Genomic DNA, 55,047 nt, shown 5'->3' with positions numbered 1-55,047 from the left:
GCGTTCTGCTCGACCAGGAGGATGGAGATGCCGAGTTCGCGGTTGAGCCGACGGATGATCCCGAAGACTTCCTTCACGAGAAGTGGCGACAGGCCCATGGACGGCTCGTCCATGAGGATCAGTTTCGGCTTGGCCATCAGCGCGCGGCCGATCGCCAGCATCTGCTGCTCGCCGCCGGAAAGGTAGCCGGCGAGGCCGGTGCGTTCGCGCAGCCGCGGAAAGAATTCGTAGACCTGCTCGATCTCCTCGCGGATCCGTGCCTTCGGACGGGTAAAGGCGCCGAGCCGCAGATTGTCGGTGATGGTCATGTCCTGGACGATGCCGCGGCCCTCCATAACCAGGAAGATGCCGTTGCACACCTTCTGGTCGGGCGACATGCGCGTGATGTCGCGGCTCTCATAGGCGACCGAGCCGCGGGTGATGGCGCCGTCCTCGGTATGCAGCAGCCCGGCGATCGCCTTGAGCGTCGTCGACTTGCCGGCGCCGTTGGCACCCAGCAGCGCCGTGATCTGGCCGCGCTTGGCGGCCATCGACATGCCGCGCAGGACGAGGATGACGTCGTTGAAGACGACCTCGACATTATTCAGGGCGAGGATGTCCTCGGCCGGCGCCGATGCGGGCTGCGGGGCGGAGGCGGGAATCGGCTCTGCGACGGTCATGGCACGACCCTTTTCGATGCAGGGATGCGGCCGGCCGGGGCGCTGGGCGTCCCGGCCGGCGATGGCGTGATTACTGGCCCAGCCAGTCGTCGCGACGCTCCAGGTTGATTTCGGCGATCTCCTTGATCTCCGCCTTGCCGTCGACCATCGAGCCGGAATTGATCGCCACGGTCGTCAGGCCGCGGTGGTCCTCGGGCGTCCAGGTCGAGGGAAGGCACACGCCATCAAGGCCCTCGGGCACCCAGTCGGTCTTCTGGTACATGCCGTCGCGGATGCCCTTGCCGGTGATGCCGCCATTGGCCTTGGCCCACTGCATGGCTTCCTTCATGTAGTAGGCCGCGCAGACGCCGCGCAGATAGTGATGGGTCGGTCGGTCGCCGACCTGGCCGTCGCCGTTCTCCATGATCGTCTCGATCAGGGCCATGCCCGGCACGTCCGCGCCGTAGAACGGCGTCGAGGTCGGGAAGATCAGGTTCTGCGCCTCGGCGGCTTCCACGGTCTGGTAGTCGCCGGCCCAGGGGTTGCCCATGTAGGTCGCCTCGACGCCGACCGTGTTGCAGGACTTGATCAGCGAGACGACCGAGCCGCCGAGATTGCCCATGTAGACATACTGGGCGCCGGTATCCTTGATCGTCAGGCACTGGGCCTTGAAGTCGCCCGGCGCCAGCGGCACCACCACCGGGGGCGCGACGGTCATGCCGAGCTCTTCGGCATAGGTGGCGCAGGCTTCCTTGGGGGCATTGGGATAGGGGTGGTTGTCACCGGTGTGGACGAAGGTCGGGTTGTCGATGCCCTTGCCCTTGGCATCCTCGGAGGCCCACTGCACCAGGGCCCGGCAGGCGTCGGAATAGGACGGGCCGTAGAAGAAGTTGAACGGTGCCGGCAGCTTGGTGTTGGGGTTCTTGCCGGTCGGATCGGTCAGATGGGCCGAATAGGAGCCCGAGATGTTCGGGATCTCGTCGCGGGTGATGAAGGTGATCAGCGCCTCGGTGTCGGCGGTTCCCCAGCCCTGCAGCGCGACCATGCCGTTGCCGACCCAGCGCTTGTAGAGCGAGATCGCCTCTGGAACCTTGTAGGCGTAGTCGACGGTATCGAGTTCGACCATGGTGCCGTCGATGCCGCCATCGGCGTTGATCTGCTTGAAGGCGTCGGAGACGCCGGGGGCGTACTGCTTGCCGACGAAGGACGTCGGGCCGGTATAGTCGGCGAGATGGCCGACGAGCACGCTGTCCTGCGCGTGCGCGGAGCCGAGCATGGTGCCGGCGGCGAGCGCCGCGCCGGCGAAGATCTTCAGGGTCGTCATGTCTTTCCTCCCGTTCGCGGACTGGTTCGATCCGAAGGCGGCGGTGCCGCGAAGCCCGCCGGACCCGTCTGCCCCGTCCGGTCTTGCGCCGGGTTCGGGTTGGTTTCAAAGAGCCAGAGCACGCTGGGCGCGTCCCCTCGGACGCACGGCGCTCTAGTGCGAGAAGGGGAAGAGCTTCCAGCTGGCGCGCATCGTCCGCCAGCGATGGACCAGCCCTTCCGGCTCGATCACGAGGAACAGGATGATCGCCGCGCCCACCGACATCTGCTTGATGTAGGCGGTGCCCTGGGCAATCGCGGGGAACACGTCGGCGAGGCCGTTGGCGAAGACCTCCATCACCTGCGGCAGCAGCAGGATGAACGCTGCGCCGAGCAGCGATCCCGACACCGAGCCGAGGCCGCCGATGATGATCATCGCCAGGAACTCGATCGACAAGAGGATGGTGAAGCCTTCGCCCGACACGAAGCCGAGATAATGGCCGTAGAGGGCGCCGCCGATGCCCGCGAAGAAGCTGGAGATGCCGAAGGACATGATCCGGTAGCGGGTGAGGTTGATGCCCATGATCTCGGCCGACAGGTAATGGTCGCGCACGGCCACCAGCGCGCGGCCATCCCGGGTGCGGGCGAGATTGGCGACGGCCACGAAGCAGACCACCACCCAGAACAGCACGAGGTAGAAATACCGCTCGTCGGTGTTCAGTGGGAAGCCGAACAGCGTCGCTGTCTCGGCGAGCGAGCCGTAGGGGCCGCCGGTGAACCAGGCCGCCCGGCCGAAGAAGTCCTCGAGGATGAACTGCGAGGCGAGGGTGGCGATGGCGAGATAGAGCCCCTTCAGCCGCGCCGCCGGAATGCCGAAGATCATGCCGACGGCGGTGGTCATCAGGCCGGCCAGCGGGATGGCGATCAGCACCGGGATGCCCTTCGACGCGATCCAGGCCGAGGCGAAGGCGCCGAAGCCGAAGAAGGCGCCGTGGCCGAGCGAGATCTGCCCGGTCATGCCGGTGAGCACGTTGAGCCCGAGCGCGGCGATCCCGTAGATGCCGATCAGGATCATCTGCGACAGCACATAGCCACCGAACACCAGCGGCATCAGCGCCACGAGCACGACCAGCGTGACCACCGTCCATTGCTCGAAATGGGTGCGGAACAGCGACTGGTCGGCTGCGTAGCTGGTGCGGAAATCGCCGGCGGGGCGCGGATTGGGAACGTGGGCCATCAGATGCGCTCGATGTCGGGCGTGCCGAACAGCCCGTAGGGACGGATCATCAGGATCACGATCAGCACGTAGAAGGGCGCCACCTGGTACATGTTGCCGACCTGCAGATACTGGCCGTCGAAGAATTCGGCGAGGTTCTCCAGAAGCCCGATGGTCAGGCCGCCGACGATCGCGCCGACGATGGAATCCAGCCCGCCGACGATGACCGCGGGGAACACCTTGATGCCGATGATCGCCAGCGAGTTGGACACGGCGCTGACGAGGCCGATGACCACGCCGGCGATCCCCGAGACCACCGCCGAGATAGCCCAGGCCATGGCGAAGACGCGGCCGACATTGACGCCGAGCGACTGGGCGACCTGCTGGTTGTAGGCCGTCGCGCGCATGGCCAGGCCCCAGCGCGAATAGCGGAAGAACCAGAAGAACATCGCCATGACGATGAGCGACAGCACGAGGCTCATCAGATAGGCGGTCTCCACGTTCAGGCCGCCGATGGACACGGTGCTCTGGTCGAAGACCTGCGGAAAGCGCACGGCATTGTTGCCGAAGATCCAGTTCATCAGCGCCCGCATGAAGATCGACAGGCCGATCGTCGCCATGATCACGGAGATCACCGGCTCGCCGACGAGCGGGCGCAGCAGCAGCACCTGCACGAGGATGCCGAACAGCGTCATGAAGACGAGCGAGAAGATGAAGGCCAGCCAGAAGGGCAGGCCGAGGGAGACGACGAGGGCGAGGCACACCCAGGCGCCGAGCACGACGAACTCGCCCTGGGCGAAGTTCACCACCTGCGTCGACTTGTAGATCAGGACGAAGCACATCGCGACGATGCCGTAGAGCATGCCGACGATGACGCCGTTGATGACGAGCTGGAGAAGCAGATCGGTGTTCATTCGGCGGCCTCCTGCCTGTGGCCCGCGTCCGGCACCAGGGTCTCGATCGGCAGGGTCGTGACGATCCGCTGCTTCGAGCCGTCCTGGAAGTGGATCACCGTATCGACGTCGACATGGTCGGCGCCGGAATAGAGGCGGGCGATGATGTCCTCGTATTTCTGCGCGATGACGCTGCGCCGGACCTTCTTGGTGCGGGTCAGTTCGCCGTCGTCGGCATCCAGTTCCTTGTAGAGCAGCAGGAACCGGGCGATCCGCTGCTGGGCGGGCAGCGTGGCGTTCACCCGCTCCACCTCGGCGCGCAAGAGGTCGTAGACCTCGCGCCGGGCGGCCAGGTCGGAATAGGTGGTGAAGGAGATCCGCCGTTCCTCGGCCCATTTGGACAGGATCGGGAAGCGGATGCAGATCATCGCGGTCAGATATGGCCGCTTGTTGCCGAGGATCACCGCCTCGGCGACATAGGTCGAGAATTTCAGCTTGTTCTCGATGAACTGCGGCGAGAAGCGCACGCCTCTGGCGGTCGTCGCCAGATCCTTGATCCGGTCGATCACGACAAGGTGGCGCTTCTCGGTGAGGTAGCCCGCGTCGCCGGTCTGGAACCAGCCGTCCGGGTCGAGGCTCGCGGCGGAATCGGCCTCGTTGCGGAAATAGCCGCTCATCATGTTGGGATGCTTCACCAGCACCTCGCCGAGCCCTTCGGGGTCGGGATCGCGGATCTTCAACGCACAACCGGGCATGGGATAGCCGACCGTCTCGTTGTCGACCTCGCCATCCTTGTGGATGGTGTGCGCGCCCATCGCCTCGGTCTGGCCGTAGAGCTGCTTGAGCGGCACGCCCATGGCCTGGAAGAAGCGGAACGTGTCGGGCCCCATGGCGGCGCCGCCGGTCGCGGCCGATTTGAGATTGGTGAAGCCGAGCCGGTCGCGCAGATGCCGGAACAGGACGAGATCGGCCGCGCCCGAATGGCCGCCCTTCGCCACCGCGGCCATGCCCTTGGCCACGCCCCAGTCGTAGACCGCGCGCTTCCAGCGCTTGCTGTCCATCATCCGGGCACGGATGTCGGCGGCGACCGTCTCCCACACGCGCGGCGAGAACAGGACGAAGGTCGGCCCGATCTCGCGCAGATCGGCCATCGTCGTCTGCTCTTCCTCCGGAAAGTTCACCTTCATCCGGGCAAGGAAGTTCCAGGCGACGGAATACATCTGCTCCATCACCCAAGAGAGCGGCAGCACCGCCACATATTCGTCGTCCGGCCCGCGCGGATCGGCCCGCAGATAGCTCGCCGCGTGGCCGATGAAGGCCTCGCTGGTCCACATCGCCAGCTTGGGATGGGCGGTGGTGCCGGAGGTGGTGCACAGGATCGCCACGTCCGATCCCTGCGTCGCGCCGACCATGTCGCGCCACAGATTGGGCGAAAGGTCGAGCGCGTCCTTGCCCGCCGCTTCCAGCGCCTCGATCGGCACCAGCCGCGGGTCGTCGTATTTCCGCATGCCGCGGGGGTCGGTGTAGACGATGGCCACGACGCTCGGAATGGCATCGCCCAGCGCCAGCAGCTTGTCGACCTGCTCCTCGTCCTCGGCGACAACGATCTTCGGCTGGGCATAGTCGAAGAGGTAGCGGATCTCCTCTTCCAGCGCGTCGCGATAGATGCCGAGGCTCATGGCCCGGCAGGCATGGGCGGCGACCTCGCCCCACACCCATTCGGGCCGGTTGTCGCCGATCAGCGCGACGATGTCGCCCGGACCGAGGCCCAGCCCGGCGAAGCCGACGGCCATGCGCGAGACATGCGCCTCGACGCTCTGCCAGTCATAGGGCACCCAGATGCCGAATTCCTTCTCGCGCTGGGCGATCGCCTTGGGATGGCGGAGGGCGTTGTGGGCCAGGAGCTTCGGCAGCGTATCGAGGCCGGCGGCCTGCTTCACCTCCGGCGTGTCCTCCGGCCAGGCGAATTCCGAGCCGCTGACGTCGAGCGCGGCGGTCATGCCGGTACTCCCGTCTCGGCCGCCAGCGCGTCCAGCGTCTCGTCGTCCTCGCCGAGATAGGCCCGCTTCACATGCTCGTCGGCCAGCACCTGATCGGGCGTGCCGGCGGAGATCACCTTGCCGAAATCGAGCACGATCACCCGGTCGGACAGGTCCATGACGACTCCCATGTCATGCTCGATCATCACGATTGTCATGCCGAACTCCTGGTTCAGCGCGACGACGTAGCGGGCGATGTCTTCCTTTTCCTCGAGATTCATGCCGGCCATCGGCTCGTCGAGCAGGATCAGCTCCGGCTCGATCGCCATGGCCCGGGCCAGTTCCACCCGCTTGCGGAGCCCGTAGGAGAGGGTGCCGGCCGGCTCGCCGCGCACATGCTGGATTTCCAGGAAGTCGATGATCTCCTCGACCCGGCGCCGCTCGGCGAGTTCCTCGGTGCGGGCACCGCCGACCCAGTAGGCCATGCCGGTGAAGAGGTTGTTCTTCAGGCGATGGTGGCGGCCGACCAGGATGTTGTCGAGGACGCTCATGTGGCCGAACAGGGCGAGGTTCTGGAAGGTGCGGCCGATGCCGAGGCTGGCACGGTCGTTGATCGAGCGCTTCAGGAGCGAGCCGCCCTTGTAGAGAACGTCGCCCTCGGTCGGCCGGTAGCGGCCGGAGATGCAGTTGAGCATCGACGTCTTGCCGGCGCCGTTCGGCCCGATGATCGAGAACAGCTCGCCTGTCTCGACATGAAAGCTGACGTCGCTGAGGGCGCGCACACCGCCGAAGCGCAGCGAGACGTCGCGGACCTCCAGAAGGCGTTCGCCTGAAGTCACAATCCATCCTCCCGTCGACGCCAGGCGCCAACCTGTCCGCGCAACACCGGCTCCTCCGCCGGGCGTCCGCGTTTCGATGCCCGCTCCCGAGGGCAAGATGGCAAGCTGGCAGGCAATTGTTGCCAGAGTTTTTCAAGAGATGCATTGGCGATTGCGTCTTGCTAGGCTGGCCGGGCGCAGGGAAGGAATGGCGGCGTTGGGAGAGAGCGAAACGGGCGAGCGCGCCCCGGCGCAAGAGGCGGAGCAGGCGGGCACGCTGGCCATGCTGATGGCCGGGCTCGACCGGCTGGACCAGGGCATCACCCTGTTCGGACCGGATCTGAGGCTGGTCTTCGCCAATCGCCGGCTGGTCGAACTGGTCGGGCTGCCGGAATGCCTGGCCGAGCCGGGCACGCATTTCGAGACCATCGTGCGCCACAATGCGGCCCATGGCGAATACGGCCACGGCGACATCGAGGCCATGGTCGCCGACCGTGTCGCCGCGGCACGGCGATTCGAGCCGCACACGCTGGAGCGCACGCGCCCCAACGGCATCGTCATCCGGGTCAGCGGCTGGCCGCTGCCCGAGGGCGGCTTTGCCACCGTCTATACCGACATCACCGAGCAGCGCCGGCGCGAATTGCGGCTGGAGCAGCGGCTGCTGCGCCAGACCGAGGATCTGCGCCGCAGCGAGGAGCGCCTACGGCTGATCGCCAACGAGGTGCCGGCCGGCATCGCCTATCTCGACCGGGACGAGGTGTTTCGTTTCGTCAATCGCCGCTTTGCCCGCGCCTACGGCCTGTCGCCCGAGGCGATCCCCGGACGACGCCACGACGCGGTGCTGAGCGCTGCCACCATGGCGCGCGTGCGGCCCTTCTTCGCCCGGGCCAAGACCGGGGAGGCACTGGATTTCGACCTGGAGATCACCTTCCCGGACGGCCGTATTCTCGATACGCGGACGTTCCTGCGGCCCGACCGGGACTCGGACGGCACGCCGCGCGGCTTCTACGTCCTGACGGTGAACATTACCAAGGAGAAGGAGGCCGCGACGGCGCTCCTGCAGGCCCAGAAGATGGAGACGCTTGGCCAGCTCTCCTCGGGCATCGCCCACGACTTCAACAATCTCCTGACCATCATCCTCGGCAATCTGACGCCGCTCGCCGCCAGGATCGACGACCCCGCGCTGCAGGCCGAGATGCTGGCGCCGGCGATCCGCGCCACGCGTCGCGGCGCCGACCTGATGCGCCGGCTGCTGGCCGTGGCCCGTCGCCAGCCGCTGGAACCGGCCGTCGTCGATATCGACGAGACGATCCGAACCATCGTCGAACTGGTTCGCCCCTCGCTGCATGACGGGACCTGCATTTCCGTGGAAGTCGAAGGCGCGCCGCATGCCTTCGTCGATCCGGCGCAGCTGGAAGCCAGCCTGATCAACCTCGTGGTCAACGCCGCGGATGCCTGCCTGTCGGGCGGACGGATCCGGGTCTCGGCCGGGACCGATGCACAAAGCGGCCACGTCGTGATCGTCGTCGCCGACGACGGTCGCGGCATGGACGAGGCCACACGCAGCCGGGTCTTCGAGCCCTTCTTCTCGACCAAGACCGGCACCGAACGGTCCGGCCTCGGCCTCACCATGGTGCAGGGCTTCGTCACCGCCTCGAAGGGCACGATCACGCTTGAGACCGCCCCGGATAAGGGCACGCGTTTCACGCTGCTGCTGCCAGCCGCGGCCGCTCCGGAGGCCAGCGGCCCGGCATCGGCCGCCGAGATGGCCACGGACGATGCCGACGGCCTGCGGGACCGCTTCGTCCTTCTGGTCGACGACGACGAGGAGGTCCGCACCGTGCTGCGCCGCGATCTGCTGGGCTGCGGCGCCCGGCTGATCGAGGCGAGCAGCGGCGCCGAGGCGCTACAGCTGCTGGAAGCGGTCGACGGCATCGACTTCGTGCTCAGCGACATCACCATGCCCGGCGGCATGTCGGGCATCGATCTCGCCGCAGAGATCGAGTGCCGCCATCCGGGCAAGCGGATCGTCCTGATGACCGGCTTCGGCCAGGACGGCGTCGGCGCCGATCTGTCACCCCGCGTGCGGGTCCTGCAGAAGCCGTTCGAGCGACGCGCCATCGTCGTCGCCTTCACGGCCGGATCGTGAGGATGCCGACATTGCCCCGACAGTCGACGGTGCCGACGGATGCGTGAGCGCATCTTCATCCTGGAGGACGACCGCGACCTCGCCGCGGTCTTCGCGCGGGAGCTGACCGAGCAGGGTTTTGCAGTCGAGAGCTTCCAGCGGATCGCCGATTTCCGCCGGCAGCTCGGCGCGGCGCCGCCGGATCTGTGCATCGTCGATCTCGGCCTGCCGGACGGCGACGGGCTGGCGCTGCTGAAGGACGAGCTGGCCCGTCACGGCCTGCCGATCGTCATCGTCAGCGGCCGCGGCGCGCTCGACGACCGGTTGCAGGGACTGGAAAGCGGCGCCGACGACTATCTGACCAAGCCGGTCGAGCCGCTGGAACTCGCCGCCCGTATCCGCAGCGTCCTGCGCCGCACGTCGCGGAACCGCACGGCCGTTTCGTCGTCCCACGGTGGTGGCGGACGGGCGCAGGTGGCCGAATTCGCCGGCTGGCGCGCCGATTTCGGGTCGCTCACCCTGCGTGCGCCGGGCGGCGCCGAGCAGCCGCTGTCGCGCTCCGACGCCGAGCTGCTGCGCGCCTTCCTGGAAGCGCAGGGCAGGGTGCTCAGCCGCGACTTTCTCCTGGAGCTGTTCTCGGCCAGCGGCGAGGAAGCCTTCGACCGCAGCGTCGACGTGCGCGTGTCGCGGCTGCGCAAGAAGCTCGACGAGGACCCCAAGAAGCCCGCCCATGTGCGCACCGTCTACGGCGCCGGCTATGTCTTCGCGACGCGGGTCGACTGGGTCGGCTGATCCGGGCGGCTTCGGGCCTTGTCAGTCGGTGACGCCGAGCACGGCGATGCAGTCGCCCGCCTTGACCAGTCCGGGGAAGTGCCGCGCAGCCAGGATGCCGTCCATCTTGGCGGTGTATTCGTAGGGTGCCATTCCGGTGCGATCGACCGGCCAGGCCCGCCCGATCGGCTGGCCCTTGCGGACCGCGTCGCCGAGATCGATCAGCGGCTCCATCATCCCGTCGATTTCCGAGAAGGTGAAGCAGTCGTCCGATGGCATGTCGAGCCAGCGGGTCGGCCGTTCCTCCACCGCGCCGGACAGGATGCCGGCATGGCGCAGGACGTTGGCCGTGCCGCGCTTGGCGATGCGCGCGCTCTGCGCCGTCGCGGTCCCGCCGCCGCCCAGTTCGGTCGTCACGAACACCTTGCCCAGCGCCTCCACCGTAGTGTCGAACATGCCCACCGCGTCTATCTCGCGCATCTTCACCGACCAGGGCGCGCCGAAAGCGGTGACGGCGGCGATGCATTCCTCCTCCTGGCGCGTGTCGTCCAGCGCGTGGGCCGCGGCAAACGGCAGGAAATCCAGCGTCTTGCCGCCGGAATGGAAGTCGAGCACCACATGCGCCATCGGCAGCAGGTGCCGGGTGACGTAGTCGGCGATCTTCTGGGTCGGCGTGCCGACCGGGGAGCCGGGAAACAGGCGGTTGAGATTGCCCTTGTCGATCGGCGAGGTTCGCGTGCCGGCGCGAAAGGCCGGGTAGTTCATCGCCGGCAGGATGATGATGCGGCCGCTGATCTCCTCAAGGGCCAGGCGCTGGGCCAGATCGAACAGCGCGATCGGCCCCTCATATTCGTCGCCGTGATTGCCGCCGGTCAGGAGCGCCGTCGGCCCGTTGCCGTTCTTGGCGACGGTGATCGGGATCAGCACCGAGCCCCAGGCCGAATCGTCCCGGCTGTAGGGCAGCCGCAGGAAGCCGTGCTGGATGCCGTCGGCCTGGAAGTCGACGGTCGCGATCACCGCTGTGGGTGCCAGATTGTCGCCCTGCCGCATGGCTCAGTCCTTCACGAAGAGCTGGCGCGGGACGTCGGCCAGCAGTTCGTAGCCGGTTTCGGTGATGGCGATCGATTCGGTGATCTCGATGCCCATGTCCTCCTGCCAGATTCCGGTCATGAAATGGAACGTCATGCCGGGCTTCAGCTCCGTGCGGTCGCCCGGACGCAGGCTCATGGTGCGCTCGCCCCAGTCCGGCGGATAGGACAGGCCGATCGGATAGCCGGCGCGGTTGTCCTTGATGATGCCGTAGTTCTTCAGAACCGCGAAGAAGGCATTGGCCAGATCCTCGCAGGTATTGCCCGGCTTGGCCGCTTCCAGGCCCGCCTCCATGCCCTCCAGCGTCGCCTTTTCGGCGTCGAGAAAGGCCTGCGGCGGCTTGCCGAGGAAGATCGTCCGCGACAGCGGGCAGTGATAGCGGTTGTAGCAGCCGGCGACCTCGAAGAAGGTCCCTTCGCCGCTCTCCATCGGCATGTTGTCCCAGGTCAGATGCGGCGCCGAGGCGTCGAGACCCGACGGCAGCAGCGGCACGATGGCCGGATAGTCGCCGCCGTAGCCGTCGACGCCGCGGGTTCCGACATCCCAGATCTCGGCGACGAGATCGCATTTGCGGATGCCCGGCTCGGCCTTTTCCAGGATGCGCCTGTGCATGGCGCCGACGATCCGCCCGGCGATGCGCATGTATTCGAGCTCCTGCGTGCTCTTCACCGCGCGCTGCCAGTTGACGAGGCCGGTCGCGTCGACGAACCGGGCATCCGGCAGATAGGTCTGCATCGACAGGAAGGCGGCCGCCGAGAACCAGTAATTGTCCATCTCGACGCCGATCGACAGGTTCGCCCAGCCGCGGTCCTTGATCACCGTGGCCAGGTAATCCATCGGGTGGCGCTCGCTGGACTGCACGTAGTGATCGGCATAGCCGACGATGTTGTCGTTGCCGATATAGGCCGTGCGGCGCGCGCCATTGGCGTCCTGCAGGCGGCCGAACCAGATGGGATCGCCCTCGGGCGGCACCAGCACGCCCTGATGGACGTAGAAGGACCAGCCGTCATAGCCGGTCAGCCACGCCATGTTCGACGGGTCCGAGACGAACAGCAGCTCGATGTCCTTTTCGGCCATGGCCGCCCGGGTCTTGTCGAGACGCTCGGCATATTCGGGGCGGGTGAACTTGAATCTCGGCTCACGCATGGATGCACCTGTCGCAGGAGGGATCAGCTGGTAAAGAACGTGCCGGCGGAAGCGGCGACCGCCCGGTCGTTGGCCAGGGTCGCGATCGCGGTATCCTGGACGCCGGTGCCGGTGAGATCGCAGATCGTCAGCGCCTCGGGGGACGGGCGGCCCGGCGCGCGGCCGGCGACGATGGCGCCGAGTTCGGCGAAGGCCGCATCCTCCGCCACCGCACCGCTCTCGATCGCATGGTGCAGTTCGCCCAGCCGCCGGGTCTGGGCGAGGCTGTCGCCGACATAAAGGTCGGCCCTTGCGATGGCGGCCGGGTCCAGTTCGTTCTTGTGCTCGGCGTCGGAGCCCATGGCGGTGACGTGCTGGCCGGGGGCGAGCCAACCGGACATCAGGATCGGCCTCTCGGACGGCGTGGTCGTCACGATGATGTCGGCGCCGGCGACGGCGCGTTCACCGTCCCCGATCGCGGTCACCGGGATGCCGAGTTCGGCAGAGAGTTCGGCCGCCGCCGCATCGGCCTTGCCGGCATCGCGGGCCCAGATGCGGGCTTCGGCGATGGGTCGCACCAGGGTCAGCGCCGTCAACTGCAGCCGTGCCTGGACGCCGGCGCCGAAGATCGTCGCGATTGTCGAATCCGGCCGGCTGAGATGACGCGCCGCCACTGCGCCGGCCGCGGCGGTCCGCACGTCGGTGAGATAGCCGTTGTCGAGAAGCAGCGCCTCGACCAGACCGGTGGTGGAGGACAGGAATACCATCATGCCGTTGACGCTCGGCAGCCCGAGCTTGGGATTGTCGAAGAAGCCCGGGCTGATCTTGACGGCAAAGCCCGACAGCCCGGGAACATAGGCGGTCTTCACGTCGACTTCGCCATGATGCTCGGGAATGTCGAGCCGCAGGATCGGCGGCATCGCGACCGGCTTCGTTGCCAGCGACTCGAAGGCGCCCTCGACGGCGGCGATCGCCTCGAGATCGAGCGGCACCAGGCGGCGCAGTTCGGCTTCGGTGAGGATGCGCATCTGCGGCATCAGGCAGCCTCCTCCAGAGTGTCGGCCCCATTGAGGATGGCGCGGTGAAGCTGCATGTCGATGTTGCGGCCGGACAGCAGCGCGACGGTGGGCCCTTGCGGCCGTACCTTGCCCGCGAGGAGTGCCGCCATCCCGACGGCGGCACCGCCTTCCACGATCTCCCGCTCCTCGAAATAGGCGTGGCGGATACCGGCGGCGATCTCGGCCTCGTCGAGCAGCACCACCTCGTCGACGAGGCTGCGCACCGCTTCGAAGGTCCAGTCGTTGCCGAGGCCGATACCTCCGCCGAGGGAGTCGGCAAATGTCGGCAGTTCCTCGACCTCCACGGGATGTCCGGCGGCAAGGCTCGCCTGCATGGCCGCACCGCGGCGCATGGAGATGCCGACCACCCGGGCCCCAGGCCGTCGCCCCTTGACTGCGGCGGCGATGCCCGCGATCAGCCCGCCGCCGGAGAGCGGCACCAGCACGGTGTCGACGTCCGGCAGGTCGTCGACGATCTCGAGCCCGATCGTGCCTTGCCCGGCGACGATGGCCGGATGATCGAAGGGCGGCACATTGGCCATGCCCTCTTCGGCGACCAGCCGGTCGACCTCGACCTGCGCCTCGTCCTGGGAGCGGCCGACGATGCGGGTCTCCGCGCCGAGCGCCGCGATGGCGTCGAGCTTGTTGCGCGGGACCAGCGCCGACATGCAGACGATGCAGCGAACGCCCTCGGCGGCGGCCGCGTGGGCGAGCGCGCGCCCGTGGTTGCCGGTCGAGGCGGCGGTCACGCCTCTCGCGCGCTGGGCGGGCGTCAGTTGCAGCAGGGCGTTCGTCGCCCCGCGCAGCTTGAAGGCGCCGGTAATCTGCCGGTGCTCGTGCTTCAGATACACCGGCACGCCGGCGCGCACCGACAGGCTGGGCGAAGGATCGATCGGGGTGCGGCGTATGCGTCCGGCGATCCGCTCCGCTGCCGCCTCGATCTCGGAGAGCGTCACGATGCCCATGATCTCACGCGGCCGCGGGCAGGGGGAGGGCCATCAGGCCGCCGGCGTCCGGCCGGGCGGTGAGGGCACCGCAATGTCCCAGACAGGCCCATACCGTCGCCAGATTGCTGGTGACGACCGGCCGGCCGATTCGCGCCTCGATCTCGGGCACGGCGGCGGCCGAACGCAACGCCGTACAGGAGATGAACAGGGCTTCGGCGGACGGAGCAGTGGCGGCAACGGCGGCCTCCACGAGGCTGGCACGCGACATCCGCGCCATGTCGCCGTCATCCTCAATTTCGAGGCAGGTGAAGTTTTCCAGCGTGAAGCCGGCCTCGAGGAAATAGTCGGCCATCAGCTCGCCCACCGGCACGACATAGGGGGTCAGAACGCTGATTTTCTGCGCGTTCAAAGCGCGCAGGGCCATGGCGGCGGCAGCGGGCGGCGTGACCACTGCGGCCCCGGGTTTGGACGCATGGATGGCGGCGGCAATCTCGGCATCGCCAATCAACACCGAGCCGGACGTGCAGGAAAAGCAGATGACGTCGAAATCCTCGCCGGGCAGCAGAAGGCTGGCGGCAGCAGCGAGCCGCGGCTTCATCGCCCGCAGATTGTCCGTCGTCGTCGGGTTGGCGAATTCGATGCGCGTGCCGAAGACGTTGATCCGGTCCGATGCGACCATCCGGCAGAAATCCGCTTCGGTGGACTGGTCGGTGGCCAGAAGGATGAGTCCGACGCGTCGCTCGCAGGCACGCTCGTCCAGCAGAATGGGCAGGTCGGAGGTGGAAATGGCGGCACTCATGACTGGGTCTTTCAACAGGCAAAATAAATATTTGCCGCCGCATCCTCACGCTCGCTGCGAGCTGTGTCAGGTGAACGAATGGCGATGCCGAGGAGTATGGCCCCGCGACGGCACGATCCGCGAGAGGCGCATTTCCATTCATCGGCGTCAACCCTGAGATCGTCCGCAAGCCGCCGCTTGAGAGCTGAAATGATCACGATATGTGCATGCCCGGCAATTAGGCGATCCATCCTTTTTCCCGGGTTCGCAAAGGGGATTCTGCTGCCGTCGCCGATGCATTGCGGAGATCGCTCGCTCGACAGCCAGCAACAATATTTGCAAGCTGATCTTGCATGGATGGCAGGGTGCGAACGTTGACTGACGGTTCTCGATGTGCAGGCTTAGGCTCCTCTGAAGCAGGAGCCGAGCGCTTCTCGGTGGTTCGTCGTTTGCGGACCCTATGTATTGCGAACGAATATCGAGGATCGAGCGATCTCAGCCACGATCATCCTGATATCCATTGACGAACGTCGGGCGCCGACGGTTTTTCGTCGGCTACGCTTTCCCTGCTGATTTCGAAGACTATGGTTTGTTGACCTCCTGTCGCTGAACCGAGAAACGGAGACCTATTCATGTCCAACCTGTCGAACACCCGCCGCCGCAATCTGCTGGCTAAGACGCTAGCTGCCACGACGGCCTTGACCCTGATGGCCGGACCGGCCTTCGCCGCCGAATGGAAATACGCCATCGAGGAAGCGCTTGATGAGGTTCAGGGCGTCTACGCCCAGAAGTTTAAGGAGCATATCGAGGCCAATTCCGACCACACGGTCGCGATCTTCCCGTTTGGCACGCTCGGTGAGTCCGCCGACACGACCGAACTGGCGCAGATGGGCGCCATCCAGTTCGTCGATGCCTCGCCCGGCTTCACCGGCAGCCTGATCCCGGAGCTGCAGGTCTTCCTGATGCCGTACGTTCTGCCGGAAGACCCCGAAGTGCTGGCGGATTTCTACAAGACTTCGCCCACGATCAACGAGGATCTGGCAGAGCTCTACGAAGCGCAAAACCTGCACCTGATCGACATGTTCCCGGAGGGCGAGGTCGTGATGACGACCAAGGAGCCGGTGACGTCGCCGGCCGATCTGGATGGCGTCAAGTTCCGAGTCATGACGACGCCTCTTCTGGTCGAGACCTACAACGCCTTCGGTGCGACGGCCACACCGCTGCCCTGGGGCGAGACCTTCAGCGGCCTGCAGCTGAACATGATCCAGGGACAGGAAAACCCGATGTTCTTTGTGGAATCCACGAAGATGTACGAGGTGACCGACCATATCACTTTCACCGGCCACAACACCTTCACGACGGCCGTGGCCGCGAACGAAAGCTTCTATGAAGCCCTTTCTGACGAGGAGAAGCAGCTGGTCTCGGACGCGGCCGATGCTGCCTACGATTACATCATCGATTACCAGAAGGGTCTCGAGGAAGAATCGCTGGCCAAGATCATGGAGGCCAAGCCGAGCATGACGGTGACGCGCCTGACGGACGAGCAGCGTGCGCCGTTCCGTGAAGCCGCTGAGAAGGTGCGCGACAAGTATGTCGAAATGACCGGCGAAAGCGGCAAGGCGGTCCTGGAAGGTTTCGAGGCCGACATCAAGGCGTCGCAGGAGCGTGTCGGCCAGAGCGGCTGACCAGGCCAGACCCAACCGGCAGCCTCTGGCTGCCGGTCGCCAGATGTTGCTGCCTCGCTATCTGTGTGCGCGGCAGCCTGTGCAAGGCGCCATAGGATGGAACGCCGATGACCCGACCCGACCCGTCGACCGACCCGGACGCCCCCGCCGAAAGCATGGGCGGGCCAAGGGTTTCCGAGGCAGCTGCGACGACGACGGCGGAGGCGCCGGCCAGCGCTTTTTCCGGCGTGCTGCGGCCCTTCCAGGTGCTCGATCGGTCCATTGCCGCGCTGGAATCGGTGATCCTGACGGCCGGCATCCTGATGATGGCGGTGAATTCCGTTGCCAACGTTCTCGGGCGCTTCGTGTTCGGACGCAGCCTCTATTTCGCCCAGGAACTCAACCAGTTCCTTGTCATCCTCGTGACTTTCGCGGGGATCGGCTTCGCCGCCCGGCACGGGCGCCATATCCGCATGTCGGCGATCTATGACGAACTGCCCGATCCGCTGCGCCGTGCCTTGATGATCATCATCTGCCTGGTGACGGCAGCGTCGATGTTCATTCTCGCCTGGTTCTCCTGGGATTACGTCGTCAGCGTCTTCGACACCGGTCGGATTTCGCCGGTGCTGCGCCTGCCGATCTATCTCACGCTGGTCTGGCTGCCGCTCGGCTTCGTGATCACCGGAATCCAGTATCTCCTGACCGCTCTGGCCAATCTGACGCGGCCGGAAATCTACCTCTCAGTATCGGTGGTCGACACCTACGACGAGACCGAAACCCAGATCTGACGCCCGCCGCGCGTCGACCTGCCGAATACGCCGCCGCCGGGGCGCTCTGACAAGAGGAAATCCATGGCAACTGCGATGATCTCGACCATGGTGGTCCTCCTGCTCCTGGGGTTCCCCATGATGGTTCCGCTGATTGCGGCGACCCTTGTGGCCTTCTTCTTCTACCTGCCCATCGGTCCGGAGATCATGATCCAGCAGATGGTGGCCGGAATTCGGCCGGCCGCGCTGATAGCCGTCCCGATGTTCATCCTGGCCGCGGACATCATCACCAAGGGCCATTCGGCCGACCGGCTGATCGACATGATCATGCGCTTCGTCGGCCACATGCGCGGCGGCCTGGGCGTCGCCACAGCGATGAGCTGCACGCTGTTCGGCGCGGTGTCGGGCTCGACGCAGGCGACCGTCGTCGCCGTTGGTGGTCCGTTGCGGCCGCGCATGCTGAAGGCCGGCTACAGCGACAGCTTCACGCTGGCGCTGATCATCAATTCCTCCGACATCGCGATGCTGATCCCGCCCTCGATCGCCATGATCATCTACGGCGTCGTCTCGGGCACCTCGATCTCCGAGCTCTTCATCGCCGGCGTCGGGCCGGGCCTGCTCATCCTCGTCCTGTTCTCGATCTACGCCATCATCTACGCGCGCATGCACGATCTGGAGACCGAGCCGAAATCGACCTGGAAAGAGCGGGGCTCGTCCATGGTATCCGCGATCTGGCCGCTCGGCTTCCCGGTGATCGTCGTTGGCGGCATCTATGGCGGGATCTTCAGCCCGACCGAGGCGGCCTCGGTCTGCGTCGGCTACGCGCTGCTTTTGGAAATGGTGATCTTCCGTTCGCTGAAGGTCAGCGACATTTTCGACGTCGCCAAGTCGACCGGCCTGATCACGGCCGTGGTCTTCATCCTGGTCGCGGCCGGCGCGGCGTTCTCGTGGGTGATCTCCTTTCAGCAGATCCCGCAGGCGATCCTGGGGGCCATCGGCCTGACGGAGGCCGGCCCCACGGGCGTCCTGATCGCGATCTCCATCGCCTTCTTCGTCGGTTGCATGTTCGTCGACCCGATCGTCGTGATCCTAGTGCTGGTGCCGATCTTCGCGCCCCTCGTCTCCGGTCTCGGGCTTGACCCGGTGCTGGTCGGCGTGATCATCACGCTACAGGTTGCGATCGGGTCGGCCACGCCACCCTTCGGCTGCGATATCTTCACGGCGATAGCGATCTTCAAACGACCCTACATCGAGGTGATCCGCGGCACGCCGCCCTTCATCATCATCCTGCTTCTCGTCAGCGCCCTGCTGATCGCGTGGCCGCCGCTGGCGCTGTTCCTGCGCGACCTGGCCTTCCGCTAGGCCGGCGGGGCCGGGCGCCCGGCGAAACGTCCCGAACCGCTCCCGGAGGCGATGCATGTACAAGACGGTTCTCGTGCCGGTGGACGGCTCCCCCATGGCGACGCGCGCCCTCGACGTGGCCGCCGAGCTATGCCGGACCTTCGGCGCGCACCTGATCACGCTGTGCGTCTATCGCCACCACTCGCCGCTGGAAGCCTCGCTCTCGATGGTCCGCGTCAAGCAACTGGCCGACCGACCCGACGATTCCCTGAAGACCTATGCCAGCGAGATCGCCGCTGCAGCAAAGGCGCGGGCGCTCGAATCCGGCGTCGAGAGCGTCACCGCCTATGCCAAGCGCGGCCAGCCGTCCCGCGCCATCGTCGGCTTCGCCAAGCAGCATGATTGCGACCTCATCGTGCTCGGCGCGCGCGGCAATGGCGACATCGAGGGGTTCCTGCTGGGTTCGGTGTCCCACAAGGTTGCTTCGCTTGCCCCCCAGCATTGCCTGATCGTGCGCTAGCGGCCTCGCACTGGGCGGTGGACGTCGGCCGAACCGGCAGTCTATTGAAGTGGATCGACGCCATTTCGAGCCAGGACACGCCATGCCACCGGGCCGCATCAAGCTGGACGACCGCGATATCAAGATCCTGACCATCCTCCAGTCGGAGGGCCGGATTCCGAAGGCGACGCTGGCCGAGCGCGTGAACCTGTCTCCGACGCCCTGCTGGGAGCGGCTGAACCGGCTGGAAGAGGCCGGGATCATCGAGGGCTACGGCGCCCAGATCGCCGAGAGCGCCTATGGCCCGCTGACGGTCCTGTTCGTGATGATGGAGATCGAGAGCCACCGGACGGAGGATTTTGCCGCCTTCGAGGCCGCGATCCGCGACGTGCCGGAGATCGTCGAGTGCTTCTCCGTTTCGGGCGGCTTCGACTATCTCTGCAAGTTCGTGACGCGCGACCTGGCGAGCTACCAGGCGATCATCGACCAGCTCCTGTCCAACGGCGCCGGGGTCAAGCGCTATTTCAGCTACCCGGTCATGACGCCGATCAAGAAGGCGCCGATCCCCATCCAGATGATCGCGGATTCGGCGCGCTGAGCGCCAGGCGACGAGCCATCGCCGCAAGGCGCTTCTGGCAGGAGAGAATTCGCTTCCCGACCCGATCTATGGCCGACGTCTCGCCTGCAAAGCCGATAGCGTTCTTCTGACGGAACAGGAGAGCGCCATGTCTGCAGCGATACGCCATCTCGACACCCTTCATCCCTTGGCAGCGCTGGACGACGCGGCGCTGTTCGTCCAGGCCGCCCATGTCGACGGGCGCTGGATCACCGCCGACGCGACCGTCACGGTGACCGATCCGGCGACCGGCGAGAAGCTGGGCACCGTGCCGGCCCTCGATGCGGCCGACACTAGCCGGGCGATCGATGCCGCCGAGCGCGCGCTGCCGGCCTGGCGGGCGCTGCTGCCCCAGGACAAGGCGCGGATCCTGAAGCGCTGGAACGATCTCATTCTCGGCGCGCGCGAGGATCTGGCGCTGCTGATGACGCTGGAGCAGGGCAAGCCGCTGGCCGAATCTCGCGGCGAGATCGACTACGCCGCCTCCTTCGTCGACTATTATGCCGAGGAAGCCCGCCGCATCGCCGTCGAAAGCCTGACGAGCCACCTGCCGGGCGCGCAGATGACGCTCAGCCGCGTGCCGCTCGGCGTGGTCGGCCTCGTGACCCCCTGGAACTTCCCCGCCGCCATGCTGACGCGCAAGGCCGCGGCGGCGCTGGCCGCTGGCTGCACGATCGTCGCCCATCCCTCGTCGGAGACGCCATTCTCGGCCCTGGCGCTGGCGGCGCTGGCCGAGCGGGCAGGAATGCCGCGGGGCGTCTTCAACGTCGTGACGGGCGATGCGGCGACCATCGTCGGCCGCCTGTGCGAGGACAGCCGCGTTCGGGCGATGAGCTTCACCGGGTCGACCGAGATCGGCCGCCTGATCGCCGCGCAGGCGGCGCCAACCGTCAAGCGCCTGATCATGGAACTCGGCGGCCACGCGCCGCTGATCGTCTTCGCCGACAGCGACCTCGACCGGGCCGTCGACATCGCCATGGATGCCAAGTTTGCCACCTCCGGACAGGACTGCCTGGCCGCCAACCGCATCTATGTCGAACGGCCGATCTACGAGCAGTTCCTGGCTGACTACAGGGCGCGGATCGCGACTCTGACGGTCGGCTCGGGCCTGCGTCCGGGCACCGACATCGGACCGTTGATGCACGAGCGCGCCATCGCCAAGGTGGAGGCGCAGGTGCACGACGCCGTCGGCCGCGGGGCGCGCTGCCTCGTCGGTGGCGGACGTGATGCGGCCGGGCCGCTGTTCTACCGGCCGACCCTGCTGGCCGACGTGCCGCAGGACGCGCTGATCATGCGCGAGGAGACCTTCGGGCCAGTCGCCGCGGTCACGCCGTTCGACGCGGAGGACGAGGTTCTCGCCCGCGCCAACGACACCGAATACGGCCTCGTCGCCTATCTCGTCACCCGCGATGGCGCCCGCATCGCCCGCATGACGGCGGCGCTCGAATACGGCATGGTCGCCGTCAACCGCGTCAAGATCACCGGTGCGCCGATCCCGTTCGGCGGCGTCAAGCAGTCGGGCATGGGACGGGAAGGGGCTCGTCACGGCCTCGAAGCCTTCACCGACCTCAAATATGTCTGCCAGGATATCGGCTGATCGCTGCCTTCGACAGACCCGCATTCAGTCAGGAAAGGAGCAGACGATGCTCGACCGCAACAATGAACTCGCCGCCTTCGACCGCGATCATTTCTTCCATCCGTCGACCCATATGGGCATGCATGCCCGCGGCGAGACGCCGACCCGGGTCATCGCCGGCGGCAAGGGCGCGACCATCGTCGATGTCAACGGCAAGGAGAGCCTCGACGCCTTCGCCGGCCTCTATTGCGTCAATGTCGGCTACGGCCAGACCGAGATCGCCGACGCGATCGCGGCCCAGGCTCACAGGCTGCCCTACTACCACGCCTATGTCGGCCACGGCTCCGAGCCGTCGATCCAACTGGCCAAGATGATCATCGATCGCGCGCCCGATCACATGAGCCGGGTCTATTTCGGCCTGTCGGGATCGGACGCCAACGAGACCAACATCAAGCTGATCTGGTACTACAACAACATTCTCGGCCGTCCCGGGAAGAAGAAGATCATCTCGCGCTGGCGCGGCTATCACGGCTCCGGCGTGATGACCGGCTCGCTCACCGGCCTGAAGCTGTTCCACAACGCCTTCGACCTGCCGCGCGCGCCGATCCTGCATACCGAGGCGCCATATTATTTCCGCCGCGAGGACCGCTCGATGAGCGAGGAGCAGTTCTCGCAGCATTGCGCCGACAAGCTGGAGGAGATGATCCTCGCCGAAGGTCCCGACACGGTGGCGGCCTTCATCGGCGAGCCGATCCTGGGCACCGGCGGTATTGTCCCGCCGCCCGCCGTCTACTGGGAGAAGATCCAGGCGGTCCTGGCAAAATACGACATCCTTATGGTCGCCGACGAGGTGGTCACCGGCTTCGGGCGCCTCGGCACGATGTTCGGCTCCGAGCATTACGGCATCAAGCCGGACATCATCACCATCGCCAAGGGCCTGACCTCGGCCTATGCGCCGCTGTCGGGCAGCATCATCTCGGACAAGGTCTGGGAAGTGCTGGTTCGCGGCTCCGACGAGATGGGGGCGATCGGCCATGGCTGGACCTATTCGGCCCACCCGCTCTGCTCGGCGGCCGGCGTCGCCAATCTCGAACTGATCGACAAGCTCGACCTGGTCGAAAATGCCGGCACGGTGGGCGCGCATTTCCGCAAGGGGCTGACCGACGCGCTGGCGGGCCATGCCAATGTCGGCGACGTGCGCGGCGACGGCCTGATGGCGGCGGTCGAGTTCGTGGCGGACAAGGACGACCGCAAATTCTTCGACCCGTCACAGAAGGTCGGCCCGCAGATCGCCGCCGCCCTCCTGGAGCGCGGCGTCATCGGCCGTGCCATGCCGGAAGGCGACATCCTGGGCTTCGCCCCGCCCTTCGTCCTGACCCGCGAGGAGGCCGACATCATCGTCGCGCGCACCGCCGATGCCGTGGATGCAGTGATGGCCAGCCTCGGCTGATCGCTGCCTTTGCCACGACAAACCAGAAAGCGCCCGGCGGTGACGCCGGGCGCTTTCTGTTGTCTGCGGGACGGATGCGGGTCAGACGGCGAGATATTGCAGCCGCATGTCCTTGTCGTCGATGATCTGCTGGGCGGTGCCGTCGAAGACGATCTCGCCCATTTCCAGGATGATCGCGCGGTCGGCCAGATGCAGGGCCGCGATGGCGTTCTGCTCGACCAGGATCGTGGTGATGCCGAGCTGCTTGATCTCTTCCAGGATCCGCTCGATTTCCTGCACGATGACCGGGGCGAGGCCCTCATAGGGCTCGTCCAGCAGGAGGAGCTTCACCTCGCGGGCAAGGGCGCGGGCGACCGCCAGCATCTGCTGTTCGCCGCCCGACATGGTGATGCCGTCTTGGTTGCGCCGCTCCGCCAGCCGCGGGAAATGCTCGTAGATCCGCTCCAGCGTCCAGCCGACGGGCGGCTCGATCTGGGCGAGCTTGAGATTCTCCTCGACCGTCAGGCCGGCGATGATCCGCCGATCCTCGGGAACGAGCTGGACGCCGAGACGCGCAGCCTCGAAGTTCTGCATGGTGTGCAGTGGCTGCCCGTCGAGCCAGAGCTCGCCGTGCTTGAGATGCGGCGACCCGGCGCGCGCGATGGTGCGCAACGTCGAGGTCTTGCCGGCGCCATTACGGCCGAGAAGGGCGACGATCTCGCCCTCGCGCACCTCGAAGGAGACGCCCTGCACGATGTAGCTCTCCCCGTAATAGGCGTGCAGGTCGCGGGCCGCGAAGAAGGGCTGGCCACCGGTCCGGACCGTCTCGGCCGGCGCGCTCCTGCTGTGCGGCCGGGCGGTGTCGATCGTCTGGCTCATAGGTGGGCTCCCCCGAGATAGGCTTCCTGCACGCGCGGATCGGACTTGATCGCCTCGGGCGTTCCCTCGGCGATCACGGTGCCCTGCGCCATCACGCTGACGGTGGAGGCGAGTGAGAACACGACGTGCATGTCGTGCTCGATGATCACCTTGGTGATGCCGCGCTTGGCAATCTTCTTCAGAAGATCGACAGTGTTGTTGGTGTCGGCCCGCGACATGCCGGCGGTCGGCTCGTCCAGCAGCAGGAGCTTGGGTCGCTGGACGAGGCACATGGCCAGTTCCAGCCGCCGCTTGTCGCCGCGTGACATGGAATCCACCCGCTGGTTGCGCTGGGCGGTGAGGTTGAGGTCTTCGAGAATCTCCTCGGCTTCCTCCAAAACGACGCGCCGGTCGTTGGCGCGTCCCCACAGATTGATTTTGAAGGCCCCGTCCTTGCGCGCGAAGGCCGGGATCATGACATTTTCCATCACCGTCAGTTCGGCGAAGGTCTCCGGCGTCTGGAAGACCCGCGCGATGCCGGCCTGGTTGATCTGGTGGGGACTGTGCCCCAGCAGTGGCGCACCGTCGAACTCGACGGTGCCCTCATCCGGTACGAGGCGGCCGACGAGGGTGTTGAGCAGGGTCGACTTGCCGGCACCGTTCGGCCCGATGATCGCGTGGACCGTGCCTTCCTTGACCCGCAGATTGACGTCGTCGAGGGCCTTGAGGCCGCCGAAGCGCTTGCTGACGCCGTTGATGGTGAGAATGTCCATGTCGGCTCTCTCTAGTCCTTCGCGCGGGCATGGGCCGCGTCGGTCTCGTCCGCCGTCTTCGGCTTGCGGACCATGCCACCGATGCGGCGTAGCCCCTCCATGATGCCGCCGGGCAGGAAGATGACGATGACCATGAACAGCAGGCCAAGCGTCAGGTGCCATCCCTCGCCGACGAATGGGCTGGTGATCTCGACCGCGATGGTCTGGGCCAGCTCCGGCAGGAAGTCGAAGGTCCGGTAGAGGAAGCTATCGTTGAAGGACGAGAAGATCTGCTCGAGATATTTCATCACCGCCGCCCCGATGACCGGGCCGAGCAGGGTGCCTACGCCACCGAGGATCGTCATCAGCACGACCTCGCCGGACGCCGTCCACTGCATCCGGTCGGCGCCGGCCAGCGGGTCCGTCACCGCCAGCAGACCACCGGCCAGGCCGGCATACATGCCGGAGATGACGAAGGCGGTCAGCAGGTAGGGCCGCGAGGCAAAACCGGTGTAGCCCATGCGGTTCTGGTTCGACTTGATGGCGAAGAGCATCATGCCGAAGGTCGAATTGCGGATCCTGAGCGCCAGGAAGAACCCGAGGATCAGCAAGATCGCGCAGAAATAGAAGCCCGGATAGCCCTGCAGCTCGATGCCGAAGAAGTTCGGCGTCGGCAGGCTCGCGCCGGCCTCGCCGAGGGCGCGGTCGATCAGCCGCGGATCGGACCGCGAGATCTGCAGCCCCGTCTCGCCATTGGTGATCGGTGTCAGCACCGAATAGGCGAGATTGTACGACATCTGGGCGAACGCCAGGGTCAGGATCGAGAAGTAGATGCCGGACCGGCGCAGGCAGATATAGCCGATGGCCAGCGCGAAGATGCCGGCCACGATGATCGCGAAGGGAATCGCGAAGATCGCGTTCATCGACAGGAGCTTGAACATCCATACGGCGGCGTAGGAACCGGTGCCCAGGAAGGCCGCGTGGCCGAAGGACAGATAGCCGGAGAAGCCGAAGAGGATGTTGAAGCCGATCGCGAAGATGCCGAAGATCGCGAATTTCTGCAGGATGTCCGGGTAGCCGGCGCCGATCGGCGCCAGCCAGATCGGCATGGTCAGGACGGCCGCCGCGAAGATCGCGGTGAAGGCGTAGTCGCCCATCGTTGTCGCGAAGAACGGCCGGCTGTCCCGGGTCCGCGGGGAGGTCTCGTGCGGCGTGCCGCCGAGATCGGTCGAGGTGATGGCGCTGTTCATCGATCAGGCCTCCATGACGCCCTTGCGGCCCATCAGACCCCGCGGGCGAACCAGCAGGACGACGACGGCGACAAGGTAGATGATGATCTGGTCGATGCCCGGCAGGATATCCTTGATCTCGGTCATCGAGGAGAAGGACTGCAGGATCCCGAGGAGGAAGCCGGCGACAACCGCACCTCCCAGCGAACCCATGCCGCCGACCACGACGACCACGAAGGACAGCACTAGGAAGTCCATGCCAAGATGGTAGCTGGGCGACAGGATCGGCGTGTACATGACGCCTGCAAGGCCCGCGACGACGGCGGCCAGGCCGAATACGATGGAGAACTTGCGGCCGATATTGATGCCGAGCAGGCCGACGGTCTCGCGGTCCGCCATGCCGGCGCGCACCACCATGCCGAAGGTGGTCAGCTGCAGAAAGGCGAAGACCGCGCCGATGACGGCCAGCGAGAACAGGAAGTAGACGATGCGCCACATCGGATAGCTGATGCCGGTGACACCGAACCACTGGCCAACATCGGCACTGCCGGCAAAGGCCGGGGGCGCGGTCATCGGGATCGGGTTGGCACCGAAATAATGCTTGACGATTTCCTGCAGCACGATGGCGAGACCGAAGGTGACCAGGATCTGCTCGGCGTGGCTGCGCTTGTAGAAGAAGCGGATCAGCCCGCGTTCCATCGCCAGTCCGACCAGCAGCATGAAGGGGATCGCGAAGAGGATCGACAGCGGCACCGACCAGTCGAGGATCGTGCGGCCGGTCTCGCCGAACCAGATCTCCAGATACGGGATCTCCTTATAGGCCTCGAAGAAGGTGACGCTCTCGTCGCGGACGCGTTGCGAGATCGACAGCACCATCGAGAAGGACACGGCGCAGAACGCGCCGAGCATGAAGAGGGCGCCGTGGGCGAAATTCACCACCCCCAGCGTGCCGAAGATCAGGGTCAGGCCGAGGGCGATGAGCGCATAGGCCCCGCCCTTGTCGAGACCGTTCAGGATCTGAAGAATGATGGCGTCCATGTGCCCTGTGGTCGCTCCTGGCGTTGCCGCTTGGATTGTCGGGGAGCGCAGCCCCGACCCGCGGCATTTCTGTTGCCTTGCGTCGCCGTGGCCCTCGGGGTCGGCGCGCATCGTTCCGGTGTCTGCGATGCTGGACCGGCCGCCGGAATGTGTGCCGGCGGCCGGTTGGTCAGCGACGGATCAGCACTGCTTGGCGTCGTAGGGACCCAGTTCGCCACCGAAGATCGATGGGTCGTAGGTCACGTCGGCGCGCGGGACGACCTTGACGATATCCATCAGGTCGAACTGGTTGGTCGGCTCCTGCTTGCCGCGAACGACCAGCACGTCCTTGAAGCACTGGTGATCGTCGGCGCGGTAGAGCGTCGGACCATTGCCCATGCCGTCGAACTCGAAGCCTTCCAGCGCCTTGATCAGCTCCGGCGGATAGAAGGTGCCGGCGGTCTCTGCCGCGTTGGCATAGAGCAGCGTCTGGACGTAGCAGGTATGGGCGGCCTGCGACGGCGGGCTGCCGAATTCCTCGCCGAACGACTTGGCAAACGCCTGGGTAGCGGCGTTGTCGAGCTTCCAGTCCCAGTTGGCGGTGCCCAGGATGCCCTTCACGGCCTCGCCGGCGCCCTGCGCCATGAGTTCCGAGAACAGCGGCACGACGATCTGGAAGTCCTTGCCGTTGGCCTGCTTGGAACGCATGTCGAACTGCGTGACGGCCTGGCGCAGCGAGTTGACCATGTCGCCGCCGTAATGATTCAGGATCAGAACGTCGGCACCCGAATTCAGGACCGGCGTCAGATACTGCGAGAAATCGCCGGCGCCGAGCGGGGTGCGCACGGCTTCCACCGTCTCCCAGCCGAGCGCCTCGGTGGCGTTCTTAATCGATTCTTCCTGGGTCCAGCCCCAGGTGTAGTCGGCGGTGAGGTGATAGGCGCGGCGGTCCGTGCCGTACTCCTCGGCCAGGATCGGTCCGAGCGCCTCGCCGGACATATAGGCGTTGAAGAAGTGGCGGAAGCCGTAGCGCCGCTTGTCCTTGCCGGTGGTGTCGTTGGAATGGGTCAGGCCGGCCATGAACAACACGCCCATGTCCTGGCACAGGGACTGCACGGCCACGGCGACGCCCGAGGACGAGCCGCCGGAGATCATGATGGCCTTGTCGGCCTCGATCATGCGCTTGGCCGAGGCGCGCGCCGCGTCGGACTTGGTCTGGGTGTCGCCGGTCACGAAGGCGACCTTCTTGCCCAGGATGCCGTTGCCCTTGAGGTTGGACGGCTGCATCGTCGACAGCATGCCGCCGTCGCCTTCGCCGTTCAGGTGCTTGACCGCCAGCTGGAAGGCGCGCAGCTCGTCCGCACCCTCGTCCGCATACGGACCGGACTGCGGAACGTTGAAGCCGAGCGTCACCGTACTACCGGACGGGTTGTTGCAGAACGCCTGATCCTGTGCCCAGGCCCCGCGCGTGAAGACATGCGGCATGGCGAGACCGGCTGTGATGCCGGCGCCGGTCGTCAGCAGTCGACGACGGGTCCATCCGTCCTTGTAAAATGCCATTGGTCACCTCCCGATTATTCCCATTCCGACCGTAGCGGCAGACGACACGACGTATCGACCCCTTGCCATCCTCCCGGCCGGATGACGCGTATCGTCCACGAGTGCGGCGGTTTCGACTATAGTACTTTCGGATGAACCGGCCGCGACGTCTCCGTTATATTGCCCTGCGTCACGGAAAGATGGCGAAATATTGCATTGCAGCAATATCATTCTGCGCCCGAACTGGAGGTTTGCTGCCAGCGGCGGGTAGCGGCTGCCGCGATTCCGCGGCGCGCCTGCTGCCGCCATGATCGCGGTCATGCGAGTTGACCTTCGAAGGGCGAGGGAAGACCTTCCGGTTCGACGTCGGCGACCGGAGGGGCGCCGGCCCGATTCGCGAACGATCCCGCGTTCCTCGCGCATTTGGCGGGGGCCGGGCACGGGAGGACACAGGACAATGTTCGACAAGAGCATGAATTTTGCGCTCGGTGAGGAGATCGACGCGCTGCGCGACATGGTGCGGCGCTTTGCGCAGGAGCGGATCGCGCCGCGGGCGGCGGAGATCGACCGGACCAATGCCTTTCCCAACGAATTGTGGACCGAACTCGGCGCGCTCGGTCTCCTCGGCGTCACGGTGGAGGAGGAATATGGCGGCTCGGCCATGGGGTATCTCGCTCATTGCGTCGCCATTGAGGAGATATCGCGCGCCTCGGCCTCGGTGGGCCTGTCCTACGGCGCCCATTCCAATCTCTGCGTCAACCAGATCCGACGCAACGGGACGATCGAGCAGAAGGCGAAGTACCTGCCCAAGCTGGTTTCGGGCGAGCATGTCGGCTCGCTGGCGATGTCGGAATCGGGCGCCGGCTCCGACGTCGTCGGCATGAAGCTGAGGGCCGAGAAGCGCAACGACCGCTTCGTGCTCAACGGCACCAAGATGTGGATCACCAACGGCCCCGACGCCTCGACCCTCATCGTCTATGCCAAGACCGACCCGGATGCGGGCCCGCGCGGCATCACCGCCTTCCTGATCGAGAAGGAGATGGCCGGCTTCTCCACGGCGCAGAAGCTCGACAAGCTCGGCATGCGCGGCTCCAACACCTGCGAACTGGTCTTCCAGGATTGCGAGGTGCCCTACGAGAACATCCTCGGTGAGGAGGGCGGCGGCGCCAGGGTGCTGATGAGCGGCCTCGACTACGAGCGCGTCGTCCTGTCGGCGGGGCCCCTCGGGATCATGGCCGCCTGCCTCGACGTCGTCGTTCCCTATGTCCACGAGCGCGAGCAGTTCGGCCAGCCGATCGGCGAGTTCCAACTGATGCAGGGCAAGCTCGCCGACATGTATGTCACGATGAATGCCTGCCGTGCCTATGTATATGCGGTCGCGGCGGCCTGCGACCGCGGCGAGACCAGCCGCAAGGACGCTGCCGGCTGCATCCTCTACGCTGCCGAGAAGGCGACCCAGATGGCGCTGGAGGCGATCCAGGCGCTGGGCGGCAACGGCTACATCAACGAATATCCGACCGGCCGGCTGCTGCGCGACGCCAAGCTCTACGAGATCGGCGCCGGCACCAGCGAGATCCGCCGCATGCTGATCGGCCGGGAGCTGTACAGGGAGACGGCTTGACGGCTCTTGGCGAGATATCCACTGTAACTACCTTGGATATGTTGTTGGGTAGTGTTCGACGGAGGCCCGCATGCAAGTCGACCGGGACACCATGAATGCCGTCACGGCTGGTCTTCCGACCAAGGCCGCCAAGATCCGCGCATTGGACAAGCAAGGTTTCAAGAGAGCCGACATCGCCCGGTTTCTCGGTATCCGCTATCAGCACGTCCGCAACACGCTCGTGCGCCCGACTGCTGCGCATCCGAACTCGGCGACGGGCGCTTCAAAGCAGGATGCATTCGCGATGCATCCCGACGCGGATGCGTTCACCTGCATCTCGGTGGATGCCGAAGGCCGACTGGTGCTCCCGGAGACGTTTCGGCGCCTGATGAAAATCGGCGACGACGGTCAACTGATCGCCAGGATCGACGAGGACGGCGAACTGCGGTTGATTTCGCCGCGGGCCGCGATCGACAAGGTGCGAAGAATGATCGCCGAGAACAGCTTCGGCACGGGATCGCCCGTCGACCAGTTGATCGCGGAGAGACGGGCGGAAGCGCTGCGGGACGAGGCCGAGGCGCTTCAGCATGCTGCCAGATCCTGATGGTCGTTCTCGATAGCTCGGCCGTTCTGGCGTATCTGTGGAGCGAGCCGGGCAGCGACCGGGTTGGAGATGTCCTTCGGGATGGAAAGATTTCGAGCGTCAACGTCGCGGAGGTGCTGTCCAAGCTCATCGATAATGGGCTGGGTGGGGATGCTGCTGATTTGACGTTTGCCGGCTTGAATCTGTCCGCAATCGCGTTCGACACCGATCAGGCGCGGCTTGCGGGCAAACTGCGATCGATGACCCGCAGTTTCGGCCTTTCGCTGGGTGATCGTGCCTGTCTGGCCCTTGCGATTCAACACGAAGGGCAGGTCATCACCGCCGACCGAATCTGGGCCAAGCTGGATCTCGGCATCGATATCGAGATCATACGATGAGTGCACCATGTCTGTCCTGACCTCGTCCATTTCGCCGCGCTCGGAAGCCTTCGCGGCCAATCGCGAGGCCATGGCCCGGCAGATGCAGGCGGTCGAGGCGGCCGCGGAAGCGGCCATGGCCGGCGGCGGCGAGAAGGCCCGCGAGCGTCATCTGTCGCGCGGCAAGCTCCTGCCGCGGGATCGTGTCGAGGGACTGCTCGACCCCGGCTCGCCCTTCCTGGAGGTCGGCCTTTTCGCCGCCCACGGCCTCTACGAGGGCGCGGTGCCAGGGGCAGGCATGATCGCCGGCATCGGCCGGGTATCGGGCCGCGAGGTGATGGTGCTGGCCAACGACGCCACGGTGAAGGGCGGCACCTATTTCCCGTTGACGGTGAAGAAGCACCTGCGCGCCCAGGAGATCGCCGAACAGAACGCCCTGCCTTGCATCTATCTCGTCGATTCCGGCGGCGCCAATCTGCCGAACCAGGACGAGGTCTTCCCGGACCGCGACCATTTCGGCCGCATCTTCTACAATCAGGCCCAGATGTCGGCGAAGGGCATTCCCCAAGTCGCCGTCGTGATGGGTTCCTGCACGGCCGGCGGCGCCTATGTGCCGGCGATGAGCGACGAGACCATCATCGTACGCGACCAGGGCACGATCTTCCTCGCCGGTCCGCCACTGGTGAAGGCGGCGACTGGCGAGGTCGTCTCCGCCGAGGATCTGGGCGGCGGCGACGTGCATACCCGCCTGTCCGGCGTCGCCGACCACCTGGCGAGCGACGATCTCCACGCGCTCGAACTCGCCCGCCGGGCGGTCGCAAACCTCAACCGGCCGAAGCCGGCGACGGTGGAACTGCAGGCACCCGAGGCGCCGGCCTTCGACCCGGAGGAACTGCTCGGCATCGTACCGGCCGATCCGAAGACGCCTTATGACGTGCGCGAGGCGATCGCCCGCATCGTCGACGGTTCGCGCTTCGACGAGTTCAAGGCGCGCTACGGCCCGACGCTGGTCTGCGGCTTCGCAAATGTCTGCGGCATCCCGGTCGGCATCGTCGCCAATAACGGTGTCCTCTTTGCCGAAAGCGCCGTGAAAGGCGCGCATTTCGTCGAGCTCTGCTCACAGCGCAGGATCCCGCTGGTCTTCCTGCAGAACATCACCGGCTTCATGGTCGGCCGCGCCTACGAGGCGGGCGGCATCGCCAAGCACGGTGCCAAGCTGGTCACGGCGGTCGCCACCACCTCCGTGCCCAAGGTGACCATGCTGATCGGCGGCTCCTACGGCGCCGGCAATTACGGCATGTGCGGACGGGCCTATTCGCCGCGCTTTCTGTGGACCTGGCCGAACAGCCGCATTGCGGTGATGGGCGGCGAGCAGGCGGCGGGCGTGCTGGCCACCGTCCGGCGCGATGGCATCGAGCGGCGCGGCGGTGCGTGGTCGGCCGAGGAGGAGGCCGAGTTCAAGCGCCCGACCATCGAGATGTTCGAGCGCCAGAGCCATCCGCTCTACGCCTCCGCGCGCCTGTGGGATGACGGCATCGTCAATCCGGCGAAGACCCGCGAGATCCTGGCATTGTCGTTGTCGGCGGCGCTGAACGTGCCGATCCCCGAAACGCGGTTCGGCCTGTTCAGGATGTGACGTCGCTGAGTTGAGGACCCAATCGGCTGTGCTATCATTCTGCTGGCATATGGAGGGCGCTATGGCCCAGATCACGGTTCGAAAGCTGAATGACGATGTCCTTGAGATCCTGAAGGCGCGCGCGAAGGCGAACAAACGCTCGACGGAGGCAGAGATCCGGGAGCTTCTCGAGACATCCGCGCGCGAGCCGAACCTGGAACGGCGTTCGCTTCTTTCGCTCGCGGGGTCGGCTCCAAGCAACCGGACTGTCGAGGAGATCGTCGCGGATATCCGGGCACTGCGCGATGAATGGGAAGACAGGGAGTGACCGTCGAGGAGCGATACTACCTGGATGCCAACACTGTCATTGCCATCGTTGAAGGCGGCTACACCCTGAACGCTGCGCAGCGTTCCTTTCTGGAGAACGTCGATGCAGGACGGGTCTTCGCGGCGTCCAGCGAGATCGCCTTGGCGGAATGTCTCGTGAAGCCATTCCGCATCCTTGACGCGACCGCGATTTCGTCGATTCTCGAGTTTCTGAATGGTCGTCGGACCCTGCCGCTCGTTCCGCTGTCTCGCGGTGTCATGATCAAAGCCGCGCAGGTGCGGGCGGTTACGGACGCGAAAATGCCGGACGCCATTCACATCGCCTGTGCCGCTGACGCGGAATGCACGGTTTTCCTCAGTTCTGACAAGCGCTTGCGGGTACCGGCTCCGATGCGCCGTATTGGCTTCGACGAACTCGTGCCGCATTGAGGTGGAAACCATGATCACATCTCTCCTCATCGCCAATCGCGGCGAGATCGCCTGCCGGGTGATCCGCACGGCGAAGCGGCTCGGCATTCGCACCATCGCGGTGTTTTCGGACGCGGACGCCGACGCGCTGCATGTCGCCATGGCCGACGAGGCGGTGCGGATCGGGCCTGCCGCCGTCGCCGACAGCTATCTGCGCGGCGACCGGATCATCGCGGCGGCGCGCCGCACCGGCGCCGACGCAATTCACCCCGGCTACGGCTTCCTGTCGGAGAACCCGGACTTCGTCGACGCAGTCGAAGCGGCCGGGCTGGTCTTCGTCGGCCCCTCCGCGTCCGCGATCCGGGCGATGGGCCTGAAGGACGCCGCCAAGCGACTGATGCACGAGGCCGGCGTACCGGTGGTGCCCGGCTATCACGGTGACGAGCAGGACCCGGACTTTCTCGCCGGCGAGGCGGACCAGATCGGCTACCCGGTGCTCATCAAGGCGCGGGCCGGCGGCGGCGGGAAGGGCATGCGCCGCGTCGAGGACCCGGCCGAGTTCCGCGCCGCGCTGGAGGGTGCGAGGCGGGAAGGGCAGGCCTCCTTTGGCGATCCCCATTGCCTGATCGAGAAATATGTCGAGAAGCCGCGGCATATCGAGATCCAGGTGTTCGGCGACAGCCATGGCAACGCCGTGCATCTGTTCGAGCGCGACTGCTCCCTGCAGCGGCGCCACCAGAAGGTGATCGAGGAAGCCCCGGCGCCGGGTATGCCGGACGAGATGCGCGCCGCCATGGGCGAGGCGGCGGTCAAGGCGGCGAAGGCGATCGGCTATGCCGGTGCCGGCACGATCGAATTCATCGTCGACGCCTCCGACGGCCTGCGCCCGGACCGGTTCTGGTTCATGGAGATGAACACCCGCCTGCAGGTCGAGCATCCGGTGACCGAGGCAATCACCGGGCTCGACCTCGTCGAGCTGCAATTGCGCGTCGCGGCCGGCGGGAAACTGCCCTTCGCCCAGTCCGACCTGGCGATCGACGGCCATGCCTTCGAGGCACGGATCTATGGCGAGGACGCGGCGCGGGGCTTCCTGCCCGCGACCGGCACGCTGACCCATCTGCGTTTTCCGCCGGAAGTCCCGGGCGTGCGCATCGACACCGGCGTCCGGGAAGGCGACCGGATCACGCCGCATTACGACCCGATGATCGCCAAGCTGATCGTCCACGGGGCCGACCGTGCCAGCGCCCTCGGATTGCTGCGCGCGGCGCTGGCCAAAACGCGCATCGCTGGGTCGGTGACCAATACCGCCTTCCTGTCGCGCCTCGCGGCGCACGGCGACTTTGCTACCGGCGATGTCGACACCGGGCTGATCGGGCGCGACCAGGAGGCGCTGACCGCCCCCGAGACCGGATCCGCCGAGGCCGCGGCGATCGCGGCGCTGGCGCAGCTCGGCCATGTCGCGGCGGCGGGATCCGTCGCCGGCGAGGCGGCGATCGATCCCTGGGCGAGCCTGCGCGGTTTTCGCGCCTGGGGCATTGCGCGGCAGGCCGCGCGCTTCGAAGGCGACGGCGACACGCGCCGCGACCTGATCGTGTCCGATCTCGGCCATGGGCGCTTCTCCGTCGCTGCAGACGGTGAAACGCTGGAACTGGCGCTGGCCGAAGCGCCGGGCGGGGACATGATCCGCGTCGAGGCCGATGGGCGCGTCTTCGGCGCGTCGGTCGCGCGCGAGCCGGACGCCCTGACCGTCTTCCTCGACGGGACCGCCCATCGCTTCGCCGATTACAGCGCCATGGCCCATGCCGAGGAGGGCGCCGGTGGCGACCGCGTCGCCGCGCCGATGCCGGGCCTCGTCAAGCTGATCGCGGTAAAGGCCGGTGCCCTCGTGAAGAAGGGCGAGGCCCTGATCGTGCTCGAAGCGATGAAGATGGAGCACACGCTGAAGAGCCCACGCGACGGCACGGTTGCCGAGGTCATGGTCGCCGAGGGCGATCAGGTCGAGGATGGCGCGCTGCTCCTGGCGCTGGAACACGACCCCGGATGAGTCTCGTCCTGCATCACTGCCACGAGGCGCGCTCCATGCGCTCGCTCTGGCTGATCCACGAACTCGGGCTGGATGTCGACGTGATCGTCCATCCCTTCGGCCCCGAATTGCGCGATCCCGCCTATCTCGCGGTCCATCCGCTGGGCCGCGTGCCGGCGCTGATCGACGGGCCTGTTACCCTGTTCGAGAGCGGCGCCATCGCGGAGTATCTCTGCGAGACCCGCGGTCGCGATTCCGGCCTCTGGCGCGCGCCCGGCACGCCCGAGCGCGCCGAATGGCTGCAATGGCTGCATTATGCCGAGACGATCTCGGTGCATGTAGCCAGCCTCACCCAGCAGGCGCTGGTCATCACCGATCCGGCGCTGAAATCGCCCATTGTCGTCAAGCTGGAGACGCGGCGCCTGGAAAAGGCCCTCGGTGTCGTCGAGGGCCGGCTGGAGGGCCGCGATCACCTCCTGGCGTCGGGCTTCAGCGCCGTGGATGTCGGTGTCGGCTACAGCGTGCACGTCGCCCGGCTGTTCACCAACCTGCAGGCGTTTCCGCGAGTTGCCGCCTATTACGACCGACTGGCTGAAAGGCCGGCCTTTCGCCGCGCGCTGCCGGCTCCGGACGCGGCCCATCGCATCTACACTCGCGCGCGCTATTTCGAGCCATCATGACCATGCCCGACGTCACCCTGTTCGAGATGAGCCCGCGCGACGGGCTGCAGAATGAAACGCGCCTGATCCGTGCGGCGGACAAGATCCGCCTCGTCGATCTCCTGTCCGCCTGCGGCTTCGCCAGGATCGAGGTCACCAGCTTCGTCTCGCCGAAATGGGTGCCGCAACTGGCCGACGCGGCAGAGGTGCTGGCCGGCATCACCCGGCGTCCGGGCGTCGCCTATACGGCGTTGACCCCCAATCTGCGGGGCTTCGAGGCGGCGGTCGCCGCGAAGGCCGACGCGGTGGCGATCTTCGGCGCGGCTTCGGAGAGCTTCAGCCGAAAGAACATCAACTGCTCGATCGCCGAGAGCCTGGAGCGGTTCAGCCCGGTGGCAGATGCCGCAAAGGCTGCGGGCATTCCGGTGCGCGGCTACGTCTCCTGCGTCACCGACTGTCCGTATGAGGGGCCGGTTGCGCCCGGCGCCGTCGCTGCCGTCACCGAGGCGCTTCTCGCCATGGGCTGCTACGAGGTCTCGCTGGGCGACACGATCGGCCATGGCACGCCCGAGACGATCGCCGCCATGCTGCGGGCCGCGCTGGACGTCGCGCCGGCCGACAGGCTGGCCGGCCACTATCACGACACCACCAGCCGGGCGCTGGACAACATCGTGGCCAGCCTCGCAATGGGTCTTCGCACCTTTGACGCCGCGGTCGGCGGGCTGGGCGGCTGCCCCTATGCGCCCGGCGCCAAGGGTAATGTCGACACGCTGAAGGTCGATGCGATGCTGCGCCGGGAGGGCTTCGAAACCGGGCTGGACGCTGCCGCGCTGGAGACGGCGGCCGATTTCGCATGGACGCTGCGCCCGGCCGAGGCGGCCGGCGCCTGATCGCATGGGCGGCTTCCACGGCCGGGGAGGGACGATGGACGACACGATCCGGATCGACACCGACGAGAGAGGCGTGGCCACGCTGACCTTGGCGCGGCCCGAGCGCCACAATGCCATGGACGCGGCGATGATCCGCGATCTGCGGGAAGCCGCAGGGCGGCTCGGCGGCGATCCCGCCGTGCGGGTTGCCGTCCTGACTGGTGAAGGGCGCAGCTTTTCGGCCGGCGCCGATCTCAACTGGATGAAGGCCCAGTTCGCGGCCTCCCGCGACGAGCGCATGGCCGAGGCAATGCATCTGGCTCGGATGCTGAAGGCGTTGAACGAACTGCCCAAGCCCCTCATCGGCCGGATCAATGGTCAGGCTTTCGGCGGCGGTCTGGGCCTGATCTCGGTCTGCGACGTGGCGATCGGCAGCGACGCAGCACGGTTCGCCTTTACCGAGGCAAAACTCGGCCTGATCCCCGCGACGATCTCTCCCTACGTCCTGGCGCGCATGGGCGAGGGCCGGGCCCGGCGGGTTTTCATGTCCGCCCGTCTGTTCGACGCGGCGGAAGCCGTCGGTCTCGGGCTGCTGGCCAGGGCCGTTCCGGCGGACGACCTGGACGCGGCGGTCGCGGCTGAGGTCGCGCCCTATCTGGCGTGTTCGCCCGCTGCGGTGGCGGCGTCCAAGGCGCTGGCGCGTTCGCTCGGCCCGGTCATCGACGAGGCAACGCTCGACGCGACCGCGCGCCGGCTGGCCGATACCTGGGAGACGGCCGACGCCCGCGAAGGCGTCGGGGCCTTCTTCGACAGGCGCCCCGCCGCCTTCACCTGACCACTGCCGCCGGCCCTGCGGCGTCACGACGGAATCGCCGCAGGGCCGTGTGCGCTACTTGCTGGACAGGCAGTCCTGCAGGGATTGGCTCAGGTCGCTGATCAGCGTGAAATAGAGCTCGGGCCCCTCGGGGATCGCGACGCCTTCCGGATCGAGGACGCCGGCGCGCGCCTCGGAGCCCTCGATGGCGACGTCGACCAGCTGTGGCTCGAACTGCGGTTCGGCGAAGACGCAGGTCGCGCCGGTTCTGCGCACCGTCTCCTGGATCTCGGCAATCCGCTGGACCCCGGGCATGCGGTCCGGGCTGATGGTGATCGAGCCGGCGGCCGCCATATCGAACCGGTGCTCGAAATACTGATAGGCGTCGTGGAAGACGATGAACGGCTTGTCCCGCACATCGGCAAGCTGCTCCCTGGTTTTCGCGACCAGGGTTTCAAGGCGCTCCTCCAGCCGGTCCGCATTCTGTGTGTAGCGTTCGGCGTTGTCCGGATCGGCCTCGGACAGCGTCGTGGCGATATGACGGACCATGGCGCCGGCGTTCAGCGGGTCCAGCCAGGCATGCATGTCGATGCCCGAATGATCGTGGGCCTCTTCGCCAGCCGGGGCGTGGTCGTGTCCCTCGTGCCCAGCCTCCTCATGCTCATGGCCCTGATGCTCATCACCCTCCTGCTCATGACCGTCATGGTCGTCGCCCTCGTGGTCATGCGCCTCGAAGGCGCCGCCGTCGCGAACCGGCAGGGTTTCCAGGCCGGGCGCATCGATCAGTTCCACTGCTTTAGCCTCGCCGGCGAGAGACCCGATCGGCTTGACCAGGAACGCCTCCAGCCCGTCGCCGATCCAGAAGACCACGTCGGCGGCCTGCAGGTTCGCGGCGTCCGACGGCTTCATCGAATAGGTGTGCGGCGATGCCGCCCCTGGTACGATCAGGGCTGGTTCCCCGACGCCCTCCATCACGGCGGCGACGAGGGAATGGATCGGCTTGATCGATGTCACCACGCGGGGCGCGTCGGCGGCGGCCGGCGCGTGGGCTGCGAGCGTTGCGGCACTGGCCAGAAGCAGGGGAAGAAGATTGCGCATGGAGGCGCCTTTCGTGGCGAGGGTGATGATATGTTATGTCATTACAACCGGCTTGCGTAATGCTATAACGTCTGCCATATCGCCCGGCAAGCCATCTTTTCGCAGGTATCGCATGCGCCTCCAGCCACCGACGGAACCGGACGCCCTGATCGAGATGCGCGGGGTCGGCGTGCGCCGGTCCGGTCGCTGGCTGGTCCGCGGCATCGACCTGACGATGCGTCGCGGCGAGATCGTCACGCTGATCGGGCCCAACGGGTCCGGCAAATCGACCACGGCACGCAGTGCGATCGGCGTGCTCACGCCGGACGAGGGCACGGTGCGTCGTGCCGCCCGTCTGACCATCGGCTACGTGCCCCAGAAGCTCTCCATCGACTGGACGCTGCCGCTGAGCGTGGCCCGGCTGATGACACTGACCAAGCCGGCCACCAAGCAGGCCGTCGAGGCAGCGCTCGCGCGGGTCGGCATTGTGCATCTGGCGGGGGCCGAGGTGCATCATCTGTCCGGCGGCGAGTTCCAGCGGGCGCTGCTGGCCCGGGCCATGCTTCGCAAACCCGATCTTCTCGTCCTCGACGAGCCGGTGCAGGGCGTCGACTTCTCCGGCGAGGTCGCGCTCTACGATTTGATCTCCGACATTCGCGACAGCGAGGGCTGCGGCATCCTGCTCGTCTCGCACGACCTGCATGTGGTGATGGCCAAGACCGACACGGTGGTCTGCCTCAACGGCCATGTCTGCTGCCAGGGGTCTCCCCAGTCCGTGGCGTCGTCACCGGCCTACCAGCGCATGTTCGGGCCGCGGGCCGCCGAGACGCTGGCGATCTACGCCCATCATCATGATCATGCCCATCTGCCCGACGGCCGGGTGCGGTTTGCCGACGGGACCATCGGCGACGAATGCACGCCGGTCGCAGGCCACCACTGCGGACACGATCATCACCACGGCGCCGCCAGCGGGGACTCATCCGGTCACGGCCACGCCCGGCAGGGGGAGCCCGTCGATGCTCGATGATTTCTTCGTCCGGGCGATTCTCGCGGGGATCGGCATCGCGCTCGTCGCCGGGCCGCTCGGCTGCTTCGTCGTGTGGCGGCGCATGGCCTATTTCGGCGACACCATGGCCCATTCGGCGTTGCTCGGCGTGGCCCTGTCGACCGCCTTCGAGGTCGACCTCATGCTGGGCGTCTTCGGCGTCGCGGCCATCGTCGCCGCCGCCCTGGTCCTGCTGCAGCGACGCGGCGGCCTCTCCACCGACGCGCTGCTCGGCATCCTGTCCCATTCGACGCTCGCCCTCGGCCTGGTCATGATCGCGTTCATGACCTGGGTGCGGATCGACCTGATGGGCTTTCTCTTCGGCGACATCCTTGCCGTGTCTCGCGTCGACCTCCTGGCGATCTATCTCGGCGGCGTCGTGATCCTCATCGGCATGCTGTTCCTGTGGCGGCCCCTTCTGGCGTCGACGGTGAGCGCCGAGCTGGCCGAGGCGGAAGGCCTGTCGCCGGAGCGCACCCGTTTCCTCTTCATGCTGCTGATGGCGCTGGTGATCGCCATTGCCATGAAGATCGTCGGCATCCTTCTCATCACCTCGCTGCTGATCATTCCCGCCGCGACGGCACGGCGCTTCGCGGCCACCCCCGAACTGATGGCGCTGCAGTCAGCCGGCATCGGCGCGGCAGCCGCCGCCGGCGGGCTGTTCGGCTCGCTGCACTTCGACACGCCGTCCGGCCCGTCCATCGTCGTCGCCGCGCTGGCACTGTTCCTGCTCAGCCTGCTGCCCTGGTCCTTGCCCGGCCGTGCGCGGGTCATGGCCGCGGAGACGCCGCGATGACAGCACGTCCGAAGCTCACCCGCAACCAGAGCCTGGTCTTCGACACGCTCGGCGCCGCCGACGAACCCCTCAGCGCCTACACCATCCTCGACCGCCTGCGCGACGAGGGGTTCCGCGCGCCGCTCCAGGTCTACCGCGCCCTCGACAAGCTGATTGATTGCGGCCTGATCCACCGAATCGACAGTCTCAAGGCCTTCGTCGCCTGCACCCATCCCGGCGAGCATCACGGCAGCGCGATGATCGCCTTCGGCATCTGCGAATCCTGCGCCCGCGTTTGGGAATTCTCCGACGACGTCATCTGCGAACGGCTGCAGGGCTGGGCGGACGCGGAAGGGTTCCGCGCCGTGCGGACCTCGATCGAGATCAATGGCCGCTGCGCCGATTGCCGGCAGGCCGAGCCGGAGGCCTGACCCGCGAGGGCCACGCCGATCCGCGACACCGCAAGGGGCCAGGCCGAACCAGGCACCGGCCTGCCAGACAAACCGGCATTATGTGCAACAGAATGCGCGAAGACTGCTTGCAGGCGAAAGACGCCGCCGCTATACACCGCGGCGCAGGTCACGGAGTGTAGCGCAGCCTGGTAGCGCACCTCGTTCGGGACGAGGGGGTCGCAGGTTCGAATCCTGCCACTCCGACCAGCCAACCCGCTGAAAACCTTGGCGTTTTCGAGAGCCTCCCGAAGGCTTGGGTCGGCACCGCGACAGAAACCGCGACAGATACGAACGCCCTAAGCCCGACCTGTGGGGGGCACTCCCAAGCCGGGTTTCTCGGTCCAGCCAGGAATCGTCGACCGTCTCGGTGAAAGATTCGAGGTCAGTTTCCTTCGATCTGAGACAGTCGCTCGATTTCTCGATAGGCGACCGGATCCACATGTCGCTGGAGGATTATCCGTCGCTGCTCATCATCGTTTCCGGCAGTCGCCCGAATGAATTCCTTCGGAATGCCCAGCACAAATTCGATGCGATTGAGATCGAGTTGCCGCTCGCGCACTCCCTCGCGGGAGAGAGCCATCCACGGGCAGGCGTCGTAGGGAAACCGCCTAGCGCATTCGAGGATGAGAGTGGCTGTCCGGGCTAGGTACATTCGACATGCAGTCGCGACCTGCACACCCTTCAGAACGGTTGGAACCTCGAGGGAGCCATCAACAAAGATCCAGCGCCATGCACCTGGGCGACCGTCTGCTCTCGACGACATCTGACCGTGGACCTGGATCCTCCCCTCCTTCTGCGAGAAGTTTCTCAACCGCACGAAGAAGGCCTGCACGTCGTCTTCGTCGATCCGGCGCTCCGCCTCTTTGACCCAGTCGCGGAACCCGTCGACCCTGGCTAACTCCTTTCGGAGCAGAAAGAAGGCCACGCGGCAGGCTGACACGAACGCGTTCAGATCGTACCGCAGGTGGATAGGATCGTTGGAAATTGCGATTCTACCGAGGAAGTACTCGCTTTCGAGGAGCTTCTCCTCAACTAGAAGAAGGCTGGTTAGGACGGCTTTTTCTGAGGTCCGCCTTCTTCTTCCGCCCGTACTACGTGATCGATCAAGTCGAGTTCCTTCCTCCACCAAGCGATAGCCTCCCTGTAGATGTCCCGAGCGTCTACGCCTGACCCGTAACCATCCTCGATAGGACGATACAGATCGCCATCGATCGAGGCTACCTCAGAGCTTCCGTGAGGACCGGTGAAAGCAAGGGTCACCACGTTGGATGGATGCACGTTAAACTCGTACGCCTTCAAGACGTTGTTACGTTCATTCTCAACGAATTCTCGAAAAATCGCGTGCTCCAGGGCATCACCTTTCCAGACCTTGAAAGCAGCATTCGCAGCCCCGCGACACGGTGGGTGACGACCGTCAATCTTATGGAGCACATGACCGACGGCGCGAAGAAGCGCGATCGAGCCTACCCAGAGTATCCTCCAGGATCCGTCGTCACGTTCTTCCTCGAGCATGTCGGCGGCTATTTCACAGTCCGCGAGCACCAGACGTGCGGCGTTGGTCATCGGTTTTAATGCTCTCCGGTCGAACTCACGTGCGGGACGACTTCGAGACTACTCATATCGCGAGGCATGCGAAACCTGCCCGCTTGACGCCCACCCTCCCGCCGCCGCACAAGGCATGATGATCTCTCGCTCGCAGCTCATACGCCGCCTCGCCTGACGGTCCCGCTCCGGGGCCGCGCCGACGCACGCCCCAAAATGAGAGCGACCCAATGCCAGAGATCTTCTTCACCGCCGACACTCACTACGGCCATCGCGGCATCATCGAAATGTGCCAGAGACCTTTCTTCGACGTTGAGGATATGGATGAAGGCTTGGTCCGCCGATGGAATGACCGCGTCCGCAAGAACGATGCCGTCTACCACCTCGGCGATTTCGCGATGAAGTCGACGGCCGAGAGGTGTACCGAGATCTTCGGCCGGCTGAACGGCCGCAAGCACCTGATCATCGGCAACCACGACAGACTGAAAGTCCGCAACCTTCCGTGGGCCTCGCAGCCGCAGGACCGCATCCTCCTCCGGCACCCCGATGAGAAGTTGCCGCTGGTACTCGACCACTATGCGCTCCGCACGTGGCCGGGGGTGCACTACGGCGCCATCCACCTGTACGGCCATAGTCACGGCAATCTTCAGGGCATCGGGCGGTCGGTCGACGTTGGCGTCGACGTCTGGGATTTCCAACCCGTTACGCTCGACGAGATCCGCCCGACGCTGGAGCTGCAGCAGGAGGAGTTCGAGCGCCAGCAGGCGGCACACCGAATGATGCGCGAGCGCGCGGCGCGTGGGGATCCGGCGAAGGCGCTGGAGATCCTCGAGAGGCTGCCGGACGTCGATCCGGAGCCGGGCGACGAGGTGGTGCCGTACGCGGGGGCGGCCTCGGTCGACGAGCAGGCTGAAGGGTTTGCGAGGCTGTGGCGGGAGAACCGCGCGGCATCGGAGGCCGGGGTCGGCTACCGCAGCCGCGTGGTCGAGGATCCCAACGTAATGTCCGGGGAGCCGTGCGTAGAGGGCACCCGCGTACCGGCGAGAACGGTATTGGCGTACCTGAAGGCCGGGCGGTCGGACGTCGAGATCTTCGAGGACTATCCGACGCTGCCCGTCGACGGGATCGCAGCCGTCCGGCGGTGGGCGTCGGAACTGGGGTTCGGGATGCCGGAAGATGGCGAGGTAAGCCGTGGGACCTAGCAGGCTGTTGAAGAATTCACCCACGTTCGCAAACGAACCCTGAATCGTCGCCGTTGTGGATGTAGAAGTGCCCGACGAGGCGTCCGGCGGTGCCGAGTGCTGCCCATCCGCGACCGCAGGCGGGGTCATTCTCGTCTTGTCCCTCCCACGAGAACTCTGCGCAGGCGGATCCGTCGCGTGCGCCATAGCGGACGTCGAGGAAGCCCTTGAGCGCGCCGAAGGCGATCTCGCCATCCGCCGTTCCCTGGAAGCTGAGATTTGCTTCCTCGACCAGGTCGAGGAAGTCATTGTCCCAGTTGTCCATCTCGACGATGCGCCAGCGGCCGGCGAAGACCTGGGCGAAGGCGGGAACCCTGGCCATCAGCCAGTGTCCACGATGAGCCTGGGTAGCCGCACCAGATTGTAGGCGGCGGCCGCGAAGGTGAAGGCCCATCCGACACGGTCGCGACCGCGGAACTTCGTCTTGTCCTGCCCGGCGACCGTCTTGATCCAGCCGAACGCCTCCTCGATACGCTTGCGGATGCGCTGGCTGACGGCATAGCCGCCATGGCGCGTTGTGTGTCCGTCAATCGCCGAACGTCGGCCGCTGATGTTCTGCGCCACATGCGGCGTCACCCTCATCGAGCGCAACTCGTTGACGAAGTCCTCCGTGTCGTAGCCCTTGTCGGCGCCGAGCGTGATCCGTCGCGGCCGGTCGGCCAGGGGCTCGATCATATGAAGCGCCGCCACCCGCTCGGCATGACCGTCGGCGAATGTCAGGCATGCGTCGACCAGCAGACCGTGACGGTTCTCCATCAGCCCATGCCCCATGAAGCACAGCTTCGCCTCCTTGCCCTTGCCCTTCTTGTAGAGCCTGGCCTCCGGGTCGGTGGTCGAGGCATGCGTCTCGTTCGTCCGCTTCTGGCCGTGGAAGTCGGCTTCCTGATTGCGCCCGCCGCCCTCGGCTGGAGGATTGTCCGAACCATCCTTCGGCCTGACACTCTTCATCGACGCCCAGGCCTCGATCAGCGTGCCGTCGACCGAGAAGTGATCGCTCGACAGAAGACGCTTGACCCTGGGCTGGGCCAGAACCGCGCCCAGGAACTTCGCAGCGATATCGCCTTCCAGCAGCCGGTCGCGGTTCTTGGAGAATGTCGAGTGGTCCCACGCCGCGTCATCGACGCCGATGCCGACAAACCAGCGGAACAGAAGGTCGTATTCCAGCCGCTCCATGAGGAGCCGCTCCGAGCGGATCGAGTAAAACGCCTGAAGGAGCATTGCCCGCAGCAGCTTCTCCGGCGGGATCGACGGCCGTCCCAGCGGCGAATAGAGCGCCGAGAACTCCCGCTCCAGCGCCGCAAGCGCCTGGTTAACGATTGTCCGGATCGCCCGCAGTGGATGATCGCGCCGAACCCGCGCCTCCAGATCCACGTAGCTGAACAGCTCACCCGTTCGATTGTCGTCGCCACGCATGCCCCGGCCTCCGAATCCCTTCGAAGACAATGAATCATGCTAAAAGCCCTGCGGCGAGCGGCTTTTTTCAACAGCCTGCTAGGAGTCTCGTTTCAGCCGAGACTCCGCCCCGGCGGACCTAGGAACTCCCGCATCCGCTCGTCGAGCGCGTCGACATTGCGAAGCTGGCACTCCCAAACTGTCAGGACTCGCCAGCCGGCGGCCTCCAGCGCCGCGACGTTCCGGAAGTCCCTCTGGCGGTTGCTCTCCAGCTTTGGCAGCCAGAACTCGGGGCGCGACTTCGGGAGGCGGGCAAGCCGGCATTCGGGGTCGCCGTGCCGATGCCAGAAGCAGCCGTGAACAAAGACGGCCGCGCGCCGCGAGGGAAAGACGAGATCCGGCTTGCCCGGCAGGTCCTTGCGATGGAGTCGGAAGCGGTAGCCGAGGGAGTGAGCGAGACGACGGACGATCATCTCGGGTTTGGTGTCCTTGCCCCGGATGAGCGCCATCTGGCGGCTGCGAGCGGGGTCGACACCCTCGGTCAAGGATTCGCGCGGAAGGCCTCGACCTGCGCCGGATAGGTCGTGTCCTCCTTGTAGAGAATGACCCGATTTGGCAGCACAGTCGCCTGCCATTCCGGCCCCATGGCGTTGAGCGCGGCCTGAAGGATAGATCGCGTCGTCTGCGGCCCTGTGGGAACGGTCATGTCGTGGCCCCTCATGTCGGCGTGGCCCTGCCTCCACGCCTGTCGCCCCGGCCCGTCGGCCTCGTAGCGAAAGGTGTAGGGCAGCAAGTCCTTCAGCCGGAGCAACACCGCGAGGATCTCGTGCGTCCCGGGATCAATGGCCTTGATTTCACGGTCGATGTCGACGGGATGACGGACGTCGAAGAGCGCCGGATCCTGGTTCTCACGGCGGTGGCCGGGGTCGTTCGAGCCGAAGCCGCTCGTGTTCCAGATGGGCCGCAGGCTTGCGACGCGCGTGTATTCCTCGATGAGCATGGTCTCGAGGTCGAACATGTTGAACACGAACACCCGCACCGCCTTGAACGACACGTCGGCAGGATCCAGGTGCTGCCTGTGCTGGACGTTGTGGAAGTGCCGGGTGAGCCGATAGCGGAAGCCTGCCTGGGCGTCGGTCTTCCCGACGTACACGATCGTGCCATTCAGGAGCAGCAGATAGGCTCCCTGCGCTTGGAACGGGATCTCGGCGATGTACTCGGTCAACAGAGGAACGGCGTTCAACCCGTCGAAATAGGCCGGCAGGCTGCTCCTCATGAGCGCCGCGATGTCGACCTCGAACTCTCCGTAGCCCTCGGGCATCAGGCCGCCCGCGTGCGCGGCCGCCGCGCTGACGTCAATACCTCCGACATCGCGCGGCCAGCCGCCTCGGCGAGCTGCGTGGGTACCGCGTTGCCGAGCTGGCGCATGTTCTCCGACCAGGATCCGGCGAACTCGTAGTCGTCCGGCATGCCCTGCAACCGGGCAGCCTCTCGGACCGTCAGATATCGGATCGCACCGTCGCCAAGGGCGATCGTGTTCTCGCCTCCGGGGACGCCGTGCACCCCAGCCTTGAGCGCCTTGGACGGCTGATCCAGCGGTGATCCCGTATGCCCGGGGTACGACCGGGCGCCTGGTTGGAGGATGTGGTTCGAGAACTTACCCGTGCCCGGCTCGCCGAGTCCCGCGATGGCGTCGCGAAGCGTGCGCCACGGTGGCAGGGCAGGGCGCTCACCGGAGGCACGCAGGCGGCGGACCGCGGCTTCGTCGGTGCGGTTGGGTCGGGCGGGAGCCTTCAATCCGTGGCGCTGCCAGTACGTCCCGTCGACCCATTGATCCCAGAGCAGACGCTCCCGTGCATGGGTCGCGTTAAGAGGCGGGAGCGGCGCGTCGATATCGGACCGAACGCCCATAAAAAGGACGCGGTGTCGCTTCTGCGCGGCGCCGTAGTCGGCGGCGTTCACGCTGTGGACGGAGATCCGGTACTCCAAGCCCTCGCTGGCGGCTCGCAACCGGACGAGGTGTTCTTCCCTGCTCTCGCCATCGCGCCGTTCCACGTGCGGACGCGACAGGGAGCGCACGATCCAGTCAAGGTAATCGGCGAAGGCGATGCGCGTCAGCCCGCGCACGTTCTCGAACAGGAAGGCGGCCGGCATGGCCTCGCGCACCGCACGGATGGCCTCAGGCCACATGTCGCGGGTGTCATCGTTACCCTTGTGCCGCCCGCCGACGCTGAACGGCTGACAGGGTGGACCGCCAGCTACGAGTTCGATGCCGGCGTACTGCGTCCAGTCGATGACGCGGACATCGGACTGCTCGATGGGCCATTCGCGCACGTGCTCGACGTTGCGCTTACGGTTGTGCAAGACGTTCGCGACCGAGTGGCGGTCCCATTCGATCATGCGTTGCGCCTCGTAGCCCGCGCGGGAAAGGCCCATCGAAAGGCCTCCGCATCCGGTGAAGAGTTCAACGCTACGCATCATGCATTTCCTTCTGTCGACACACCTGACAACGGCAGAGAGCGATTCGCGAGTCATCACGAAGGTGCGCCGGCTTGGTCGCGCGGCGCTTACCACGTGGATAACTAGGAACGAAACGTAAACAAGTGTGGAAAAGACACAATAATCAGTTGACGAAATGGTGAATCGGCCATCTCGACGGGCATCCCCCGGTTTGGGAAATGCTGTGGATTTCCTAGTTCAGGTGCGCTGAAGGCAGCACCGTCGGCAACCTCGCCACCTTCAGGCAGCACGGCGCTGGCCTACCACAGCCTCGACGTGGGCGGCGTGCAGGCGTTCGCCGATGAACTTCATGCACGGAACGGCCATCGAGTTGCCGAGCGCGCGATACCTCGGCCCGTCGGCAGCGGCCTTGCCGCGGATCTGGATGGCGGTGTGACCATCCTCGAACCCCATCAGGCGCTCGCATTCCGTAGGCGTAAGTCGACGAACGATCCACCGGATGGCTTCGGCAGCCCGACGAGTCGCTGATGCAACTGTCGGCACCTGGTTCGTCCCCGAGGCACCGGCTCGCAGCGGCGGGGTGGCCTCCTCAGTGTATCCGATGCCGCGCGCTTTGGCGGAATTTCCGGCTGAAAACGCCACTGAGTGGACGACGAGGTAATCGAGCTCGTTGGCTTGGCCGGCTGGCCTGGATGTGCCGGCGCCGCTGGCGCAGAGGGTCCCGACGGGACCCTCTGCGCCATGGGTCGTCACGATCAGCGCTTCGCTGCCGCCGCCGCAGTCGCCGCCCGACGCCCGAAGAGACGGCAGGCAATTGCTGTTGGCGGCGTACTCAGCATGCCCGGTCAGTGCAACTGGATAGGCGACGGCGTCCATGCGGCCACCAGCGGTCATTCTTGACTGGAGAGTCGGCGCGATGTCTTCGGAGCATGTCGAGTAGTCGGCTATGCCGTAGGTCAGCCCACGATCGACCGCAGCGCATTCGCCAGGATCTCCGGCACCGCCTTCCCACGGCCGGCGGCTCGGCGGATGATCCCTGCGCACGCCGTCTGACTCAGTGAGTACCGTGCAAGGATCGACGGCGGGAGCACCTCCAAGACAGACGAGAGCAAACACCCTCGAGCGGCGTTGGGCCAGGCCGAAATATTGGGCATCCAGGACGCGCCATGCGACTGACGCCTCGGGTCCATACACCACACCGCAACCTGTCCACCGTCGCCCTGGAGGGACGAGCGGATCGCTGGTGCCCCCGGCGAAACTTCCCAGGAAAGCGCCGTATGCAGCGGTATCACTGAGGACCCCGGGGACATTTTCCCAGACGACGTATTTGAGACCATTCCACCTCTCCATTCGCTTCGCGAGCTTGATGAACTCGATCATGAGACCGCCTCTGCGGTCGTTCAGACCGGCGCGGAGACCCGCGACGGAGAAAGCCTGACAGGGCGTCCCGCCCTCGAGGACATCGACCGGGCCGAGCCGGCGCAGGTCCGCGTCACTGATCTGCGAGAGGTCGCCGAGGTTCGGCAGCCGTCCGATCTCCGGCAGGTGCCTGACCGCCTTGATCGCCGCACGGCGCGCCTTGATCTCTTTGGCGTCCAGCCCCGGTCCATCCGGCGATGGCATGTACCGCGGCCTGCCGCACCCCTTGCGCTGCGCCAGCCATTCGCTCGCGAACGCGTCGATGTCCGCGAAGGCCACGAATTCGTACTCGTCTTCGCTCCAAGCCGCCGATGCGGCGGAGATTCCGCTGCACGTCGAAAGCACCCTCAATCTCGGTTTCATTCCACGTCCCCTGCGCCATCCGATCTTCCGGGCGCAAGAAAATGGTGAGATGTCGGCCGGCGGAATGCAAGTCAGCGATGCATCGTCGTAAATTGTTGACAGCAAGGGCGCCGAAATTATGCTTTTCGAACACCATATATAGAAGTGTGAAACCTTGGTTACGTAACATGACGTAGCCATATATCGGCGCAAGTCGTTACAATCGCTTTGTTGGCCTTTCTATAGACTTTGTATGAAAGATACGGCATCGTCGATTTCTCGATCACGAAGCCGTGATCCGCGTGCGGCGGGCTATCCGCCGGCCGACTTTTGCCGTTCCGCCGGCCGTAGGCCTGACCCGTAAACTTGTTCGGATCCGGGGAGCCCTTCGCCGGCCATGTCCGAAGGCAGCCGTTGACGCCGACTCCCGAGCCCGCCAGGTTGCCCTCCTCACCGAGGAGGCGACCGACATGGCATTTACCAACCCCTACGCGGTCCAGCGCGGCGCTCTCGCTACCGGAGCCATCGCCGCAGTCGTCATGCACGAGACGATCTTCGGACTCATTGACGCTGTCCGCGCCGGCCGCATCGCACGCGAAGAGGCGGCTGCTCACGATGCCTGGGACTACGCCCTCTCAGCGGCTCGCCACGATGCCGGGCAAATGTCCGCTCTTGCAAAGGCTGCGGTCGAGGCGGCCTTGGATGCGCAAGACGAAGCCGCCGAACTCCGCGCCGAGGTCGGCCGCCTGCGCCGCGCCGTCGATCAGCGCGATGCAGTCATCCGGTCTCTCGCCTGATGCCCTACCTTCCGTGGCTCCACCACACGCTCGTAGACCTCGTGGAGTGGCCGGAGGTCCAAAACGCGGTGATCGCTCTCCAGGCGAGCCGCGTAAAGGCACCTGAGAACGACGTTGGCAGGTTGGGTGGGGTAAAGCTACCTCCCGAAAAGACCTCGCTCTCAGGGGGCGACCCCTCCTAGGCGAACGCGAATGGGGCGGGCGACGGCTCGCATTCGTCGGCCTCGACGGGCTGCGGGGCAGGGGTCTCCGGGGCGAAGGCGCGATTGGCGAACGCACGAACCCGCCCGACGACCTCGACGAAATCTGCCGGAGCCCGGTCAGCCCGGCCCGCCGCTGAGAGCATCTTCGCCCACGCGTCCCCGTTGGCGACCCCGAAGGAGCGTCCGAAACCTGGGAGCAGGGTGGGGGTCAGCGCGACGGCCCGTTCGTTGTTCCGGAACACGACGGCGACGCATTCCGACAACAGCATCGGATCGAGCCCGGCACGCGTGAGGTGCCATAGGTCGTAGAAATCCTTGAGCCGGGTGTTCGCGCTTCCGAACTGCGCGATCGCGTGCAGCTTGTCAGCCGCCATCGCCTCGAGCGGGTACGCGAGCATGCGAACGGGCGGCAGGCCGGGAACCAACGAGGCCACCTCGCGGACGCGCATGCCCGGCGACCGCTCGCCGCCGACCCAGCAATCGACCTCGAAATTGACCCGGGTGCGGCCCAGCCACGCAACGACCCGGACCTTCTCGCCGCCGGCCGTGCCATCCGGCCGCCACAGCGGCTTGCAGGCGCCCCATTCGACGCGGATACCGACATGGGCGACCTCGGCGGCTGCGCGATCGAGGAGGTCGCTCAGGTCATCGACGGTCACGCCGTGCATGTGGAGGTCAAGATCCTTCGACGGTCGCACCCAGTCCGACATCTCGGGATCGAGGAGTACGAGCGCGGATCCCTTGAGGGCAACGGTGCCCTCGTCGGCTACTCGGCCGACGGCGCCGAGGAGTTGCTCGCGAGCGAGCAGGCTCAGGAACCGATCTGGGGCGATCCCCGATTACGCGAGATCGCGTTTGACTTGTCGGACAGCCGTTTGCCAAGTTCGATGATGTTCATTGCCGTGCTCTCCCCTCACGCCGTGAGGGTTGCCGGCGGCGACGCAAGCGACACACCGCTGGCGGACGGACTACATGACGAGGCGCAGCCCACCGCGCTGGCGGCGGATGCGCGCGGCGAACGTGTCGGGATCCTCGGCCTCCGGCTTGTGGCGCTCAACATCCGGCTCCCGCCGCCGACAGGCAGGCACCCCGAGCGCGCCGCCGGCGACCCCGCGCGCCAGACGGCCGCAGACGAGCCCGCCGGCGGCGGCGAGGCGCTGGAGATCCTCGGGCCGGAGCCGCAGGAGCCAGGAGACTTGGTCGGGAGACAGTGCCTCGAGCGACACCTGCCGCCGGTCCGACGGTGCGGCCCGCGCGTATGCGTGCACTGTCGCGGAGATAGGATCGGTGCCGTCCGGGGAGGGATCGAGAGCCGACGGCAGCGCCCCGGGGAGAGCCCGTCCGCGCCCGCGGGTGGCGACCATGGCGGCGATCTCGCGGGCGGTATCGGGCATCGGAGGCGCGGCGGGAGGGTGCGGCAGGGATCCGCCTCCGCCGCCGCCGAGAAGGCGGCCGGGGAGGGACCACGTCCAGGTGACCGCCCACCAGCACCAATGCGCGGCGGCGGCGGCGGCGGCGGATGCGGCGGCGCGGATGGCGGCGGCGATGGCTGCGAGCATGTTCTGGTTCCCCCCTCTCGATGCGGTCGAGCAAGCGTGGACGCATAGAATGCAAGCGACGACGGGCACCGTTTGGAAACCGTGTCCGGAAAGGCGGGCTCGACTCCTCGGGTGCTTCATGCGATCGACGCCGCCCACCATTACGGATCAACCGATGTCGACCTCCATTCTCTCTATCCACCGCCCCGAGCACGAAGTCGCGAGCCGCCTGATAGGCGGCTCGAATGACTCGGACTCGCGGGCGACGAGCGCCCCCTCAGCGCGCTCAGGAGAGAGACGACATGGCAGAGATCAAGAAATTCACCCCGAAAGCCCGCCTGAGCACGGCGGCGATGGACCGCATGGCGGCGGCCGCGGCCGAGCGGTTCCGCAGCATCCCGTCGGCGGTCCGCAACGGACAGGAGCCACCCAGCACGAGCCGCCCCGGCATCGGGAAGGTGGTCCTCCCGGGCGACGCCGCCCGCTGGCTCTACCTGAACGTGACGCTGCCGAAGCAGCAGTTCGCTACCTTCCGCGGGGTGCTGGCGAACGCAGGGATCGCCAACAACGTCGCCGGACAGGCGGCGCTGGACGCGCTCATCGAGCGCACCATCGCCACCCACCGCGCGACGCTGGAGGCGGTCGCCGCCCGGCACGGTGCTACCCTCCTCGACGAGGAAGCCTAAACGACGGAGGCCCCGGTGGTTATGCCGGGGCCTCTTTCATGGCCGCCAGCCACACACATGCGGCGCGACAATCAGGGTGAGAACGCTTCTCATCCAGATTGTCGCGCTACACACACAGCCGCCCCATGCCGATTGTGCTTCAGCACCTGCCTCACAAGGCCGTCCGACACGACCTCGATGTCCGCCGGATCGCCCGCCAAGCGTCGCACGAACTACCGCCCGTTGTCCCGCACCCACTTAGCAAGCTCATCGCGGCGCCGAGCAGCCCTCATTTCGTCAATGATTTCATCGGTGAGGTTCCGGCTCCGGAGGGCTTCGAGGGATTCGCCGGTCTGCCGCGCGGATTCCGCGTCCCTACCGGCGCCGTAGGCACGCAGCAGGATCCTTGCGGCGAAAGAGACTTCCTGAAGCTCCCAGTCCGTCGCCGTCGCCAGCGGCATCGTGCCCTCGCGCATCTCGCTGTCATGGTGCCGGACGAGGTAGCCGATAGAGAGCTGGCGGTAGTGGCCCTCGGCCATCGCTTCCGCGAGTGAGCCACGCGAGGGAACGAAGCGGGTAGACCCCGTCAAGGCTCTGCCCAATCCTTCGATGACCTCGACCTGAAGTGTCTCGACCGAACCGAGCTGGCTGTCGATCGAAAAGGTGTTGTGGGCGTCGACGAGCGGCATTACCACCGCGCGGCCCAGGTCGATGCTGTCCATGGACAGGACTTCGTCCACCTCGATGAAGCGGACGCCCCCGTGTTCGTCGGACTTGCCCAACGGGTCAGGGATCCACGCACGGACCGGGGTCTCTGTCGATGCCACGAAGGAGAACGCGCGCTTCTCGACATCCACGGATGTAGCCGGGCGCGCGAGGGATCGCACGCTCAGGGGCTGTCCGTTCTGTCGGGTGGGCTGCGGGTCTCAAAAGGGGGCGTGAAACGAGAAAGCCGGGGCCGCCTGCAAGATTCGAGGGCGAGCCCTATAAAAAGGATCGCAGATCGAAACGGAGGCTTCATGGCTTCGAAGTCGACGCTGCTGGGTGCGGCGGGAGAGCACTACGTAATGAGCCAACTGCTGCGGCGAGGCTACAGCGCCGCCCTGGCACCCGTAGGAGTGCCGAACGCCGACATCGTGGTAATCGACGATATCGGCGAGCGGCTTTGCGCTTTGCAGGTGAAGTCGCGCCTCGAGAAGGGGTCGGATCGCGGTTGGCACATGAAGGAGAAACACGAGCTCCTGTCAGCGCCAACTCTCTTTTACGCCTTCGTCGACTTCGGAAAGGAGGACCTGCACGAGGCGCCGAAGTGCTGGCTTTTGCCAAGCGCCGTTGTTGCGGATGTCATCCGCAGGTCACACGCGGCATGGCTGCTCCCGGCAAGAAGGGGCAACCGAGGAACGACAGCTCGTTCCGCAGACTGCTTCCGGACTTCGACCGCATGAGCATTATCATCGGCTGCGGGCCCGGGTGGATGGACGACTACCGGAACTCATGGAGCCTGATTGCGAGCGCATCCGACGGCTAGTGCTTATTCAGCGCCTTCGTGGGGTGTCGAAGTTGCCATGTCTCGATCATAAACAGCGCGGCCGCTCCTGCGGAATGGATGGCCAGCCTTGCGATCCTCGGATCGATGCTTCTTTTGAAACCGCGTTCTCGCCCATGCGCGTCGCCCCCGTGCGTCCGGAGCGCGCCTATACCCTGGATCATCGAGTTCAAACCGCCGAGGATCGAACGAACATCGGCGGCGATCTCGTCGGGTACGCCCTCCTTGTCGGGATACAATCCGAGAGGATCGCGCACCGCCTTGTAGAGGCTTTGGATGTCTCGCTTTTCCGGCAGCCCCAGCCCTAGCTCAATCAGGATGGACCGGCAGACGCTCTCCACAACGGAACTCGCGGCCGTCACGGCATCTTCAGGATCCGCTTCCACGTTCGCGAGCGCGCGATCGAGGTCATGGCGGACGGTGTCGAAATCAATGGTTGCCGCGACGGCCGAGAGGGAATCGACCACGACGAACGAGGTCCCCGCCTTCACAAGCCGCATACGTCCCCCCTGCGATTGAAGCTCAAGGTCGTCGTATCGCAGGAACTGGTTGAGGTATGCGACCACCTTCGCGCCGCGGTCAGGCTCCGCGATGAAATCCCGCGGATCCGCCGCTCGCTCCACGATCTCCCGGAGTATCCTCTCTTCTCCGGAGCGATTGACGGACTCGATGGCGTCCGAGAGAGCGGGCAGTCGGGACCCGCTTCCGACATGCATCGATGCTCCGCACGCGCGCATGAAGGATTCGAGCTTCGGCCCAGATCGGTAGATGCCGATTGAAGGCGAGGGGTCATTGCCGGAACCGCCCGATATCACTTGCACGAGCGCTTCTATGGTCTGGGGAGATAGGTGCATTCGCAAGATGTACCCGCGCGTGCAGTCGTTCAGCTAGCCCTTCTCCGTCAAAACTCGTGCCGCCCCGGAACGTCAGGCCATCTCATCGACCTCGATCCGCTCGACGGTCTCGAACACCTCCTCCTCAACGATCGCCTTCACGCGCTGTCCCGGATCCGACGGCACCCGGACCGGCAGGAGGAAGGCGGGACGCGACGAGACCCAACGCGACCCGTTTGGCGAGAGACCGCCGCCGGGCACGATCATGTGGTGTGCGGGTGGTGCGTCATCGCCGATCCCCAGGTGTGAAGCACGGCGGTGAGACCGATGCGGGCGCCGAGATGCTTGGGATCGGCAGCGATGCGCGTCATCGTCTCCGTAGAGGCCCGGAACAGGAGATCGTAGACGGCCTTCTT

56 protein-coding genes, 1 tRNA gene and 1 pseudogene (1 of these 58 only partly in view) are annotated in these 55,047 nt (G+C 66.0%); 27 read left to right on the top strand and 31 right to left on the bottom strand.

The window, feature by feature from the left end:
* The 6 genes from VQ042_RS06275 to VQ042_RS06250 all read right to left on the bottom strand — a co-directional run.
* A protein-coding gene (locus tag VQ042_RS06275; RefSeq protein WP_331816698.1) for an ABC transporter ATP-binding protein crosses the window boundary here: on the bottom strand, window positions 1-659 show its 5' portion. The gene continues 181 nt to the left of window position 1, outside the view; the window shows 659 of its 840 coding nt (coding positions 1-659); it begins with the start codon at window positions 657-659; its stop codon lies off the left edge, out of view.
* A gap of 70 nt (window positions 660-729) precedes the next feature.
* The gene (locus VQ042_RS06270; protein ID WP_331816697.1) at window positions 730-1,962 is read right to left on the bottom strand and encodes an ABC transporter substrate-binding protein; all 1,233 of its coding nucleotides are present in this window, start codon (window positions 1,960-1,962) and stop codon (window positions 730-732) included.
* A 153-nt stretch (window positions 1,963-2,115) separates the two neighbouring features.
* Window positions 2,116-3,177 carry a branched-chain amino acid ABC transporter permease gene (locus tag VQ042_RS06265; protein ID WP_331816696.1) on the bottom strand — a complete coding sequence of 354 codons (1,062 nt, stop codon included), beginning with the start codon at window positions 3,175-3,177 and terminating at the stop codon, window positions 2,116-2,118.
* Window positions 3,177-4,070: a branched-chain amino acid ABC transporter permease gene (locus VQ042_RS06260; protein WP_331816694.1), complete on the bottom strand. Its 894-nt coding sequence runs from the start codon at window positions 4,068-4,070 to the stop codon at window positions 3,177-3,179. The genes VQ042_RS06265 and VQ042_RS06260 overlap by 1 nt, the downstream gene beginning before the upstream one ends.
* On the bottom strand, window positions 4,067-6,049 hold the full coding sequence (locus VQ042_RS06255; protein ID WP_331816692.1) for an AMP-binding protein: 1,983 nt from the start codon (window positions 6,047-6,049) through the stop codon (window positions 4,067-4,069). Before VQ042_RS06255 ends, VQ042_RS06260 begins: the two co-directional genes overlap by 4 nt.
* Window positions 6,046-6,867, bottom strand: a complete 822-nt coding sequence (locus tag VQ042_RS06250) for an ABC transporter ATP-binding protein (RefSeq protein ID WP_331816690.1) — start codon at window positions 6,865-6,867, stop codon at window positions 6,046-6,048. Before VQ042_RS06250 ends, VQ042_RS06255 begins: the two co-directional genes overlap by 4 nt.
* A gap of 196 nt (window positions 6,868-7,063) precedes the next feature.
* On the opposite strand from VQ042_RS06250, the gene VQ042_RS06245 reads away from it, so the two are divergent.
* Both VQ042_RS06245 and VQ042_RS06240 read left to right on the top strand, forming a co-directional pair.
* Window positions 7,064-8,995: a hybrid sensor histidine kinase/response regulator gene (locus VQ042_RS06245; protein WP_331816688.1), complete on the top strand. Its 1,932-nt coding sequence runs from the start codon at window positions 7,064-7,066 to the stop codon at window positions 8,993-8,995.
* A 39-nt stretch (window positions 8,996-9,034) separates the two neighbouring features.
* A complete protein-coding gene (locus VQ042_RS06240; protein WP_331816686.1) occupies window positions 9,035-9,766 on the top strand; it encodes a response regulator transcription factor in 732 nt (243 codons plus the stop codon).
* A 21-nt stretch (window positions 9,767-9,787) separates the two neighbouring features.
* Here the strand turns inward: VQ042_RS06240 and doeB are convergent, their stop codons facing one another.
* The 6 genes from doeB to VQ042_RS06210 are packed head-to-tail and all read right to left on the bottom strand — an operon-like array spanning window position 9,788 to window position 14,993.
* Window positions 9,788-10,795 (bottom strand): N(2)-acetyl-L-2,4-diaminobutanoate deacetylase DoeB, encoded by a 1,008-nt coding sequence (gene doeB, locus VQ042_RS06235; RefSeq protein ID WP_331816684.1) that lies wholly within the window; start codon window positions 10,793-10,795, stop codon window positions 9,788-9,790.
* 3 nt (window positions 10,796-10,798) lie between these two features.
* On the bottom strand, window positions 10,799-11,980 hold the full coding sequence (gene doeA, locus VQ042_RS06230) for an ectoine hydrolase DoeA (RefSeq protein WP_331816682.1): 1,182 nt from the start codon (window positions 11,978-11,980) through the stop codon (window positions 10,799-10,801).
* Between the two features lie 23 nt (window positions 11,981-12,003).
* Window positions 12,004-12,996, bottom strand: a complete 993-nt coding sequence (gene eutC / locus VQ042_RS06225; RefSeq protein WP_331816681.1) for an ectoine utilization protein EutC — start codon at window positions 12,994-12,996, stop codon at window positions 12,004-12,006.
* The gene (gene eutB, locus VQ042_RS06220) at window positions 12,996-13,982 is read right to left on the bottom strand and encodes a hydroxyectoine utilization dehydratase EutB (RefSeq protein WP_331816680.1); all 987 of its coding nucleotides are present in this window, start codon (window positions 13,980-13,982) and stop codon (window positions 12,996-12,998) included. The genes eutC and eutB overlap by 1 nt, the downstream gene beginning before the upstream one ends.
* A 4-nt stretch (window positions 13,983-13,986) precedes the next feature.
* The gene (gene eutA, locus VQ042_RS06215) at window positions 13,987-14,763 is read right to left on the bottom strand and encodes an ectoine utilization protein EutA (protein ID WP_331816679.1); all 777 of its coding nucleotides are present in this window, start codon (window positions 14,761-14,763) and stop codon (window positions 13,987-13,989) included.
* An 11-nt stretch (window positions 14,764-14,774) separates the two neighbouring features.
* Complete coding sequence (locus tag VQ042_RS06210) at window positions 14,775-14,993, bottom strand: hypothetical protein (protein ID WP_331816677.1); 219 nt, start codon at window positions 14,991-14,993, stop codon at window positions 14,775-14,777.
* Between the two features lie 381 nt (window positions 14,994-15,374).
* Here VQ042_RS06210 and VQ042_RS06205 point away from each other — a divergent pair, with 381 nt between their 5' ends.
* The 7 genes from VQ042_RS06205 (at window position 15,375) to VQ042_RS06175 (ending at window position 22,655) form a co-directional block, all read left to right on the top strand.
* Window positions 15,375-16,427, top strand: coding sequence for a TRAP transporter substrate-binding protein (locus VQ042_RS06205; RefSeq protein ID WP_331816675.1), 1,053 nt, complete (start codon window positions 15,375-15,377; stop codon window positions 16,425-16,427).
* Between the two features lie 107 nt (window positions 16,428-16,534).
* On the top strand, window positions 16,535-17,194 hold the full coding sequence (locus VQ042_RS06200; protein WP_331816673.1) for a TRAP transporter small permease: 660 nt from the start codon (window positions 16,535-16,537) through the stop codon (window positions 17,192-17,194).
* 63 nt (window positions 17,195-17,257) lie between these two features.
* Complete coding sequence (locus VQ042_RS06195; RefSeq protein WP_331816672.1) at window positions 17,258-18,535, top strand: TRAP transporter large permease; 1,278 nt, start codon at window positions 17,258-17,260, stop codon at window positions 18,533-18,535.
* 55 nt (window positions 18,536-18,590) lie between these two features.
* The gene (locus VQ042_RS06190; RefSeq protein ID WP_331816671.1) at window positions 18,591-19,034 is read left to right on the top strand and encodes a universal stress protein; all 444 of its coding nucleotides are present in this window, start codon (window positions 18,591-18,593) and stop codon (window positions 19,032-19,034) included.
* 82 nt (window positions 19,035-19,116) lie between these two features.
* A complete protein-coding gene (locus tag VQ042_RS06185; RefSeq protein ID WP_331816669.1) occupies window positions 19,117-19,611 on the top strand; it encodes an Lrp/AsnC family transcriptional regulator in 495 nt (164 codons plus the stop codon).
* 127 nt (window positions 19,612-19,738) lie between these two features.
* Complete coding sequence (locus VQ042_RS06180) at window positions 19,739-21,226, top strand: NAD-dependent succinate-semialdehyde dehydrogenase (protein WP_331816667.1); 1,488 nt, start codon at window positions 19,739-19,741, stop codon at window positions 21,224-21,226.
* 46 nt (window positions 21,227-21,272) lie between these two features.
* The gene (locus tag VQ042_RS06175) at window positions 21,273-22,655 is read left to right on the top strand and encodes an aspartate aminotransferase family protein (RefSeq protein WP_331816665.1); all 1,383 of its coding nucleotides are present in this window, start codon (window positions 21,273-21,275) and stop codon (window positions 22,653-22,655) included.
* Between the two features lie 81 nt (window positions 22,656-22,736).
* Here the strand turns inward: VQ042_RS06175 and VQ042_RS06170 are convergent, their stop codons facing one another.
* The 5 genes from VQ042_RS06170 to VQ042_RS06150 form a co-directional block, all read right to left on the bottom strand.
* Window positions 22,737-23,513: an ABC transporter ATP-binding protein gene (locus VQ042_RS06170; RefSeq protein WP_331816663.1), complete on the bottom strand. Its 777-nt coding sequence runs from the start codon at window positions 23,511-23,513 to the stop codon at window positions 22,737-22,739.
* The gene (locus VQ042_RS06165) at window positions 23,510-24,265 is read right to left on the bottom strand and encodes an ABC transporter ATP-binding protein (protein WP_331816661.1); all 756 of its coding nucleotides are present in this window, start codon (window positions 24,263-24,265) and stop codon (window positions 23,510-23,512) included. Before VQ042_RS06165 ends, VQ042_RS06170 begins: the two co-directional genes overlap by 4 nt.
* 11 nt (window positions 24,266-24,276) lie before the next feature.
* Window positions 24,277-25,401 carry a branched-chain amino acid ABC transporter permease gene (locus VQ042_RS06160; protein ID WP_442880047.1) on the bottom strand — a complete coding sequence of 375 codons (1,125 nt, stop codon included), beginning with the start codon at window positions 25,399-25,401 and terminating at the stop codon, window positions 24,277-24,279.
* A 96-nt stretch (window positions 25,402-25,497) separates the two neighbouring features.
* Window positions 25,498-26,511 (bottom strand): branched-chain amino acid ABC transporter permease, encoded by a 1,014-nt coding sequence (locus VQ042_RS06155; protein WP_331816659.1) that lies wholly within the window; start codon window positions 26,509-26,511, stop codon window positions 25,498-25,500.
* Window positions 26,512-26,691: 180 nt separating this feature from the next.
* Entirely contained in the window at window positions 26,692-28,050 is a 1,359-nt protein-coding gene (locus tag VQ042_RS06150) for a substrate-binding protein (RefSeq protein ID WP_331816657.1), read from the bottom strand.
* Between the two features lie 436 nt (window positions 28,051-28,486).
* On the opposite strand from VQ042_RS06150, the gene VQ042_RS06145 reads away from it, so the two are divergent.
* From VQ042_RS06145 to VQ042_RS06100, 10 genes are all read left to right on the top strand, one after another.
* On the top strand, window positions 28,487-29,650 hold the full coding sequence (locus VQ042_RS06145; protein ID WP_331816655.1) for an isovaleryl-CoA dehydrogenase: 1,164 nt from the start codon (window positions 28,487-28,489) through the stop codon (window positions 29,648-29,650).
* 91 nt (window positions 29,651-29,741) lie between these two features.
* On the top strand, window positions 29,742-30,233 hold the full coding sequence (locus tag VQ042_RS06140) for a hypothetical protein (protein WP_331816653.1): 492 nt from the start codon (window positions 29,742-29,744) through the stop codon (window positions 30,231-30,233).
* Window positions 30,233-30,610, top strand: coding sequence for a type II toxin-antitoxin system VapC family toxin (locus VQ042_RS06135; protein ID WP_331816651.1), 378 nt, complete (start codon window positions 30,233-30,235; stop codon window positions 30,608-30,610). The genes VQ042_RS06140 and VQ042_RS06135 overlap by 1 nt, the downstream gene beginning before the upstream one ends.
* A gap of 7 nt (window positions 30,611-30,617) precedes the next feature.
* Window positions 30,618-32,225: a carboxyl transferase domain-containing protein gene (locus VQ042_RS06130; protein WP_331816649.1), complete on the top strand. Its 1,608-nt coding sequence runs from the start codon at window positions 30,618-30,620 to the stop codon at window positions 32,223-32,225.
* 61 nt (window positions 32,226-32,286) lie between these two features.
* Complete coding sequence (locus tag VQ042_RS06125) at window positions 32,287-32,532, top strand: FitA-like ribbon-helix-helix domain-containing protein (protein WP_331816647.1); 246 nt, start codon at window positions 32,287-32,289, stop codon at window positions 32,530-32,532.
* Window positions 32,529-32,960 carry a type II toxin-antitoxin system VapC family toxin gene (locus VQ042_RS06120; RefSeq protein ID WP_331816645.1) on the top strand — a complete coding sequence of 144 codons (432 nt, stop codon included), beginning with the start codon at window positions 32,529-32,531 and terminating at the stop codon, window positions 32,958-32,960. Before VQ042_RS06125 ends, VQ042_RS06120 begins: the two co-directional genes overlap by 4 nt.
* Before the next feature lie 10 nt (window positions 32,961-32,970).
* Window positions 32,971-34,983: an acetyl/propionyl/methylcrotonyl-CoA carboxylase subunit alpha gene (locus tag VQ042_RS06115; RefSeq protein ID WP_331816643.1), complete on the top strand. Its 2,013-nt coding sequence runs from the start codon at window positions 32,971-32,973 to the stop codon at window positions 34,981-34,983.
* Window positions 34,980-35,642, top strand: coding sequence for a glutathione S-transferase family protein (locus VQ042_RS06110; protein ID WP_331816641.1), 663 nt, complete (start codon window positions 34,980-34,982; stop codon window positions 35,640-35,642). The genes VQ042_RS06115 and VQ042_RS06110 overlap by 4 nt, the downstream gene beginning before the upstream one ends.
* The gene (locus tag VQ042_RS06105; RefSeq protein ID WP_331816639.1) at window positions 35,639-36,511 is read left to right on the top strand and encodes a hydroxymethylglutaryl-CoA lyase; all 873 of its coding nucleotides are present in this window, start codon (window positions 35,639-35,641) and stop codon (window positions 36,509-36,511) included. Before VQ042_RS06110 ends, VQ042_RS06105 begins: the two co-directional genes overlap by 4 nt.
* 34 nt (window positions 36,512-36,545) lie before the next feature.
* Window positions 36,546-37,325 carry a crotonase/enoyl-CoA hydratase family protein gene (locus VQ042_RS06100; protein ID WP_331816637.1) on the top strand — a complete coding sequence of 260 codons (780 nt, stop codon included), beginning with the start codon at window positions 36,546-36,548 and terminating at the stop codon, window positions 37,323-37,325.
* 54 nt (window positions 37,326-37,379) lie between these two features.
* On the opposite strand, the gene VQ042_RS06095 is transcribed toward VQ042_RS06100, so the two are convergent.
* On the bottom strand, window positions 37,380-38,402 hold the full coding sequence (locus VQ042_RS06095; RefSeq protein ID WP_331816635.1) for a zinc ABC transporter substrate-binding protein: 1,023 nt from the start codon (window positions 38,400-38,402) through the stop codon (window positions 37,380-37,382).
* Window positions 38,403-38,514: 112 nt separating this feature from the next.
* On the opposite strand from VQ042_RS06095, the gene VQ042_RS06090 reads away from it, so the two are divergent.
* From VQ042_RS06090 to VQ042_RS06075, 4 genes are all read left to right on the top strand, one after another.
* The gene (locus tag VQ042_RS06090; protein WP_331816633.1) at window positions 38,515-39,408 is read left to right on the top strand and encodes a metal ABC transporter ATP-binding protein; all 894 of its coding nucleotides are present in this window, start codon (window positions 38,515-38,517) and stop codon (window positions 39,406-39,408) included.
* The gene (locus VQ042_RS06085; RefSeq protein WP_331816631.1) at window positions 39,398-40,222 is read left to right on the top strand and encodes a metal ABC transporter permease; all 825 of its coding nucleotides are present in this window, start codon (window positions 39,398-39,400) and stop codon (window positions 40,220-40,222) included. Before VQ042_RS06090 ends, VQ042_RS06085 begins: the two co-directional genes overlap by 11 nt.
* Window positions 40,219-40,632 carry a Fur family transcriptional regulator gene (locus VQ042_RS06080; RefSeq protein ID WP_331816629.1) on the top strand — a complete coding sequence of 138 codons (414 nt, stop codon included), beginning with the start codon at window positions 40,219-40,221 and terminating at the stop codon, window positions 40,630-40,632. The genes VQ042_RS06085 and VQ042_RS06080 overlap by 4 nt, the downstream gene beginning before the upstream one ends.
* A gap of 151 nt (window positions 40,633-40,783) precedes the next feature.
* A tRNA-Pro gene (locus VQ042_RS06075) sits at window positions 40,784-40,860 on the top strand.
* A gap of 175 nt (window positions 40,861-41,035) precedes the next feature.
* Here the strand turns inward: VQ042_RS06075 and VQ042_RS06070 are convergent.
* Together VQ042_RS06070 and VQ042_RS06065 are read right to left on the bottom strand one after the other, a co-directional pair.
* On the bottom strand, window positions 41,036-41,782 hold the full coding sequence (locus tag VQ042_RS06070; RefSeq protein ID WP_331816627.1) for a hypothetical protein: 747 nt from the start codon (window positions 41,780-41,782) through the stop codon (window positions 41,036-41,038).
* Window positions 41,701-42,216: a hypothetical protein gene (locus VQ042_RS06065; protein ID WP_331816625.1), complete on the bottom strand. Its 516-nt coding sequence runs from the start codon at window positions 42,214-42,216 to the stop codon at window positions 41,701-41,703. The genes VQ042_RS06070 and VQ042_RS06065 overlap by 82 nt, the downstream gene beginning before the upstream one ends.
* Before the next feature lie 209 nt (window positions 42,217-42,425).
* Here VQ042_RS06065 and VQ042_RS06060 point away from each other — a divergent pair, with 209 nt between their 5' ends.
* Window positions 42,426-43,397 (top strand): DUF433 domain-containing protein, encoded by a 972-nt coding sequence (locus VQ042_RS06060; protein WP_331816623.1) that lies wholly within the window; start codon window positions 42,426-42,428, stop codon window positions 43,395-43,397.
* Window positions 43,398-43,413: 16 nt separating this feature from the next.
* Here the strand turns inward: VQ042_RS06060 and VQ042_RS06055 are convergent, their stop codons facing one another.
* From VQ042_RS06055 to VQ042_RS06030, 6 genes are all read right to left on the bottom strand, one after another.
* The gene (locus VQ042_RS06055) at window positions 43,414-43,758 is read right to left on the bottom strand and encodes a hypothetical protein (protein ID WP_331816621.1); all 345 of its coding nucleotides are present in this window, start codon (window positions 43,756-43,758) and stop codon (window positions 43,414-43,416) included.
* A complete protein-coding gene (locus VQ042_RS06050; RefSeq protein WP_331816619.1) occupies window positions 43,758-44,849 on the bottom strand; it encodes an IS5 family transposase in 1,092 nt (363 codons plus the stop codon). Before VQ042_RS06050 ends, VQ042_RS06055 begins: the two co-directional genes overlap by 1 nt.
* Before the next feature lie 92 nt (window positions 44,850-44,941).
* Complete coding sequence (locus VQ042_RS06045; RefSeq protein WP_442880044.1) at window positions 44,942-45,463, bottom strand: very short patch repair endonuclease; 522 nt, start codon at window positions 45,461-45,463, stop codon at window positions 44,942-44,944.
* Window positions 45,370-46,149 carry an Eco29kI family restriction endonuclease gene (locus VQ042_RS06040; RefSeq protein WP_331816615.1) on the bottom strand — a complete coding sequence of 260 codons (780 nt, stop codon included), beginning with the start codon at window positions 46,147-46,149 and terminating at the stop codon, window positions 45,370-45,372. The genes VQ042_RS06045 and VQ042_RS06040 overlap by 94 nt, the downstream gene beginning before the upstream one ends.
* Window positions 46,149-47,309: a DNA cytosine methyltransferase gene (locus VQ042_RS06035; RefSeq protein WP_331816613.1), complete on the bottom strand. Its 1,161-nt coding sequence runs from the start codon at window positions 47,307-47,309 to the stop codon at window positions 46,149-46,151. The genes VQ042_RS06040 and VQ042_RS06035 overlap by 1 nt, the downstream gene beginning before the upstream one ends.
* 258 nt (window positions 47,310-47,567) lie before the next feature.
* Entirely contained in the window at window positions 47,568-49,070 is a 1,503-nt protein-coding gene (locus tag VQ042_RS06030) for a DNA cytosine methyltransferase (RefSeq protein WP_331816612.1), read from the bottom strand.
* Window positions 49,071-49,519: 449 nt separating this feature from the next.
* Between VQ042_RS06030 and VQ042_RS06025 the strand changes: the two genes are divergently transcribed.
* Window positions 49,520-49,846: a hypothetical protein gene (locus tag VQ042_RS06025; protein WP_331816610.1), complete on the top strand. Its 327-nt coding sequence runs from the start codon at window positions 49,520-49,522 to the stop codon at window positions 49,844-49,846.
* A gap of 178 nt (window positions 49,847-50,024) precedes the next feature.
* Here VQ042_RS06025 and VQ042_RS06020 read toward each other — a convergent pair whose 3' ends face one another.
* A complete protein-coding gene (locus VQ042_RS06020; RefSeq protein ID WP_331816607.1) occupies window positions 50,025-50,759 on the bottom strand; it encodes a nucleotidyl transferase AbiEii/AbiGii toxin family protein in 735 nt (244 codons plus the stop codon).
* Between the two features lie 258 nt (window positions 50,760-51,017).
* Window positions 51,018-51,608: a hypothetical protein gene (locus VQ042_RS06015; RefSeq protein WP_331816605.1), complete on the bottom strand. Its 591-nt coding sequence runs from the start codon at window positions 51,606-51,608 to the stop codon at window positions 51,018-51,020.
* 281 nt (window positions 51,609-51,889) lie between these two features.
* Here VQ042_RS06015 and VQ042_RS06010 point away from each other — a divergent pair, with 281 nt between their 5' ends.
* Window positions 51,890-52,273 carry a hypothetical protein gene (locus tag VQ042_RS06010; RefSeq protein ID WP_331816603.1) on the top strand — a complete coding sequence of 128 codons (384 nt, stop codon included), beginning with the start codon at window positions 51,890-51,892 and terminating at the stop codon, window positions 52,271-52,273.
* 212 nt (window positions 52,274-52,485) lie between these two features.
* Here VQ042_RS06010 and VQ042_RS06005 read toward each other — a convergent pair whose 3' ends face one another.
* Entirely contained in the window at window positions 52,486-53,109 is a 624-nt protein-coding gene (locus VQ042_RS06005; RefSeq protein WP_331816601.1) for a hypothetical protein, read from the bottom strand.
* A gap of 162 nt (window positions 53,110-53,271) precedes the next feature.
* Here VQ042_RS06005 and VQ042_RS06000 point away from each other — a divergent pair, with 162 nt between their 5' ends.
* Window positions 53,272-53,697 (top strand): hypothetical protein, encoded by a 426-nt coding sequence (locus VQ042_RS06000; protein ID WP_331816599.1) that lies wholly within the window; start codon window positions 53,272-53,274, stop codon window positions 53,695-53,697.
* Between the two features lie 79 nt (window positions 53,698-53,776).
* Here the strand turns inward: VQ042_RS06000 and VQ042_RS05995 are convergent, their stop codons facing one another.
* Together VQ042_RS05995 and VQ042_RS05990 are read right to left on the bottom strand one after the other, a co-directional pair.
* Window positions 53,777-54,619: an abortive infection family protein gene (locus VQ042_RS05995; RefSeq protein WP_331816597.1), complete on the bottom strand. Its 843-nt coding sequence runs from the start codon at window positions 54,617-54,619 to the stop codon at window positions 53,777-53,779.
* 189 nt (window positions 54,620-54,808) lie between these two features.
* Window positions 54,809-55,047: pseudogene (locus VQ042_RS05990) on the bottom strand (transposase); the annotation flags it as partial.

Source organism: Aurantimonas sp. A2-1-M11, assembly GCF_036549475.1.
GTDB lineage: Bacteria > Pseudomonadota > Alphaproteobacteria > Rhizobiales > Rhizobiaceae > Aurantimonas.
This window is presented reverse-complemented; position numbering and strand designations above follow the sequence as displayed.

Bases quoted from the DNA above. Each gene is read 5' to 3' on its own strand.
- VQ042_RS06270 (WP_331816697.1), bottom strand. From the start codon at position 1,962: ATGACGACCCTGAAGATCTTCGCCGGCGCGGCGCTCGCCGCCGGCACC.
- VQ042_RS06265 (WP_331816696.1), bottom strand. From the start codon at position 3,177: ATGGCCCACGTTCCCAATCCGCGCCCCGCCGGCGATTTCCGCACCAGC.
- VQ042_RS06260 (WP_331816694.1), bottom strand. From the start codon at position 4,070: ATGAACACCGATCTGCTTCTCCAGCTCGTCATCAACGGCGTCATCGTC.
- VQ042_RS06255 (WP_331816692.1), bottom strand. From the start codon at position 6,049: ATGACCGCCGCGCTCGACGTCAGCGGCTCGGAATTCGCCTGGCCGGAG.
- VQ042_RS06240 (WP_331816686.1), top strand. From the start codon at position 9,035: ATGCGTGAGCGCATCTTCATCCTGGAGGACGACCGCGACCTCGCCGCG.
- doeB (WP_331816684.1), bottom strand. From the start codon at position 10,795: ATGCGGCAGGGCGACAATCTGGCACCCACAGCGGTGATCGCGACCGTC.
- doeA (WP_331816682.1), bottom strand. From the start codon at position 11,980: ATGCGTGAGCCGAGATTCAAGTTCACCCGCCCCGAATATGCCGAGCGT.
- eutC (WP_331816681.1), bottom strand. From the start codon at position 12,996: ATGCCGCAGATGCGCATCCTCACCGAAGCCGAACTGCGCCGCCTGGTG.
- eutB (WP_331816680.1), bottom strand. From the start codon at position 13,982: ATGGGCATCGTGACGCTCTCCGAGATCGAGGCGGCAGCGGAGCGGATC.
- eutA (WP_331816679.1), bottom strand. From the start codon at position 14,763: ATGAGTGCCGCCATTTCCACCTCCGACCTGCCCATTCTGCTGGACGAG.
- VQ042_RS06210 (WP_331816677.1), bottom strand. From the start codon at position 14,993: ATGGATCGCCTAATTGCCGGGCATGCACATATCGTGATCATTTCAGCT.
- VQ042_RS06205 (WP_331816675.1), top strand. From the start codon at position 15,375: ATGTCCAACCTGTCGAACACCCGCCGCCGCAATCTGCTGGCTAAGACG.
- VQ042_RS06200 (WP_331816673.1), top strand. From the start codon at position 16,535: ATGACCCGACCCGACCCGTCGACCGACCCGGACGCCCCCGCCGAAAGC.
- VQ042_RS06195 (WP_331816672.1), top strand. From the start codon at position 17,258: ATGGCAACTGCGATGATCTCGACCATGGTGGTCCTCCTGCTCCTGGGG.
- VQ042_RS06190 (WP_331816671.1), top strand. From the start codon at position 18,591: ATGTACAAGACGGTTCTCGTGCCGGTGGACGGCTCCCCCATGGCGACG.
- VQ042_RS06185 (WP_331816669.1), top strand. From the start codon at position 19,117: ATGCCACCGGGCCGCATCAAGCTGGACGACCGCGATATCAAGATCCTG.
- VQ042_RS06180 (WP_331816667.1), top strand. From the start codon at position 19,739: ATGTCTGCAGCGATACGCCATCTCGACACCCTTCATCCCTTGGCAGCG.
- VQ042_RS06175 (WP_331816665.1), top strand. From the start codon at position 21,273: ATGCTCGACCGCAACAATGAACTCGCCGCCTTCGACCGCGATCATTTC.
- VQ042_RS06170 (WP_331816663.1), bottom strand. From the start codon at position 23,513: ATGAGCCAGACGATCGACACCGCCCGGCCGCACAGCAGGAGCGCGCCG.
- VQ042_RS06165 (WP_331816661.1), bottom strand. From the start codon at position 24,265: ATGGACATTCTCACCATCAACGGCGTCAGCAAGCGCTTCGGCGGCCTC.
- VQ042_RS06160 (WP_442880047.1), bottom strand. From the start codon at position 25,401: ATGGGCGACTACGCCTTCACCGCGATCTTCGCGGCGGCCGTCCTGACC.
- VQ042_RS06155 (WP_331816659.1), bottom strand. From the start codon at position 26,511: ATGGACGCCATCATTCTTCAGATCCTGAACGGTCTCGACAAGGGCGGG.
- VQ042_RS06150 (WP_331816657.1), bottom strand. From the start codon at position 28,050: ATGGCATTTTACAAGGACGGATGGACCCGTCGTCGACTGCTGACGACC.
- VQ042_RS06145 (WP_331816655.1), top strand. From the start codon at position 28,487: ATGTTCGACAAGAGCATGAATTTTGCGCTCGGTGAGGAGATCGACGCG.
- VQ042_RS06140 (WP_331816653.1), top strand. From the start codon at position 29,742: ATGAATGCCGTCACGGCTGGTCTTCCGACCAAGGCCGCCAAGATCCGC.
- VQ042_RS06135 (WP_331816651.1), top strand. From the start codon at position 30,233: ATGGTCGTTCTCGATAGCTCGGCCGTTCTGGCGTATCTGTGGAGCGAG.
- VQ042_RS06130 (WP_331816649.1), top strand. From the start codon at position 30,618: ATGTCTGTCCTGACCTCGTCCATTTCGCCGCGCTCGGAAGCCTTCGCG.
- VQ042_RS06125 (WP_331816647.1), top strand. From the start codon at position 32,287: ATGGCCCAGATCACGGTTCGAAAGCTGAATGACGATGTCCTTGAGATC.
- VQ042_RS06115 (WP_331816643.1), top strand. From the start codon at position 32,971: ATGATCACATCTCTCCTCATCGCCAATCGCGGCGAGATCGCCTGCCGG.
- VQ042_RS06110 (WP_331816641.1), top strand. From the start codon at position 34,980: ATGAGTCTCGTCCTGCATCACTGCCACGAGGCGCGCTCCATGCGCTCG.
- VQ042_RS06105 (WP_331816639.1), top strand. From the start codon at position 35,639: ATGACCATGCCCGACGTCACCCTGTTCGAGATGAGCCCGCGCGACGGG.
- VQ042_RS06100 (WP_331816637.1), top strand. From the start codon at position 36,546: ATGGACGACACGATCCGGATCGACACCGACGAGAGAGGCGTGGCCACG.
- VQ042_RS06095 (WP_331816635.1), bottom strand. From the start codon at position 38,402: ATGCGCAATCTTCTTCCCCTGCTTCTGGCCAGTGCCGCAACGCTCGCA.
- VQ042_RS06090 (WP_331816633.1), top strand. From the start codon at position 38,515: ATGCGCCTCCAGCCACCGACGGAACCGGACGCCCTGATCGAGATGCGC.
- VQ042_RS06085 (WP_331816631.1), top strand. From the start codon at position 39,398: ATGCTCGATGATTTCTTCGTCCGGGCGATTCTCGCGGGGATCGGCATC.
- VQ042_RS06080 (WP_331816629.1), top strand. From the start codon at position 40,219: ATGACAGCACGTCCGAAGCTCACCCGCAACCAGAGCCTGGTCTTCGAC.
- VQ042_RS06065 (WP_331816625.1), bottom strand. From the start codon at position 42,216: ATGACCAACGCCGCACGTCTGGTGCTCGCGGACTGTGAAATAGCCGCC.
- VQ042_RS06060 (WP_331816623.1), top strand. From the start codon at position 42,426: ATGCCAGAGATCTTCTTCACCGCCGACACTCACTACGGCCATCGCGGC.
- VQ042_RS06055 (WP_331816621.1), bottom strand. From the start codon at position 43,758: ATGGCCAGGGTTCCCGCCTTCGCCCAGGTCTTCGCCGGCCGCTGGCGC.
- VQ042_RS06050 (WP_331816619.1), bottom strand. From the start codon at position 44,849: ATGCGTGGCGACGACAATCGAACGGGTGAGCTGTTCAGCTACGTGGAT.
- VQ042_RS06045 (WP_442880044.1), bottom strand. From the start codon at position 45,463: ATGGCAGGCGACTGTGCTGCCAAATCGGGTCATTCTCTACAAGGAGGA.
- VQ042_RS06040 (WP_331816615.1), bottom strand. From the start codon at position 46,149: ATGCCCGAGGGCTACGGAGAGTTCGAGGTCGACATCGCGGCGCTCATG.
- VQ042_RS06035 (WP_331816613.1), bottom strand. From the start codon at position 47,309: ATGATGCGTAGCGTTGAACTCTTCACCGGATGCGGAGGCCTTTCGATG.
- VQ042_RS06030 (WP_331816612.1), bottom strand. From the start codon at position 49,070: ATGAAACCGAGATTGAGGGTGCTTTCGACGTGCAGCGGAATCTCCGCC.
- VQ042_RS06025 (WP_331816610.1), top strand. From the start codon at position 49,520: ATGGCATTTACCAACCCCTACGCGGTCCAGCGCGGCGCTCTCGCTACC.
- VQ042_RS06020 (WP_331816607.1), bottom strand. From the start codon at position 50,759: ATGTCGGACTGGGTGCGACCGTCGAAGGATCTTGACCTCCACATGCAC.
- VQ042_RS06015 (WP_331816605.1), bottom strand. From the start codon at position 51,608: ATGCTCGCAGCCATCGCCGCCGCCATCCGCGCCGCCGCATCCGCCGCC.
- VQ042_RS06010 (WP_331816603.1), top strand. From the start codon at position 51,890: ATGGCAGAGATCAAGAAATTCACCCCGAAAGCCCGCCTGAGCACGGCG.
- VQ042_RS06000 (WP_331816599.1), top strand. From the start codon at position 53,272: ATGGCTTCGAAGTCGACGCTGCTGGGTGCGGCGGGAGAGCACTACGTA.